The organism is Streptomyces sp. NPDC001851 (assembly GCF_040297165.1).
In the GTDB taxonomy this organism is placed as follows: domain Bacteria; phylum Actinomycetota; class Actinomycetes; order Streptomycetales; family Streptomycetaceae; genus Streptomyces.
On sequence record NZ_JBEOYR010000037.1, the window covers coordinates 1 to 57,671 of the forward strand.

The 57,671-nt window shown below is 72.3% G+C and carries 46 protein-coding genes (1 of these 46 running past the window's edge); 16 read left to right on the plus strand and 30 right to left on the minus strand.

Features of this window, described 5'->3' with window-relative positions; genetic code table 11:
- Positions 1 to 98: 98 nt before the first annotated feature.
- The 9 genes from ABT171_RS37020 to ABT171_RS37060 all read right to left on the minus strand — a co-directional run bounded on the left by ABT171_RS37020 (position 99) and on the right by ABT171_RS37060 (position 8,485).
- Positions 99 to 506: a RidA family protein gene (locus ABT171_RS37020; RefSeq protein ID WP_351250809.1), complete on the minus strand. Its 408-nt coding sequence runs from the start codon at positions 504 to 506 to the stop codon at positions 99 to 101.
- A 100-nt stretch (positions 507 to 606) separates the two neighbouring features.
- Positions 607 to 2,064, minus strand: a complete 1,458-nt coding sequence (locus ABT171_RS37025) for an NAD(P)/FAD-dependent oxidoreductase (RefSeq protein WP_351250810.1) — start codon at positions 2,062 to 2,064, stop codon at positions 607 to 609.
- A gap of 123 nt (positions 2,065 to 2,187) precedes the next feature.
- Complete coding sequence (locus tag ABT171_RS37030) at positions 2,188 to 2,937, minus strand: methyltransferase (RefSeq protein ID WP_351250811.1); 750 nt, start codon at positions 2,935 to 2,937, stop codon at positions 2,188 to 2,190.
- Between the two features lie 92 nt (positions 2,938 to 3,029).
- Positions 3,030 to 4,256: a Cmx/CmrA family chloramphenicol efflux MFS transporter gene (locus ABT171_RS37035; protein ID WP_351250812.1), complete on the minus strand. Its 1,227-nt coding sequence runs from the start codon at positions 4,254 to 4,256 to the stop codon at positions 3,030 to 3,032.
- A gap of 289 nt (positions 4,257 to 4,545) precedes the next feature.
- The gene (locus ABT171_RS37040; protein ID WP_351250813.1) at positions 4,546 to 5,016 is read right to left on the minus strand and encodes a group II truncated hemoglobin; all 471 of its coding nucleotides are present in this window, start codon (positions 5,014 to 5,016) and stop codon (positions 4,546 to 4,548) included.
- Positions 5,017 to 5,070: 54 nt separating this feature from the next.
- A complete protein-coding gene (locus ABT171_RS37045; RefSeq protein ID WP_351250814.1) occupies positions 5,071 to 5,898 on the minus strand; it encodes an AfsR/SARP family transcriptional regulator in 828 nt (275 codons plus the stop codon).
- A gap of 372 nt (positions 5,899 to 6,270) precedes the next feature.
- Positions 6,271 to 7,158, minus strand: a complete 888-nt coding sequence (locus ABT171_RS37050; RefSeq protein ID WP_351250815.1) for a methyltransferase — start codon at positions 7,156 to 7,158, stop codon at positions 6,271 to 6,273.
- 89 nt (positions 7,159 to 7,247) lie between these two features.
- Positions 7,248 to 7,994: a thioesterase II family protein gene (locus tag ABT171_RS37055; protein WP_351250816.1), complete on the minus strand. Its 747-nt coding sequence runs from the start codon at positions 7,992 to 7,994 to the stop codon at positions 7,248 to 7,250.
- A complete protein-coding gene (locus ABT171_RS37060; protein WP_351250817.1) occupies positions 7,994 to 8,485 on the minus strand; it encodes a condensation domain-containing protein in 492 nt (163 codons plus the stop codon). The genes ABT171_RS37055 and ABT171_RS37060 overlap by 1 nt, the downstream gene beginning before the upstream one ends.
- A gap of 480 nt (positions 8,486 to 8,965) precedes the next feature.
- On the opposite strand from ABT171_RS37060, the gene ABT171_RS37065 reads away from it, so the two are divergent.
- A complete protein-coding gene (locus tag ABT171_RS37065; RefSeq protein WP_351250818.1) occupies positions 8,966 to 11,809 on the plus strand; it encodes a helix-turn-helix transcriptional regulator in 2,844 nt (947 codons plus the stop codon).
- On the opposite strand, the gene ABT171_RS37070 is transcribed toward ABT171_RS37065, so the two are convergent.
- Entirely contained in the window at positions 11,778 to 12,521 is a 744-nt protein-coding gene (locus ABT171_RS37070) for a TetR/AcrR family transcriptional regulator (RefSeq protein WP_351250819.1), read from the minus strand. The two genes, ABT171_RS37065 and ABT171_RS37070, sit on opposite strands and share 32 nt — an antisense overlap.
- 406 nt (positions 12,522 to 12,927) lie before the next feature.
- Between ABT171_RS37070 and ABT171_RS37075 the strand changes: the two genes are divergently transcribed.
- The 5 genes from ABT171_RS37075 to sbnA are packed head-to-tail and all read left to right on the plus strand — an operon-like array spanning position 12,928 to position 21,969.
- Positions 12,928 to 15,516 carry a Pls/PosA family non-ribosomal peptide synthetase gene (locus tag ABT171_RS37075; protein ID WP_351250820.1) on the plus strand — a complete coding sequence of 863 codons (2,589 nt, stop codon included), beginning with the start codon at positions 12,928 to 12,930 and terminating at the stop codon, positions 15,514 to 15,516.
- Between the two features lie 13 nt (positions 15,517 to 15,529).
- Positions 15,530 to 18,793 carry a non-ribosomal peptide synthetase gene (locus ABT171_RS37080; protein WP_351250821.1) on the plus strand — a complete coding sequence of 1,088 codons (3,264 nt, stop codon included), beginning with the start codon at positions 15,530 to 15,532 and terminating at the stop codon, positions 18,791 to 18,793.
- 30 nt (positions 18,794 to 18,823) lie between these two features.
- On the plus strand, positions 18,824 to 19,828 hold the full coding sequence (locus tag ABT171_RS37085; protein ID WP_351250822.1) for a TauD/TfdA family dioxygenase: 1,005 nt from the start codon (positions 18,824 to 18,826) through the stop codon (positions 19,826 to 19,828).
- Complete coding sequence (gene sbnB, locus ABT171_RS37090; RefSeq protein WP_351250823.1) at positions 19,825 to 20,895, plus strand: 2,3-diaminopropionate biosynthesis protein SbnB; 1,071 nt, start codon at positions 19,825 to 19,827, stop codon at positions 20,893 to 20,895. Before ABT171_RS37085 ends, sbnB begins: the two co-directional genes overlap by 4 nt.
- Positions 20,896 to 20,931: 36 nt before the next feature.
- Positions 20,932 to 21,969 (plus strand): 2,3-diaminopropionate biosynthesis protein SbnA, encoded by a 1,038-nt coding sequence (sbnA, locus tag ABT171_RS37095; RefSeq protein ID WP_351250824.1) that lies wholly within the window; start codon positions 20,932 to 20,934, stop codon positions 21,967 to 21,969.
- Between the two features lie 43 nt (positions 21,970 to 22,012).
- Here the strand turns inward: sbnA and ABT171_RS37100 are convergent, their stop codons facing one another.
- The 4 genes from ABT171_RS37100 to ABT171_RS37115 all read right to left on the minus strand — a co-directional run bounded on the left by ABT171_RS37100 (position 22,013) and on the right by ABT171_RS37115 (position 26,722).
- Positions 22,013 to 23,524 carry a glycoside hydrolase family 3 protein gene (locus ABT171_RS37100; RefSeq protein WP_351250825.1) on the minus strand — a complete coding sequence of 504 codons (1,512 nt, stop codon included), beginning with the start codon at positions 23,522 to 23,524 and terminating at the stop codon, positions 22,013 to 22,015.
- Between the two features lie 8 nt (positions 23,525 to 23,532).
- Positions 23,533 to 24,363, minus strand: coding sequence for a carbohydrate ABC transporter permease (locus tag ABT171_RS37105; protein WP_351250826.1), 831 nt, complete (start codon positions 24,361 to 24,363; stop codon positions 23,533 to 23,535).
- On the minus strand, positions 24,360 to 25,361 hold the full coding sequence (locus tag ABT171_RS37110) for a carbohydrate ABC transporter permease (RefSeq protein WP_351250827.1): 1,002 nt from the start codon (positions 25,359 to 25,361) through the stop codon (positions 24,360 to 24,362). The genes ABT171_RS37105 and ABT171_RS37110 overlap by 4 nt, the downstream gene beginning before the upstream one ends.
- Before the next feature lie 80 nt (positions 25,362 to 25,441).
- Positions 25,442 to 26,722, minus strand: a complete 1,281-nt coding sequence (locus ABT171_RS37115; RefSeq protein WP_351250828.1) for an extracellular solute-binding protein — start codon at positions 26,720 to 26,722, stop codon at positions 25,442 to 25,444.
- 263 nt (positions 26,723 to 26,985) lie between these two features.
- On the opposite strand from ABT171_RS37115, the gene ABT171_RS37120 reads away from it, so the two are divergent.
- On the plus strand, positions 26,986 to 27,747 hold the full coding sequence (locus ABT171_RS37120) for a GntR family transcriptional regulator (RefSeq protein WP_351250829.1): 762 nt from the start codon (positions 26,986 to 26,988) through the stop codon (positions 27,745 to 27,747).
- Here ABT171_RS37120 and ABT171_RS37125 read toward each other — a convergent pair.
- The 3 genes from ABT171_RS37125 to ABT171_RS37135 form a co-directional block, all read right to left on the minus strand.
- Entirely contained in the window at positions 27,728 to 28,162 is a 435-nt protein-coding gene (locus ABT171_RS37125) for a DUF6299 family protein (RefSeq protein WP_351250830.1), read from the minus strand. The genes ABT171_RS37120 and ABT171_RS37125 overlap by 20 nt on opposite strands.
- Positions 28,163 to 28,315: 153 nt before the next feature.
- Positions 28,316 to 28,714: a RidA family protein gene (locus ABT171_RS37130; protein WP_351250831.1), complete on the minus strand. Its 399-nt coding sequence runs from the start codon at positions 28,712 to 28,714 to the stop codon at positions 28,316 to 28,318.
- Entirely contained in the window at positions 28,711 to 29,904 is a 1,194-nt protein-coding gene (locus ABT171_RS37135) for an acyl-CoA dehydrogenase family protein (protein WP_351250832.1), read from the minus strand. The genes ABT171_RS37130 and ABT171_RS37135 overlap by 4 nt, the downstream gene beginning before the upstream one ends.
- A gap of 189 nt (positions 29,905 to 30,093) precedes the next feature.
- Here ABT171_RS37135 and ABT171_RS37140 point away from each other — a divergent pair, with 189 nt between their 5' ends.
- The gene (locus tag ABT171_RS37140) at positions 30,094 to 31,686 is read left to right on the plus strand and encodes an AMP-binding protein (protein WP_351250833.1); all 1,593 of its coding nucleotides are present in this window, start codon (positions 30,094 to 30,096) and stop codon (positions 31,684 to 31,686) included.
- A gap of 15 nt (positions 31,687 to 31,701) precedes the next feature.
- Positions 31,702 to 32,514 (plus strand): PaaX family transcriptional regulator, encoded by an 813-nt coding sequence (locus ABT171_RS37145; protein ID WP_351250834.1) that lies wholly within the window; start codon positions 31,702 to 31,704, stop codon positions 32,512 to 32,514.
- A 12-nt stretch (positions 32,515 to 32,526) separates the two neighbouring features.
- Here the strand turns inward: ABT171_RS37145 and ABT171_RS37150 are convergent, their stop codons facing one another.
- Entirely contained in the window at positions 32,527 to 34,797 is a 2,271-nt protein-coding gene (locus tag ABT171_RS37150) for a bifunctional salicylyl-CoA 5-hydroxylase/oxidoreductase (protein ID WP_351250835.1), read from the minus strand.
- 6 nt (positions 34,798 to 34,803) lie between these two features.
- The gene (locus tag ABT171_RS37155) at positions 34,804 to 35,631 is read right to left on the minus strand and encodes an enoyl-CoA hydratase family protein (protein WP_351250836.1); all 828 of its coding nucleotides are present in this window, start codon (positions 35,629 to 35,631) and stop codon (positions 34,804 to 34,806) included.
- Positions 35,632 to 35,927: 296 nt separating this feature from the next.
- On the opposite strand from ABT171_RS37155, the gene ABT171_RS37160 reads away from it, so the two are divergent.
- A complete protein-coding gene (locus ABT171_RS37160) occupies positions 35,928 to 36,383 on the plus strand; it encodes an ATP-binding protein (protein ID WP_351250837.1) in 456 nt (151 codons plus the stop codon).
- Here the strand turns inward: ABT171_RS37160 and ABT171_RS37165 are convergent.
- The 6 genes from ABT171_RS37165 to ABT171_RS37190 all read right to left on the minus strand — a co-directional run bounded on the left by ABT171_RS37165 (position 36,340) and on the right by ABT171_RS37190 (position 45,336).
- On the minus strand, positions 36,340 to 37,791 hold the full coding sequence (locus ABT171_RS37165; RefSeq protein ID WP_351250838.1) for an amino acid permease: 1,452 nt from the start codon (positions 37,789 to 37,791) through the stop codon (positions 36,340 to 36,342). The two genes, ABT171_RS37160 and ABT171_RS37165, sit on opposite strands and share 44 nt — an antisense overlap.
- A 117-nt stretch (positions 37,792 to 37,908) precedes the next feature.
- Complete coding sequence (gene argF / locus ABT171_RS37170) at positions 37,909 to 38,919, minus strand: ornithine carbamoyltransferase (protein ID WP_351250839.1); 1,011 nt, start codon at positions 38,917 to 38,919, stop codon at positions 37,909 to 37,911.
- A 62-nt stretch (positions 38,920 to 38,981) separates the two neighbouring features.
- Positions 38,982 to 40,205: an arginine deiminase gene (locus tag ABT171_RS37175; protein ID WP_351250840.1), complete on the minus strand. Its 1,224-nt coding sequence runs from the start codon at positions 40,203 to 40,205 to the stop codon at positions 38,982 to 38,984.
- Between the two features lie 133 nt (positions 40,206 to 40,338).
- Entirely contained in the window at positions 40,339 to 42,879 is a 2,541-nt protein-coding gene (locus tag ABT171_RS37180) for a polynucleotide kinase-phosphatase (RefSeq protein WP_351250841.1), read from the minus strand.
- Positions 42,876 to 44,339 (minus strand): 3' terminal RNA ribose 2'-O-methyltransferase Hen1, encoded by a 1,464-nt coding sequence (locus ABT171_RS37185; protein ID WP_351250842.1) that lies wholly within the window; start codon positions 44,337 to 44,339, stop codon positions 42,876 to 42,878. Before ABT171_RS37185 ends, ABT171_RS37180 begins: the two co-directional genes overlap by 4 nt.
- Before the next feature lie 58 nt (positions 44,340 to 44,397).
- The gene (locus ABT171_RS37190) at positions 44,398 to 45,336 is read right to left on the minus strand and encodes a hypothetical protein (protein WP_351250843.1); all 939 of its coding nucleotides are present in this window, start codon (positions 45,334 to 45,336) and stop codon (positions 44,398 to 44,400) included.
- A 122-nt stretch (positions 45,337 to 45,458) separates the two neighbouring features.
- Between ABT171_RS37190 and ABT171_RS37195 the strand changes: the two genes are divergently transcribed.
- Complete coding sequence (locus ABT171_RS37195) at positions 45,459 to 46,376, plus strand: D-alanyl-D-alanine carboxypeptidase family protein (protein ID WP_351250844.1); 918 nt, start codon at positions 45,459 to 45,461, stop codon at positions 46,374 to 46,376.
- 51 nt (positions 46,377 to 46,427) lie between these two features.
- On the opposite strand, the gene ABT171_RS37200 is transcribed toward ABT171_RS37195, so the two are convergent.
- The 5 genes from ABT171_RS37200 to ABT171_RS37220 all read right to left on the minus strand — a co-directional run bounded on the left by ABT171_RS37200 (position 46,428) and on the right by ABT171_RS37220 (position 50,116).
- Positions 46,428 to 47,351, minus strand: a complete 924-nt coding sequence (locus ABT171_RS37200; protein WP_351250845.1) for an LLM class F420-dependent oxidoreductase — start codon at positions 47,349 to 47,351, stop codon at positions 46,428 to 46,430.
- A 101-nt stretch (positions 47,352 to 47,452) separates the two neighbouring features.
- Positions 47,453 to 47,941 (minus strand): DUF6099 family protein, encoded by a 489-nt coding sequence (locus tag ABT171_RS37205; RefSeq protein ID WP_351250846.1) that lies wholly within the window; start codon positions 47,939 to 47,941, stop codon positions 47,453 to 47,455.
- Positions 47,942 to 48,219: 278 nt separating this feature from the next.
- On the minus strand, positions 48,220 to 49,425 hold the full coding sequence (locus ABT171_RS37210) for an AAA family ATPase (protein ID WP_351250847.1): 1,206 nt from the start codon (positions 49,423 to 49,425) through the stop codon (positions 48,220 to 48,222).
- Between the two features lie 55 nt (positions 49,426 to 49,480).
- Positions 49,481 to 49,684, minus strand: a complete 204-nt coding sequence (locus tag ABT171_RS37215) for a hypothetical protein (protein WP_351250848.1) — start codon at positions 49,682 to 49,684, stop codon at positions 49,481 to 49,483.
- Between the two features lie 42 nt (positions 49,685 to 49,726).
- The gene (locus tag ABT171_RS37220) at positions 49,727 to 50,116 is read right to left on the minus strand and encodes a cell division protein SepF (RefSeq protein ID WP_351250849.1); all 390 of its coding nucleotides are present in this window, start codon (positions 50,114 to 50,116) and stop codon (positions 49,727 to 49,729) included.
- A 222-nt stretch (positions 50,117 to 50,338) separates the two neighbouring features.
- On the opposite strand from ABT171_RS37220, the gene ABT171_RS37225 reads away from it, so the two are divergent.
- The 5 genes from ABT171_RS37225 to ABT171_RS37245 all read left to right on the plus strand — a co-directional run.
- Positions 50,339 to 52,102 (plus strand): hypothetical protein, encoded by a 1,764-nt coding sequence (locus ABT171_RS37225; RefSeq protein WP_503078291.1) that lies wholly within the window; start codon positions 50,339 to 50,341, stop codon positions 52,100 to 52,102.
- 178 nt (positions 52,103 to 52,280) lie between these two features.
- Positions 52,281 to 54,083: a methylmalonyl-CoA mutase family protein gene (locus ABT171_RS37230; protein WP_351250850.1), complete on the plus strand. Its 1,803-nt coding sequence runs from the start codon at positions 52,281 to 52,283 to the stop codon at positions 54,081 to 54,083.
- Complete coding sequence (scpA, locus tag ABT171_RS37235) at positions 54,083 to 56,245, plus strand: methylmalonyl-CoA mutase (protein ID WP_351250851.1); 2,163 nt, start codon at positions 54,083 to 54,085, stop codon at positions 56,243 to 56,245. Before ABT171_RS37230 ends, scpA begins: the two co-directional genes overlap by 1 nt.
- Before the next feature lie 7 nt (positions 56,246 to 56,252).
- Positions 56,253 to 57,257 carry a methylmalonyl Co-A mutase-associated GTPase MeaB gene (gene meaB, locus ABT171_RS37240; RefSeq protein ID WP_351250852.1) on the plus strand — a complete coding sequence of 335 codons (1,005 nt, stop codon included), beginning with the start codon at positions 56,253 to 56,255 and terminating at the stop codon, positions 57,255 to 57,257.
- 175 nt (positions 57,258 to 57,432) lie between these two features.
- Positions 57,433 to 57,671: the 5' end (the start) of a regulator component gene (locus tag ABT171_RS37245; RefSeq protein ID WP_351250853.1), read on the plus strand. Its footprint extends 262 nt past the window's final position; only the first 239 of its 501 coding nucleotides appear in the window; its start codon is at positions 57,433 to 57,435; its stop codon lies off the right edge, out of view.

Genomic DNA, 57,671 nt, shown 5'->3' on the forward strand with positions numbered 1-57,671 from the left:
CCCCGCACCCCTTCCGGGGGTGCGGGGCACCGCGCACATCGGCACAACGGGCTCCGCGGGGCGCCGGGCGGCGGTCCCGGCGCCCCGCGGAGCGCTGCTCAGGAGGCGATGGCCGTGGCCTCGACCTCGATGAGGAAGTCGGGCTCGGCGAGGGTGGCGACCCCGACCAGGGTGGTGGGCCGGACGACGTCGACGCCGAGCTTGGCGGCGGCGCGCTTGGCGCCCGCGGTGATCTCCTCCCACTTGGGCAGCGACCAGTCCACGACGTACATGGTCAGGCGGAGCACGTCGTCGAAGGTGGCGCCGGCCGCGGCCAGTCCGGTGGCGATGTTGAGGTAGACCTGCTCGGTCTGGGCCGCGAGGTCGCCCATGCCCACCGGCTCACCGTCGGCGGTGCGCGGCGTCTGGCCGCTGAGGAAGACCACCCGGCTGCCGGTGCCGACGGCCAGCTGCCGCCAGCCGTAGGGCTCGGGAAGGCCGGGCGGGTCGATCGTCTCGACTGCCATTGCACTGTCCTTTCTCGACGGGCGGTACGGGCAGGTGGCGAACCGAGGCCGGCCCGTACGGCGGTTCAGGGGTTGCGTCAGGGAGCTCGCCCGCTGCGGGTCAGCTGTACTCGCGGCAGGTGGCGTAGTACTTCCGGAGGACGCTGACCAGCTCCGGTTCGAAGCGGGACGCGAAGAGCAGCTCGGCCGGCGGGGTGAACTCGGGGTCGAGTTCGTTCGCCCAGGCGAGGGTGCCGGGCCGCAGGTCCATCTCGATCCACTGGTGCCACTCGACCGGGATCGTCCAGTCCTGCTCGTAGCCGATGCCCATCTGGTGGTCGATGAGGACGTCCACGATCTCCTCGCGGGTCCCGGTCTGCAGCGGTTGCCGTACGGGGGCGAACCGGGCCAGGTCGGCCTGGGGCTCCTCGCCGAGGATGCGGGCGGCGAAGTCCTGGGCCAGCAGCGGGGAGAGGTGCAGGCCGTCCCGGTAGGTGCCGGTCATGATCCACAGGTTGCGCATACCGCCCTCACCGAGCAGCGGGAAGGCGTCCATGGACACCGGGCGGTTGCCGACCTGGACCTTGGTGACGTCGCTGTTCCACAGGCTGCGGCGGACCTGGCGGTGGGCGCACTGCAGGAGGAAGACCAGGTCGCGCATCTCCGCGGTGTCGCGGGGCTCGACCGAGATGACGTTGGTGGCACCGACGTAGACGTGCCCTTCGCCGCGCGGGACGATGTGCAGGCCGCAGGCGAAGGAGCGGTTCGGGGTGCGGATGACGCTGTCCGGGGTGGTGCCGTCCACGGTCCTGATCAGGGAGGAGACTCCGTAGCCGCTCACCAGGCGGGGGATGCGGGGGCCGACGGGCAGGCTGTCCAGGAGCTCCTGGGTGCGGGCTCCGGCGGCCAGCATGACGTGGCCGGCGGCGATCCGCTCCCCGTCGGAGAGGACGACCCCGGTGACGCGGTCGCCCTGGTACTCGACGCGGGTGGCGAACTCGGGGACGAGGGTGCCCCCGGCCTGTACGACGGCCGCCTCCAGGCGCTCCAGCAGGGCGGCGGCGTTGACCGCGTGCTCGCCGGGTATGTGGAAGGCCTTCAGCGGGCGGGAGATCGGTTCGGCGTCCACCCAGTCGAGGTCGGCGGGCTCGACGTCCTCGAACGGCTCGGAGTAGCGGGTGAGTTCGGCGCGGATGGCGTTGTAGTTGGCGTCGTCGATCTCGGCCGTGCCGATGGTGTTGAGGATGACGGTGGTGCCCTGCGCGGTCTTGACGGGGGCGCCCTCGGTCCGGTCCTCCAGCTCGGCCAGCCACTGCGGCCACAACGCGGCGGCCTGGATGCCGAGTTCCAGCTTGGCCCGGCCGTGTTCGCTGGCCAGCAGGGAGGTGGTGACCTCGCCGAAGCAGCCGAGCATGGCGCCGGCCGCGGTGGAGCCGGCCCAGGGGCGGTGCGGCCGGCCGAGCACGGCGACCCGCTGTCCGCGCCGGGCGAGGACCCAGGCGAGCGACAGCCCGAGGACTCCGTTGCCGGCGATGACCACGTCGAAGCTGTTGCCGTCTGCCTTTCCGATGGCGTTCATCACATTCCAATCTTCCAGGGCGCTGGCGTATCGCCCGGATCGAGTAAAAGCGAATCGATTCCGTCGGATCTGATGGTTCGGGGGGCGTCGCGCCGGGTTTCCTTCCAGGCCGGGCCCTACGGGTCAGCGGCGCAGGAACTCGTACATCGTGAAGTCCATGTCCACGGTTCCGCGCTCGTTGGTGTGGGCCTCCACCACCGGGGACTCGGGGAAATCCGCCGCCCGGAGTTCGACGGTCTCGCTGCGGTACCGGTGGCCCTCGAAACCGGCGTCGGCGGCGGCCCGCAGCATTTTCCGTGGATTTCCCATCGCCTCGCTGGTGCCGAGATACACCCGCCCCTCGGCCGAGAGGTGGGGCACCGCGTCCCGGAAGAACCGGCGCACCAGTGCGTAGCCGGGATCGAAGACCGCCCGCTCGATCCCGCCGCCGTAGGGGCGGTCCTCGGGCGCCTCGATGAACGGGGTGTTCCAGAAGACGAGGTCCAGCACCTCGGCCGGGTCCAGGGCGTCGAACAGGTCGCTGTGCAGGGCCGTCACCCGGTCGGACACGCCGTGCCGGGCGGCGTTGCGGCGGGTGTTCTCCACGGCCGCCGGGTTGACGTCCAGCGCCAGCACCCGCTCGGCGCCCTGCTGTGCGGCGAGCACCGCGGAGAGCCCGGCGCCGCAGCCCATCTCCAGGAACCGGCTGCCCTTCTCGTACGGCACCCAGGAGGCGAACAGACCGGGTCCCGGGTCCGTGAACGGGGGGAACACCTCGGGCAGCAGCTCCCATTCCCGGTCGAGCAGCGAGAACGTCGTGTGCGTCGGGCGGTCCGGGCTCTGGATCTGCGACACGACCCAGTTACCGAGTTCGTAGCCGAGCTTGTTGTCCATTCGATCCTCCTTGGGAAGAGCCGTGGAGCAGCTCGCTCCGGGACGTGCTCCACGGCTCTCGACGGTGGAATGTGCGCAACGGCGGCAGCGGATCAGTCGTCGCCGGACGGGGAGTTCCCGGCCCGGCCACGGGCTATCGCCCGGTCGATCAGGACGACCGGGACGGTGAGGACGGCCAGGCCGGCACCGAGCCAGGGAATCGAGGTCAGACCGGCACCGGCGCCGAGGGCCACTCCGGCGAGGACGGGCACCAGGCTGATGCCGAGCTGGAACATGGAGACGGCGGTGGCACCGGCGAGGGTGGGCGCCCCGGCCGCGACGGTGAACACCCGCCCGTAGACGGCCGGGTTGAGCACGAATCCCGCGACGCCGAGGATCAGCACCAGCGGGATGACGGCCACCGCGTGGTGGGCGAGCAGCGCGAGCAGCACGGACGCGACCAGGATTCCGGCCGCTCCGGTCAGCAGCGCGTGATGGGGGCGCCCGTCGGAGATCCGGCCGCCGATGGACAGCCCGACGAAGGCGCCGATGCCGAACAGGACCAGGATCGCGGGCACCCACACCGCGCGGACGCCGGTGATGTCGGTGAGGAAGGCCGCGAGGTAGTTGTACGAGATCATGTAGGCGGCGGTGCTCAGCAGGGTCGCGGCGTACACCACCCACAGCTGCGGCTGCTTCATCGTGCGCAGCTCCCGCCGCACACTGGGCTCCTGCGCGGCCCGGGTGGCGGGCACGGCGACGACCGTGGACAGCGCACCGACGGCGGTGAGGGCGACGACCGCCCAGAAGCCGCCCTGCCAGGAGGTGAAGTGGCTCAGCAGCGCGCCGGCCGGGCCGCCGGCCACCATGGCGACGCTGAGGCCGCTGACCACCACGCCCGAGGCGCGGGCGGTGCGGTCGGGTGTGACGAGGCTGATCGCGGTGACCGCGGCGACCGCCCAGAACCCGGCGTAGGCGAGGCCGCACAGGAAGCGGGTGACCAGCAGCACCGCGAAGTTGTCGGTGACCAGGCCGATCGCCACGCAGACGGCGAAGAGGCCCTGCGAGACCACCAGGGTGGTGCGGCGCGGCCAGCGCAGGGTCAGGACGGCCAGCGGCGGACCGCCGATCACCACGCCGACCGCGAACGCCGAGATCAGCGCGCCCGCCTCGGACAGGGAGATCCCCAGGTCGTCGGCGATGTCCGGCAGGACGCCGGCGAGCAGGAACTCGGCGCTGCCCATCGCGAACAGGCTGAACGCGAGCAGGTAGACCCCGAGCGGCAGCCGGTCGGTGGTCTTGCGGGCAACTGCCTGGAGCTGTTCGGTCTGGGCGCTCATCGGCGGCCACCTCCGGACTGCTCGGGACCGGTCTGCGCGGTATCGCGGCGCGCCGGCCCGGGAGTGGTCATACGCATGGGCGAACTCCTTGTTCGGGTTGTTCGGGCGGGCGGATCGGGGCGGGTGGCGCGGCGGCCTGCCGGGCGGGGGGAGTCGCGGCCACGCGCTGGGCGGTGCCTCGGCGATCCGCGTATCCGTGGTGATCACCAGTGGTGCCCATGCTGGGACCGGGCGTGGCGGACGGACAACATTTGTTGCCGATACCGGGACGTCCAGGGGCGGCCGTCGGTCAGTCGTCGCCGGGCACGGCCTCGCCCCAGCCCCACTCCTTGATGGTCGTGCGGCGGGTGGGCCCGGCGCCCGGCTGGGAGTTGGCCATGGCGCGGCGCGAGCCGAACTCGATGTAGCCGATGAACGCCGAGCGGAACTCCGCGTCCTGCGGGAGTCCCACCACGTCCATGGCCTGGCGCATCAGCTCCACCCAGCGTTCCCGCTGCTCGGGCCGGATGGCCCGGTTGCGGTGCCGGGAGAGCATGTGCCGGTAGCCGCCGTGGTGCCGGGTGTAGTCGTCCGGGCCGCCGAGCACCTCGCCGAGGAAGGTGGCGACGTGCTGGGGGTGGTCGTCCGACATCCCGGCGAAGAGCGGGGCGAGCAGGTCGTCCTCGCGGACGCGGGAGTAGAACTCCTCGGTCAGCCGGCTCAGCGCCTCGGCGCCGCCGGCCCACTCGTAGAGGGTGGGGATCTGGTCCTGGTCCGTCACGGTGTCACCTTTCGCTGGGACGGGTGCCGGGGTGCGGTGGGGGTGTCGTGGTGGTCAGGCCGCGTACAGGTCGAAGGTCGGCGTGGGCCTGCCGCCCTGGGTGAGGACGTCCAGCCGGGGATCGACCGCGAGCATCGCCTGGTGCAGCCGCTGGAGCTGCGGCGAGGGCTCCAGGCCCAGTTCGCCGACCAGCCTCTGGCGCAGGGCGCGGTACAGCTCCAGCGCCGAGGCCTGCCGCCCCGAGCGGTAGAACGCGACCATGGCCTGCGCGTGCAGCCGCTCGTTGGCGGGATGACGCGCTGTCAGTTCGGTGAGTTCCGGGAGGAGTTCGCCGTGGCGGCCGAGGCGCAGCTCGGCGTCGACGCGCCGCTCGGTGGCGAGCAGCCGGCACTCCTCCAGGCGGGCCGCCTGGACGCGCAGCGGCTTCCCGGTGGGCACGTCGACCAGGACCGGCCCCCGCCACAGCGCCAGCGCGTCGCGCAGCAGCCGGGCGGCCCGCTCGCCGTCGCCGTCGGCGAAGGCCGCGTGGCCGGCCTGCGCCGCCCGCTGGAACGCGAAGGCGTCGACGTCGTCCTCCGCGGTCCGCAGCAGATAGCCCCCGTGCCCGGTGGCCAGCAGCCGGCGGGCGCGGTGCGGGCCGTCCGGACCGCCGAGGGCGGCGGCCAGGGCGCGGCGCAGCCGCAGGACGTACGTCTGGACGGTGGTGTGCGCGGTGCGCGGCGGCCGGGGCCCCCATACCTCCTCGATCAGGGTGGTCACCGGCACGAGCCGCCCCGGGTGCAGGGCGAGGAGCGCCAGGATCTGCCGTTCCTTTCCCGCCGTCGGGGTGACCGGAACTCCGCTGACCGCTGCGTGCAGGGGGCCCAGAACCTGAATCTCCACGAGACCTCCGTAACTCACCGTGAAGCGTCCGGTTTCAGCAATTCCTCGTGGCGGTGGCCACGGGAGGAACGTAGGAGTGCGGGGGTGGGCGCCTCAATACGGTGGCACCGTAGGGCTGACCGAAGAATCTGGGCCGTAGCGCACGCCGGCATACCGGTGCGCCCCCGGGGGCGGGCGGGCCGTCCGGGGGTTCCGGAAAAGTGGCGGGAAGGGCGTACGGGGGTGTTCCCGGAATCCGGGTATGCCGCAGGGCGCGTTCTCCGCGGTGCGGAAAGGAAAAGAGAACGCGCTCTTCGGTGAATGCGGCGCACGGTGAATGGCGCCTGCCGGTCCGGGCGGCCCGCGGTCAGGGGGCGCGGCCCCGCGGGTCGCTCAGGCGCGGCCCGTGCACAGGCGGGCGGTGTGCACCGTGACCGCCGTGAGGTAGAAGGCGTCGGGCCGCCACAGGATGCCGGTGCAGGCGTCGCCGTCCACGAGCTGCTCCACGGTCAGCCGGTCGGCGAGGTCGAGCCGGTCACCGATCTCGGCGAGCAGCCGGGTCAGCCGGGTGTGCAGGTACAGGCGCGCGGACGGGCCCAGCGGGGCGGGGAGGTCGATCAGGAAGGTGCGGGTGCCGGCCGGGACGAGCCCGGCCGCGGCCAGCAGGCGCGACCAGTCCTCGACCACGGAGGTGGCACCGAGCAGCCGGGCCCGCCGGTCGGCGAACCGGTCCTCCAGCGCCGCGTCCAGCCTGGCCTGCAGACCGGGCCGTCCGATGCCTATGTCGCGGGGCAGGAAGCGGGGCGGGAGACCGCGTTCGCAGACGGCGAGCAGGCCGCCGGGGCGCAGGGCGGACGCCAGGCTCGTCAGGGCTGCCTGCTGGTCGCCCAGGTGACGGCAGACGTTGCCGGTCCAGATCAGGTCGGCCGGGCCCAGTTCGCCGAACTCCTCGGGCCGTTCGGCCGGCAGCGTGGTGAGCCGACCGGTCAGCCCGAGTTCCGCGGCCCTGATCCTGGCCCGGGCCAGCTGCGACGGGGACCGGTCCACGGCGACGACCTCCGCCCGCGGGAAGGCGCGGGCCAGCTCGCAGGAGGCCGCTCCCGGCCCGCTGCCCACGTCCAGCACCCGGCGGACCGCCGCCGCCACCCCTTCCTCGGGCCCGAGCAGGCCCCGCAGCCAGCGGGCCGCGTCCGCCAGGAGACCGGAGTGCAGTTCCGCCTCCAGTTCCGGCTCGGTGCCGAGGGCGTCGCCGTCGACGTCCTCGGTGTGGTGTGTGGTCATACGGTCACCTCCGGTGGCCAGCATGAGCATGCCGTGACCGCCGGGCAATTCCTGTTGCCGTTTCCGGAATGGTGACAGGCGCCGGCCGGTCAATAGGCCGCGGCCGAGGCCGCCATGGCACGGCGCGCCGCCTGCGGGCGGATCAGGTCCCGGCCGAAGGTGTCCAGGAGTTCCCAGCCGGCCGTGAGCGGGAAGTAGTGGCCGCCGGGGAACGTTTCCGTGCGCAGCGGACGCCGGGTGCACCGGCGCCATCCGGCGAGGTCGGCGGCGGTGACGCTGCGGTCGTCCCGCCCGGTCATGACGGTGACGGGGCAGTGCACGACATGGCGTGGATCGCGCCGGTACGTCTCCAGGACGGTGCGGTCCGCGCGCAGCGCGGTGAGCACCCGGGCCGCCCGCCGGGGGTCCCGGGCGCCCGGGGGGATCCGGCCGTGCTCGCCGAGCCGGCGCAGCATCTCGGTGTCCGGCAGTCCGCCGACCGCCCGATCGGGTGCCGGGCGGTGCGGCAGGCCGGCGCCGGAGACGTAGAGCCGTTCGGCCACGGCGTCGTGCTCCCACTCCAGCCGGGCGGCGATCTCGTACGCGACGAGGGCGCCGAAGCCGTGTCCGTACAGCGCGAACGGCCGGTCGCACATGCGGGCCACGTACGGCATGACGTCGGCGAGCAGCGGCTCCATCCGGGAGTGGAGGCGGGTTCGGGGATGGCGCCCGCGTCCGGGCAGTTCGACAGGGGTGACGACCACCGAGGGGCCGAGTGCCTCGCACCAGGGCAGATAGACGCCCGCCGAGACGCCCTCGAACGGCAGGCAGAACAGGCGCACCGAGGAGTCGCTCATCAGCCGCTCACCGGCTCGGCGAGACGGGCACCGGGGCGCTGCGGGGTGCCGGCCGCGAGCCGGGTCCGCGCTCGCCCCGGGGTGCCGCCGCGCAGCAGCACGCCGTACGCGTCGGCGGCCTCCTCCAGCAGGCGCAGTCCGGTCCCGCGGTCCAGCAGCCCGCGGGCATACCGCCAGGCGAAGGTCCAGGTCCGGTCGGTGCGCCGGATGAGGGTGGCGCGCATCGACGGCCCCCCGTCGCAGCCGAGTCCGGCGGCGGCCTCCCGGGCCAGCCGTTCGGCGAGCCGCACGTCCTGCACGGCTGTGCGGGTGGCCCGCCAGTCCACGACCTGCAGCGGGAACCGGGACTCGGGCAGGGCCTCGCGCAGCACGGGCGAGCCCTCCAGCACGGACTGCCAGGCCTGCTCGTAGACGTACGGCAGGATACCGGCCAGGGACAACACGAACTGCTCGGCACGACCGCCGCCGAGCTCCTGACTGATCACGGACACGGGGGGACCGCTCCTTCCACCAGATTCCGCCAACACGACGGGGGAATGGGCCGGGATACGCGGTGGCCGCGTTCCGTGTACAGGCCACCGGTCACCGGCTCTGAGCCGTGCCGACCGTATCCGTGCGGTACCCGCGGAGATCAATACGGTGGGACCGAAGCACTGGCCGAAGAAACACGCTCCGGAACCGACGGGTCGAACAAGCTGTACAAATTCAACGGGTTCTCGTGCTAGCGTCGGGCGCATCGGACGTGTACGCCGTTCACCGGTGTCCAGGGGGAGCAATGGGGGAGATCTCGCACGCGCTTCCCGTGCCCCCTGGCGAAATCTTTTCCACGGTGCCGGCGCCGGTCCCGCCATGACCGGAAGACGGGCTTGACGGCGCCGGTTTGGCGTGTTCAAAGATTCTGGCTTTCTGGGCCTCATCCGAATTCCTTGTCACCCAGGTCGTTCACTGTTCAGGCAGGAGGTGTGGGGCCGGTGCCCCGGGAACTGTTCGGCAGGAGCGAAGAAGCGAAGATCATCAGCGAGTTGCTCGACGCCACCAGAGCCGGCACGGGAGCGGTCGCACTGGTGGAGGGCATCATCGGGACCGGCAAGACGACACTCCTGCGCTGGGCCGAGGCGAGCGCCCGCGAGCAGGGGATGGCCGTGCTGTCGGCGACCGCGTCCCCGACCGAGCAGCGCTTTCCTTTCGGGGTCGTGCACCAGCTCCTCGGGACGCTGCCCGAAGCGGCACACGTGTGGGAGCGGGCTTTCGCGCTGTGCGGCGCGTCCGACGGCGCCACGGACCCGGCCGCCCCCGACTACCCGCTCCTCGCGGAGCTGTGCGCGTGTCTGGGCCGGGCGGCCGGGCGCACCGCGATCCTGCTGACGGTCGACTGCGTCCAGCACGCCGACCGTCAGTCCCTGCTGTGGCTCGGCTTTCTGACCCGCCGTCTGGAGAACCTCCCGGTGGTCCTGCTCGCCACCAAGCGCTGCGGGGAACCGGCGTCCGACCAGCATCTGCTGGTCGAGTTCCTGGAGGGCGTCCGCCCCGACCGCCACATCCATCTGCACGACCTGAGCCCGAGTGCCGCCTTCGACCTCGCCGCCGCGCTCTGCGGCCACGGCCAGGAGTCCGTGGACGCCCTGATCGCGGAGAGCGGGGGCAACCCGTATCTCCTGACCGAGCAGATACGGACCGTGCCCGCGGTCCGCACCGCCCCGCCCTGCACCACCGGGGACGAGCACCCCGCGGGCCACGGACCGGCGGACCCGCCGGAGGAACGGACCCGGCTCCAGGCGGTCAAGGAGCGCATCCTGTGCCTGCTCCGGCGGCTCGACCCGCACGGCGTACAGGTCGCCCGGGCGGCCAGCGTCCTGGGCGCCCCGCTGGACGCCGCCCTGCTCGCCGCCCTGTGCGGCATCCCCACGGAGCACGCCTGCCGATGTCTGGGCCGGCTCACCGAGTCGGGGCTGCTGCGGCCCCACGACCTGAGATTCCGCCACCCGCTGCTGGCCGAACTCCTCTACCAGGACATCCCGTGCGCCGAGCGCGCCGAGCTGCACCGGCTCGCCGCGCACTGCCTCCGGCTGCGCGGCGCCCCCTGCGAGGACATCGCCACCCATCTCCTGCGCTCGCACCGCCTGGACGAACCGTGGATGACCCGGCTGCTGCTGGACATCGCCCACGGCATGGCCGGGCCCGATCCGGCGGGCGCCCGCCGGCTGATCGAGAAGGCCGTCCTGCACGGCCTGCCTCCGGAACTGGCCGCGCGCGCCGAGGACCTGCGCATCCAGGTGCTCACCCGCCTCGACCTGCCCGCGGCCGCCGGCGCCCTGACCGCGCACACCGCCGTCGCCTCCGGGCCCGCCGAGCGGAGCCGCCAGGCGCTGCGGCTGGCCGACATCCTGCTGCGCCTCGACGAACTCCCGCGTGCCCGCCGGGTGCTGGAGGAGGCGCAACGGGAGGTCGGGGCCCTTGACCCCGCGGCCGCCGCGCGGCTGCGCCAGGGGCTCACCCACATCCGGCTCCACGAGGGCAGCTACCGGCCCGGGGACGGGGACGAGGACCGGCTGGAGCGGGTGCTGCTGCTCCGTACCGCCCGCGGCGACTCCGCGCCCGCGGTACGGCGGATCGCCCACCGCATCCTGTCCGTGCCCCGTGCCCCGTACGGCTCACCCACCTGGTACCACGCGCTGCTCGCCCTGCTGTGGGCGGGCGATGTGGACGACGCCCAGCAGCGCATGGACACCGAGGTGCGGCTCGCGCGCGCCGAGGGCAATGTGGCCCGGACCGCCGAGGCGCTCGCCGTGCGCGGCCTGGTCCAGCTCCACCGTGGTCTGCTGACGGAGGCCGGGGACGACGCCGGGGAGGCGCTGGAACTGCTCTCCCGGATCGGTGCCGACACCCACCACACCGGGGCGCTCGCCCGCAGTGTGCTCATCGACGTGGCCCTGGAGAAGGACGACATCGCCGGTGCCGGCGCCCTCCTCGACGAAGGTCCGCCGCTGCCCGGTGACCAGCCCGTCACCTGGTGGCGGCTGCACCTCCTGCACAGCGCCGGGCGGGCGCTGGGGCGGCTCGGCGAGACCCGGCGCGGGCTCGCCCTGATCGCCCACTGCGCGGCGGAGCTGGAACGCCGGGGGGTGGTCAACCCGGCGATCCTGCCCTGGCGTTCCACCCGGGCCGCGCTCCAGCTGGCCCTCAGCGACGTGGCCGGTGCCCGCCGTATCGCCCAGGAGGAGACGGAACTGGCCCGCCGCTGGGGCGTGCCCTTCGCCCTGGGCCGGGCCCTGGTCGCCCAGGCCGCGGCCGGCTCGGGACACGAGGCGCTCCAGCTCGCCGGCCAGGCCGTGGAACTCCTCGAACCCGCCCCGGCGCCCCTGCTGTTCGCGCACGCCCTCTACGCGGCGGGCACCGCCCACCGGCGCATCGGCAAGACCGGACGCGCCCGCGAACTGCTGCACCGCGCCAACGAGGTCGGCATCTCGCTGGGTGCCGGCGGCCTGGTGGCGGCGGTGCAGCAGGAGTTGCGGGGCGCGGGCGGCCGGCCGGACCCGCGCAAGGACTCCACGGAATCGCTGCTGACGCCCACCGAGCGACAGGTCTCCGAGCTGGCCTCACGCGGGCTGAGCAACCGCAGCATCGCGCAGCAGCTGAAGGTGACCCTGCGCAACGTCGAGTCCCATCTCACCCACTCCTACCGGAAGTTGCGCATCAGCGGACGGCACGAACTGGCCAAGTTCTTTCCCCCCGAGGAGGGGCCTGCCCCAGCTCCGGTGCTGATCCACCCGCACCGGGCCGCGCTCACCCCGCTGACGCAGCTGCGGACGGGCTGACGCGCGGTGCGGCGCCGGCGGCCGGGGCGCGGCGCGCGGCGCCCAGCTCCGCGAACGCCCCGTCGAGCAGGGCCCGCAGCCCGGCCGTGAACCGTTCCTGATCGCTCATCCCTCGGATGAGCGGGGCGACCCGGCGCACGGTCGGGTACTCCTCGTCCCCGCCCTCACCTGGCGCCGTGGCCGCTCCGTACGGTGTCCCGGACCGCTCGGCGACCAGATGCCCCACCAGGTACTGCCAGATGGCGACGTGCAGGCGCGCTGCCTGCGCGTCGCTCATCCCGCCCCGGACCAGGGTCTCCAGGATGAACTCGGAGAGCCGCAGGGAGGTGGCGTCCAGCAGTTCCCCGTCGAGCATGCCGGTGGCGATCCACCCGTGCTCCTCCAGCACGCGGTGCGCGCTCTGCGCCGCCTCCAGCACGACCGCGCGGGGGTCGTCCCCGGCGTCCGGGATGACGATCCGGCGGGTCACCTCGTCGAGCAGCAGGGACATCAGTTCCCGCTTGTTGCTGACGTGCCGGTAGACGGCGGCCGGGGCCTTGCCCAGTTCGACGGCCAGCTTGCGCATACTGATCCCGGCCGCGCCCTCGCGCTCCAGCAGCCGCAGCCCCGCCGCCACGATGTGCGGCCGGGTCAGCGGCTCGGACGCCCGGGCTCCGGCGGTACCGCCATGGTCCACCTGACTCCCGTTCCCCACTCCGACAGCGGTGTTCACCAGTCGTCCTCCTCCGAGCCGCCATCGTCTCGCACTCCCCCACCCTGCGACACGGGAACGGGCGCCCTGCAACATGACTGTCGTAAACACGCCAGGGTCCGGCCACCCCCGCCCGCATCCCCCATGGTGTGCGCGGCGCGGACCGCGGCACGGGAGCGGCTCGCCGCCTGAGGCCCACCCTGGGACCGAGGGATGCGCGCGGCGGCGAGGACCGCCGTTCGGGTGATTCCCCGTGTGCCCCATTCGTGTGCGGCACCAAGGAATACGGACCCCCCGGGCATTCTGCGCGCGGTGGGCGGCCGAGCAGAAGTGGCAGCCTCCCGTCCGCCTGGCCAGACTTGATCTGCCGGTTCATGACCAGAAAAGAACCAGCCACTGGCGTTTCACACGTTCTCCGGGAGATCGCATGGTGGAGCAGTCCTCCGAGGTCCATATAGCGGAGACCGAGCGCAGGCTCGCGGAGGCACTGGCCGACGTCACGGGCGCCGAGCGGGTCCCCGTCGACAGCCACTTCTTCACCGACCTCGGCGCCAATTCCCTGGTCATGGCCCAGTTCTGCGCGCGCATTCGGAAAAGAGCGGATCTGCCGTCCCCGTCCATGAAGGACATCTACCGGCATCCGACCATCCGCAGCCTGACGGCGGCCCTCGGGGAAGCCGTTCCCGCGGCGCCCGCCGAAGCGGCGACCGTCGGAGCCGCACCCGTCCAGGCGGCGACCGCACCGGCGGCCCCAGCGACCGTGCCCTCCCCGGGGCGCAAGGCGCCGCCCGCTCTGACGGAGCGCGGAAAGCGGCTGGTTCATTTCCTCTGCGGCACCGTCCAGTTGCTGGCCTTTCTCGGCTACTCCCTCGTCTCCGGGTTCGCCACCGCCGCGGGATACGAGTGGATCGCCACCGGTTCGGGGCTGGCCGACGTCTATCTGCGGTCGTTCCTCTTCGGAGGCATCGGGTTCCTCGTTCTGTGCGCGTTCCCCATCGTCGCGAAATGGCTTCTCGTGGGCCGCTGGAAACCGGATGAGTTCTCCGTCTGGGGCCTGACGTATCTGCGTTTCTGGCTCGTCAAGGTACTGCTCCACGCGAACCCGATGGTCTTCCTCGCCGGAACCCCGCTGTACGTGCTGTATCTGCGGGCCCTCGGCGCGCGGATCGGCAAGGGCGTCACGATCCTCTCCCACTCCGTCCCGGTCTGCACCGATCTGCTGACCATCGGCGCCGGCACGGTGATCCGCAAGGACTCCTTCCTCCTCGGCTACCGGGCCCACGCGGGGCGCGTCCAGACCGGCCGGATCACGCTCGGCCGGGACGTGTACATCGGTGAGAAGACCGTCCTGGACATCGACACCGCGATGGGCGACGGCGCACAGCTCGGTCACGCCTCCGCCCTGCACCGCGGCCAGGCGGTACCCGACGGTGAGCACTGGCACGGCTCGCCCGCGGAGCCCACGCGGACCGACTACGTGCGGGTCGCGCCGGCCCGCTGCGGGACCGCCCGCCGGGCCTGGTTCGGCCTAGGGACGCTGCTGCAGCTGTTCCTCGTGTACATACCGCTGACCGTCGGCGGGGTGTACATGCTGTTCACCGAGGTACCGGCGATCGGCAACCGCCTCGATCCGCAGACGGCCCCGCTGAAGCGGTCGGAGCTGATCCCGGACGCGCTGGAGCTCTCGCTCGTGCTGTTCTGCGGCTTCGTCGTCCTGGGACTGGCGGCCCTGTGCACCGTTCCCCGGCTGCTGGCGCTGGTCGTCAAGCCGGACCGGGTCTATCCCCTGTACGGATTCCACTACGCGGTCCACCGGGCGACGGCCCGCATGACGAACATCAGGTTCTTCGCCTGGCTGTTCGGCGACAGCTCCTACATCGTCCCCTATCTCCAGGGGATCGGATACGACCTGTCGCGGGTCGAGCAGACCGGGTCGAACTTCGGCACCGAAGTGCAGCACGAGACCCCGTTCCTGGTCTCGGTGGGCAGCGGAACGATGGTGGCCGACGGGCTGTCCGTCCTCAACGCCGACTATTCCAGTACGTCCTTCCGGCTGGCCCGCGCGTCGATCGGGCCGCGCAACTTCCTCGGCAACAACATCGCCTATCCCGCGGGCGGCAGAACGGGCGCCAACTGCCTGCTCGCGACGAAGGTGATGGTCCCCCTCGACGGCGAGGTCCGGGAGAACGTGGGGCTCCTGGGCTCGCCCTGCTTCGAGATACCCCGGTCGGTGGAACGGGACGCGCGGTTCGACGACCTGCGGACCGGCGACGCACTGCGCCGCAGCCTCGCCGCGAAGAACCGCTACAACCTGCGCTCGATGGCCGTGATGCTGGGCGTGCGGTGGCTGCACACCTTCGCCCTCACCCTGTTCGGGCTCGTGTCCGTGGATCTGTACGGAGCGCTCGGACACGTGGTGATCGCCGGATACCTGGCCGTCACGCTCGCGTTCAGCACCCTCTACTTCGTCCTGGTGGAGCGGTGCATCGCGGTGTTCCGTGGGTTGCGGCCCCGGTTGTGCTCCATCTACGACCCGTACTTCTGGTGGCACGAGCGCCTGTGGAAGGTACCGGACCACTACCTCAACATTTTCAACGGCACGCCCTTCAAGGCCCTGGTCTGGCGGCTGCTGGGCGTGCGCATCGGCCGCAGGGTGTTCGACGACGGCTGCTACCTGACCGAGCGGACCCTCACCACCATCGGCGACGAGTGCACCCTCAACGCCGGCAGCAAGATCCAGTGCCATTCGCAGGAGGACGGCACCTTCAAGTCCGACCGCTCCACGCTCGGCGCCCGCTGCACGCTGGGCGTCGGCGCCCATGTGCACTACGGCGTGACCATGGGCGACGGTGCGGTGCTGGCACCCGATTCCTTCCTCATGAAGGGCGAGGAAGTCCCCCCGGACGCCCAGTGGGGCGGCAACCCCGCCGTGGACATGCCGCAGGCCCGCAGCCTGCCCCGCGGCACCGGCCAAGCCACGTCGACAGCCAACGCCTCCGCGGCGACCGCGAGTTGAGGAAGGACGTGCGATGGGAACGCGCGTGCAGACGGACCGGCCGGACCGGGAGTTCTGGAGCCGTGTGCTGACCGCCGGCGGTACCACCGCCGTGCCCCGCTGGACACGGCAGCGGGTCGCCGGAACGGCCGAGCAGGAGACGGCCGTCCCCGACGACCTGGCGGACGCGGTGCGCGCACTGGTACGGCGGTCGGGCGTGCCGATCAGCGCGCTGCTGCTGGCGGCGCACGCCAAGGTGCTGGCCGCGCTGTCCGGCGAGCAGGAGGTGGTGACGGGGTACACCGCCGGAGTGCACGGCGAGCCGCTGCCCTGCCGCCTGACCGTCGCCCCCGGGTCCTGGCGGGACCTGGTGGCGGCCACCGAACACACCGAGGCGGAGCTGCTGGCGGCCCGGGAGTTCCCGGTGGCCGAGCTGCGCCGCGAGCTGGGGCTGACGGAGCCGTCGTACGAGGTCGTGTTCGGGCCGATGGGGGACGACGAGGCCCATGTCGACGACGGTGTGCTGCAGGTGCGCTGGTCGGACCGGGGCGGACGGCTGATGCTGCGCCTGAGGCACCGCACGGACGTGCTGGACGCCACGGCCGCGGCGCGGATCGCCGGCTACCACCTGGCGGCGCTGCGGTCGATGGCGGCGGACGTGCACGCCGACCACACACGGCAGAGCCTGCTGTCCGCGGACGAGGTGCACGAGCAGCTGGAAGGCCTGGCCGGTCCCCGCCGGCCGCTGCCGGACGCGCGGGCCCACGAGCTCTTCGAGGAACGCGTACGGGCCCATCCCCAGGCGGTGGCGGCCGTGCACGGCGGGCGGGAGTGGACGTACGGAGAACTCAACCGGCGCGCGAACAGGCTGGCGCGGGCGCTGCTGGCACGGGGGCTGGGCGCGGAGGACGTGGTCTCCGTCGTCACCGAACGCAACCTCGACTGGCTGGCGGCGACGCTGGCGGTCTTCAAGGCGGGCGGCACCTACCTGCCGGTCGAGCCGCACTTCCCGGCCGGCCGGATCACGGCAACGTTGTCGCGCGCGGGGTGCCGGCTGGTCCTGACCGAATCCGGCAGCACCCGCACCCTCGACCAGGCGCTGGCCGCCCTGCCCGGATGCGGGAAGCTGCTGATCGACGCGGCGTACGCGGAACCGCACGAGGACGGCGACCTCGGCCTCCCGATCGACGCCGGCCGGCTGGCCTACATCTACTTCACCTCCGGCTCCACCGGCGAGCCGAAGGGGGCGATGTGCGAGCACGCGGGGCTGCTCAACCATCTCCACGCCAAGATCGACGACCTGGGTATCGGCGAGGGCAGTGTCGTGGCGCAGACGGCGCCGCAGTGCTTCGACATCTCCCTGTGGCAGCTGATCTCGGCCCTGCTGGTCGGCGGCCGGACCCTGCTGGTCGAGCAGGACGTGATCACGGACGTGGAGCGGTTCGTCGACACCCTGGAGCGCGGCCGGGTCGGCGTGGCGCAGGTCGTGCCCTCCTACCTGGAGGTCGTCGTCTCGTACCTGGAGCGGCACCCCCGGGCGCTGCCGGACCTGCGGTGTGTGTCGGTGACCGGGGAGGCGCTGAAGCGGGAGCTGGTGCAGCGCTGGTTCGCGGTCCAGCCGGGGATCAGGCTGCTCAACGCCTATGGGCTGACCGAGACTTCGGACGACACCAACCACGAGGTCCTGGACGCCGTACCGGACCGGGTGCTGCTGGGGCGTCCGGTGGGCAACGTGCGCGTCTACGTCGTGGACGAGCAGCTGTCCCTGGTGCCGCTGGGCGCCCCGGGGCTGATCGCGTTCTCCGGTGTCTGTGTGGGCCGGGGGTACGTCAACGATCCCGAGCGGACCCGTGAGGCGTACCGGGCGGACCCGTACCGGCCCGGTGAGCGGCTCTACCTGGGCGGTGACTGGGGGCGCTGGCACCCCGGCGGCAAGCTGGAGTTCCTCGGCCGGCGGGACAACCAGGTGAAGATCCGGGGCTTCCGCATCGAGATCGGCGAGATCGAGAACTGTCTGCTGCGGGTGGACGGTGTCCGGGACGGCGCGGTGGTCGTCGCCGAGCGGGCCGGCGGGAGCAAGCAGCTCATCGCCTTCTACACCGGCGCGCGGCAGCGGCCGGAGGTGCTGCGCGAGGCACTCGGCGCGGCGCTGCCCGCCTACATGGTCCCCTCGGCCTTCCACTGGCGGGACGGCCTTCCGCTGACCGCCAACGGCAAGACCGACCGCAAGGCCCTGACCGGGCTGGCGGAACGGACGGCGCCGGCCCCCGAAGCGGACGCGGCGGGAGAGGACGTGCTCAGCCCGGCCGAGCGGAGACTCGCGGCGGCCTGGGCCGAACTGCTGGGGGTACCCGAGCGGCAGATCTGCCGCACGGACCACTTCTTCGACTCCGGCGGCACCTCCCTGACCGCGGTCAAGCTGAGCATCGCCCTGGACCGCGCGGTGTCCCTGAAGGACATCACCCGGCACCCCGTGCTCGCCGACCTGGCGGCCCTCCTCGACGGCACGTCCCACCGGCGAACGGAGCTGCTGCAGCCGCTGACGGCAGCGGGCGGTACGCCGGAGTGCGTCCTGGTGTGCTTCCCCTACGCGGGCGGCAACGCGGTCAACTACCAGCCGCTGGCGAGCGCGTTGGCGGGCAGCGGGATCGCGGTCCTCGCGGTCGAGCCGCCCGGTCACCAGCTGTCCGCGCACCCCGAGCCGTTCGCGACGATCGAGCAGGTGGCCGAGCAGGTCGCCGCCGAGATCACGGCGCGCGGCCCGGCCCGGGTCATGCTGTGGGGCCACTCCTCGGGCACCGCGCCGGCCGTCGAGACGGCCAGGAGGCTGCAGGAGCGCGGTGTCCGGGTGACGCGGGTGTTCCTCGGTGCGCACCTGCTCGGGACCGCCGACGAGCGGAACGCCGCCATCGCCGAACTGGCGGGCCGGAGCGACGCCGAGGTCGCGGCGCGGCTGACCGCGGACGGCGGCTACGCCGAACTCGCGGAGCTGAACGAGCAGCACGCCCGGCACATCGGGGCCGCCTACCGGCACGACTGCGTGTCCGCGCACACCTATTTCCGCGCCGCTCTGGAAAGCCCGCCGCCGGTGCGGCTGACCGCTCCCGTCCTGGCGGTCGTCGCCGCCGACGACCCGTACACGCGGGGTTACGCCCAGCGCCACCGTGACTGGCTGCTGCTGGCCGAACACGTCGATCTGTACGAACTGGCCGAAGGCGGCCACTACTTCCTCCGTGCCCGTCCGGCCGAGGCGGCGCAGGCCGTCCTGAGCGCCGTCGTCCCCCTCGCCTCCTCCTGAACCCAGGCGGCCGACCGAAAGGAAACCGAGATGCCGTCCTCATCCCTGGCATCCCCGCTCGATGCGGAGCTGCGGCCGGACCGGCCCGCGCTGCTGCGCGTCGACGTCCCGGGCGATGCCCCGAGCTGGGCAGCCGAGCACCGCCAGGCGCTGCGTGCGCAGGTCACCGAGCACGGGGCGCTGGTCGTCCGCGGCCTCGGGCTGCGGGACACGGACACCGTCGGCGCCGTCTTCGCGTCCCTGGCCGGTGACCTGATCACGGAGCGGGAGGCGTTCGCCCCGCGTGCGGCGCACGGGCCGGGGCTGTACTCCTCGACCCCCTGGCCGGACAACCAGCCGATGTGCATGCACCACGAGCTCAGTTACCGGCTCCAGGTGCCCGGCTTGATGCTGTTCGCGTGTCTGACCGCGCCCGAGCAGGGCGGGGCGACCGGGGTCGCCGACGCCGAACAGGTCCTCGCGGCGCTGCCCACCGGTCTGACCGAACGGTTCGAGCGGGAGGGCTGGCTGCTGACCCGCTCCTACAACGACGAGATCGGGGCGTCGCTCGCCGAGTCGTTCGGCACCACCGACCGCGCCGGGATCGAGCGCTACTGCCGTGCCAACGGCATCGACTTCACCTGGCTGGCCGACGGGTCGCTGCACACCGAGCAGCGCCGCGCCGCCGTCGTACGGCACCCGGTCACCGGCCGGCGCTGCTGGTTCAACCAGATCGCCTTCCTCAACGAGTGGACGCTGGCCCCGGAGGTGCGCGAGTACCTGGTGGACGTCTACGGCCCGGACGGTCTGCCGTTCAACACCCGCTACGGCGACGGCAGTCCGATCGGCGAGGACGTGGTCGAGCTGCTGAACGGCACCTACGAGGCGCACACCCGGCGCGAGCCCTGGCAGGCCGGTGATCTGCTGCTCGTGGACAACATCCGCACCGCGCACAGCCGGGAGCCCTTCAGCGGAGAGCGGCAGGTCCTGGTGGGCATGGCCGAGCCCCTTCGCCTGGCCGACGGCTGCCCGACCCCGGAGGCGAGTGAACGATGACCGATGTACTGTCGAGCACCGCCCGGCGGTCCGTGCCCGGCCGGCCTTCGGTGCCGTCCTTCGCGGTGATCTCCGGTGAGCAGGTGCAGGGCGCGCTGAGCGGGCGCGAGAAGGAGCTCGTGGAGCTGGTCGGGACCGCCTACCGGCTGCACGGCGCCGGGGACTCGGTGAATCCGCCGTCGTACTTCCTGCGGTTCCCCGACCGCCCCACCGCGCGGATCATCGCGCTGCCGGCGTCCATCGGCGGGCCGGTCCGGGTGGACGGCCTGAAGTGGATCTCCAGCTTTCCGGAGAACGTGAACGCCGGGCTGCCGCGGGCCTCCGCGGTACTGATCCTCAACGACCACGACACGGGCTACCCGTTCGCCTGTCTGGAGAGCTCGATCATCAGCGCCACCCGTACGGCGGCGTCCGCGGCGCTGGCGGCCGACTGGCTCAGCCGCGGCCGGCCCCGCCCGGCCCGGGTCGGCTTCTTCGGCACCGGCCTGATCGCCCGTTACATCCACACCTTCCTGGCCGGCACGGGCTGGGACTTCGAGACGGTCGGCGTGCACGACGTGTCCCGCGACAGCGCCGACGGCTTCCGCGGCTACCTGCGGCAGACCGGCACCGGTGCGCGGATCACCGTCCACGACCGCGCCGAGGACCTGGTCCGCGCCAGCGACCTCGTGGTGTTCGCCACCGTCGCGGGCGAGCCGCATGTCACCGACCCGGCCTGGTTCACGCACAACCCGCTGGTCCTGCACGTGTCCCTGCGCGACCTCGCCCCCGAGATCCTGCTCGGCTCGGCCAACTTCGTGGACGACGTCGAGCACTGCCTGAAGGCCGACACGTCCCCCCACCTGGTCGAACAGCGGACCGGCAACCGGGACTTCCTGAACGGAACCCTCAACGACGTGATGCTCGGACGGGCCGCACCGCCGACCGACCGGCCGGTGGTCTTCTCGCCCTTCGGGCTCGGCGTCCTCGACCTCGTCGTCGGCAAGTACGTCTACGACGAGGTAGCCCGGGCGGGAAACCTCCGCCTCATCGACGACTTCTTCCACGACCTGCGCCGATACGGCTGAGGCCGCTGTCCTCGGCCTGGCACCAGGAGGCCCGCCGTGCCTGTCATATCCGCTCCCTACGCCTTCAACGAGGGCCATCTCTTCGTCGACCTGAAGTCGATCTGCGGGTACCCCCTCTACCTGAAGTGCGAGGGTTTCAACTTCGCCGGCTCCATCAAGCTGAAGGCCGCGAACGAGATGGTGGAGAGCGCCGAGCGTGACGGACTCCTGACGCCGGATTCCATCCTCGTCGAGTCCTCGTCCGGGAACCTCGGCGTCGCGCTCAGCATGATCGCCGCCAGCAAGGGCTACCGGTTCCTGTGTGTGACGGACTCCCGGTGCAACCTGTCGACCAGACTGCTGATGGAGGCGCTCGGCAGCGACGTGCACATCGTGTCCGACAAGGACGCCAACGGCGGGTTCCTGGGCATGCGCATCGAGTACGTCCGTGCGCTGTGCGCGTCCGACGACCGGTACGTCTGGCTCAGCCAGTACACCAACGCGGGCAACTGGCTGGCGCACTACCGCACCACCGCCCCGGAGATCGCCTCCCAGTTCCCGGAACTGGACGTCCTCTTCGTCGGGGCGGGCACCACCGGCACCCTGATGGGCTGCGCCCGGTGGTTCCGGCAGTGGCACCGGCCGGTGCGGATCGTCGCCGTGGACGCCGTGGGCTCGGTGGCGTTCGGCGGCGAGCCCGGCCGCCGGATGATCCCGGGCCTCGGGATGAGCATGCGCCCGCCGCTGCTCGACGAGTCCTACGTGGACGAGGTGCTCCGTGTCGAGGAGACCGACACCATCCGGACCTGTCACCGCATGGCCAGGCACGGCTTCCTGTTCGGCGGCTCCACCGGGACGGTGGTCAGCGGCGCGACGGACTGGCTGGCCCGGCACGACACCCGTGGCCTCACCGCGGTGGCCGTCGCGCCGGACCTCGGCGAGCGCTATCTCGACACCGTCTACCAGAGCAACTGGCTGCGGGACCTGTACGGCGACCATGTGCTCGACGGCGAACTCGGAACCGGGGAGACGCGCGGCACGCCCCGCGAGCCCAGGTCCGCGTCCCGGGCGACGGGCCGCCGGCGCAGACCCTAGGGCCGCCCGCAGTGGGGGCGGGCGGCCGGCAGGGCCGCGGGAGTCAGCCCGTGACGACGGCCTCCGCCGCCGCCACACCGCACACCCGGGCGGCGCCGTACGTGGCGATGTGCAGGGCGCCGCGCGGGGCGGCCCGGGGCAGGCCCATCTCCACGACGACGGTGTCGGGGCGGGCGGCGAGCAGGGTGTCGAGGGCGGAGCGCATCCAGGCGTGCCGGTGTGCGTCGCGGACCACGGCGACGATCCGCCGGCCGTCGGCGGCGGCGACGGCCTGTGCGGCGGCGCCGTCGCCGGTGAAGGAGCCGCAGGCGGTGCCGGGCAGCAGCCGCGCCAGCTCGGCGGCCACGCCCCACGGGGTCTGGTCGCCGACGGCGACGTTGGGTACGGGGTCGAACCGGGCGACGTACACCGGCTCGGTGACCGGTGCGGCGGCGCCGGTGCGGGTCACGGTCAGGGCGCGGCGGGCCGCGACCAGGCCGATCCCGGGGTCGGGCGCGGTCTTCGCCGCGTCACCGCGGCCCGCGGCGGTCCACGCGGCGAGCTCGCGGACCCGGGCGGCCGCGTCCGCGAGCCGTTCCTCGGGCAGTGCACCGGAGCGTACGGCGGCCACGAGCGCGTCCCGCAGCCTCAGCACGGTGCCCTCGTCGCACAGCCCGCCGCCGACGCAGATGGCGTCGGCACCGGCCGCGATCGCGAGGACCACACCCCGCTCCATACCGTAGGTGCCGGATATCGCCCGCATCTCCATGCCGTCCGTGACGATCAGCCCCTGGTAGCCGAGTTCCTCGCGCAGCAGCTCGGTGAGGACGCGGTGGGAGAGGGTGGCGGGGCGGTCGGGGTCGAGGGCGGGCACGAGGATGTGGGCGCTCATGACGGCGCGGGTGCCGGCGGCGATGGCCGCGCGGAACGGGGGCAGCTCACGCTCGTACAGGGTGTCGGTGTCGACGTCGATGCGGGGCAGGGCGTGGTGGGAGTCGACGTTGGTGTCGCCGTGGCCCGGGAAGTGCTTGGTGCAGGCGGCGACTCCGGTGGACTGCAGGCCCTCGACCCAGGCGGCGGTGTGCCGGGCGACCAGGTCGGTGCTCGCGCCGAAGGAGCGGACGCCGATGACGGGGTTGTCCGGGTTGGCGTTGACGTCGGCGGAGGGCGCCCAGTCGAAGGTGACGCCGCAGGCGGCCAGGCGCCGGCCCAGCTCGCGGGCGACGGCCCGGGTGAGGGCGGGGTCGTCGACGGCGCCGAGGGCGTGGTTGCCGGGGAAGGCGGAGCCGGTGCGTACGTCGAGGCGGGTGACGTCGCCGCTCTCCTCGTCGATGGCGACCAGCAGGTCGTCGCGTTCGGCTCGCAACTGGGCGGTGAGCGCGGTGACCTGGTCCTCGCTGACGACGTTGCGGCCGAACAGGGCGACGGAGGCGAGGCCTTCGCCGAGGCGGCGGCGCACCCAGTCGGGTGCGGTGGTGCCGTCGAACCCGGGCTGCAGCACGGCGAGGGCGTCGCGGGTCAGGGTGTCGCCCGCGGCGGAGCCGCTGTCGGATGCGGTGGTCGTGACTGTGGTCATCGGCAGGGTCATCCCTTCACGGCGCCGTCGGTGAGACCGCTGACCGCCTTGCGTTGCAGGAAGATGAAGAGGATCAGGATGGGCAGCGCGAACAGGGACGAGGCGGCCATGGTGGCGCCCCAGTCGTCGCCGAAGGCGGTCTGGAACTGCGACAGCCACAGCGGCAGCGTCTGCTTCTCGACGTCCTTGTTGAGGATCAGGACGAGCGGGAACTCGTTCCAGGCGGTGATGAACCCGAACAGCGAGGTCGCCATCAGACCGGGGGCCAGCAGCGGGAAGATGACCCGGACGAACGCCTGGGTGCGGGTGCAGCCGTCGACCATGGCCGCCTCCTCCAGGTCCTTCGGCACGGCCGCCACATAGCCGCGCAGCGTCAGGATGGTCAGCGGGAGCACCATCATCGTGTAGAAGACGGTGAGCGGGACCAGGCTGTCCAGCATGTCGCTGTCGCGGACGGTCATGTAGATGGCGATGATCATGACTTCCCAGGGGGCCATCTGCGCCAGCATGAACGTCACGATGAGCCCGCGCCTGCCCCTGAACCGCATCCGGGCGAGCGCGAAGGCCGCGACCAGGGCGATGACGAGCGCGAAGACGACCGACAGGACCGTGACGGTGACGGAGTTGGCGACCAGGGTCCAGAAGTGGTCGGCGTCGACGGCCTTCTCGAAGTGACCGAGGGTGACGTGCGTCGGGAACCACACCGGGGTGTCCGCGATGATGTCGCCGGTCGGTTTGAAGGCCGTCGCGAACATCCAGTAGACGGGGAACACGAAGCCGGCGAAGAGGACGACGGCGGTCGCGTTGGGCCAGATACGGCCGAAGAGCGAGCGCTTCACAGCTCGTCCTCCTCTTGTTTGAGCACCATGCGCAGGTAGTACGAGGTGATGACGAGCAGGGCCAGGATGGTCAGGAAGGAGATCGCCGCGCCGACCCCGAAGTGCTGGTTGCCGACGCCCTCGACATAGGCGTAGATCGGCAGGGTCTCGGTGAGGTGGTCCGGGCCGCCCGCGTTCATCGCGAAGAGCTGCGTGAACGACTTGAAGACCCAGATGACCTCAAGGAAGGTCGTGGAGTACAGGAACGGCCGCAGGAAGGGCAGGGTGACCGAGGTGAAGCTCTGCCAGGCGCCGGCGCCGTCCAGGGAGGCGGCCTCGTACAGCTCCTTGGGGATCGTGGTGGTGGCGGCGTACAGGTTGATCGCCACGAACGGGACCGACTGCCACACGATCAGCAGGATGACCACGGAGAACGTGGAGAGCTGGCTGCCCATCCAGTTGTAGTCGGCCATGGAGTGCCAGCCGAGCCTGTCCAGCGTCCAGTTGACGACGCCGAAGCGCTGGGCGAACAGCCACTGGTAGACGGTGGTGGCGGCGACGTAGGGCATGGCCCAGGCGAGGACGAGGCCGGTCATGAGGAGCAGCCGCATCCTCTTGCCGAGCCGGGCCAGCAGCAGGCCGATCAGGGTGCCGAGGCCCGTGATCAGGACGACGTTGGCGGCGGTGAAGAAGACGGAGCGCTCGGCGACGTGCCAGAACTCCGGCTCGGAGAGCACCTGCCGGTAGTTCTCGACGCCGTTCCACTCGGTGAGGTGCTGGATGAGCTGCCGGGGGTTGAGGTTCTGGAACGACAGCATGCCGTTCTTGACCAGGGGCCAGCCGAGCAGGACCAGTGTGGCCAGCAGCGCGGGCAGCAGCAGGAGGTAGGGGGCGGCGGCGGTGCCGCGGCGGGACGGGGATCCGGAGTCACGGTCCGCACCCCGCGGCGGCCCCGGTATCCGGGCCTTGCGGACAGCGGGCTCCCCGGCCGTGTCCGTGCCCTGGGTCTGCACTGACATGAGTTGCCATCTCTTCCATGGCCGAACCGGCCGTACGGACGACTGGGCCGGGGGCACTCTCGGGCGCCCCCGGCGGGTCATCAGTTCTGCTGGGCCAGGCGCTTGTTGATCTCGGCCTCGACCTGCTTCGCGGCGTCCGCCGGGGACTTACCGTTGAGCACGGAGGTCATGTAGGACTTGATGGGGTTCGGGGTGTTCTCCACCGCGGCCCACTCCGGGATCAGCGGGGTGGTGCCGCCGCCCGCCGCGGCGGGCGCGGCGGCCTCGGCGACGGCGTTGCCCTTGAGGTTGGACTGCAGCGACGTCTTGTTCGGGACGATGCCGCTGAGCTTGGCCAGTTCGCCCTCGTACTGGTCGGACAGGGCGGTCTTCAGGAACTCCTTGGCCAGCGACTGCTTCTTGCTGCCCTGGGCGATGGCGAGGTTGGAGCCGCCGAGGAAGACGCCCTCGGGCTTGCCGGCGCTCGCGCCCGGGATGGTGAAGTAGCCGAGGTCCTTCTCGATGGCCTTGTCGGCCTGGACCGCGGTGCCGGCCTCCCAGCCCATGCCGATGAACGCGCCGGTCCTGCCCTTGGCGAAGACCTGGGCCTGCTGCGGGTTGGCCTCGTCCTTGTCCTTGGGGGCCTTGGAGTAGGAGGCGTACTTCTTGTAGATCTCCATGGCCGCGGCGACCTTCGGGTCGGCGAGGTTGGAGACGTACTTGGTGCCCTGCTTCTTCACCAGGTCGCCGCCCTGGCCGATGATCAGGCCGTCGAGGAAGTACCAGTTCTGGCCCGGCAGGTAGAGCGGCTCGGCGTCGGTCTTCTTGCCGATGGTGTCCAGGTCCTTGAAGAACTCGTCGCGGGTCTTCGGGGTGTCCTTGATACCGGCCTGGGCCCAGATCTTCTTGTTGTAGATGACGACGCGGTTGGCGAAGTACCAGGGGGCGGCGTACTGCTTGCCGTCGTAGACGGAGGACTGGGAGACCGACGGCGTCCAGTCGGCGCCGATCTCCTTCTTGAGGTCGCCGAGGTCGGCGAGACCGCCGGTGGCCGCGTAGGCGGGGGTCTGGGTGTTGCCGACCTCCAGAACGTCCGGCGGGTTGTCCTCGGAGAGGGCGGTGGTGATCTTCTGCTGGATCCCGTCCCACTTCTGGGTCTCGAACTTCAGCTTCGCGCCGGTCTTCTTCTCGAACGCGGCCTGGACGTCCTTGCTCCACTGGGGCGGAGCGGAGCCGTCCATGGTCCAGACCGTCAGGGTCTGCCCCTTCCAGCTGTCCGGTCCCGCGTCCTTGCCGCTGTCCTTGCCGTCGTTTCCGCCACACGCCGCAACGGAGACCATCATGCCCGCGATCACGATCGCGGCAGCGAGCTTGCGCTTCACGCCACCCTCCTCAGGGATGCCACTAACCCCCCACGCCCTCGGCGGTGACCTGCGTACGACGCTGTTGCACGTAGGGCTCGGGACCTGGCCACTAATGGTGTAGACCAGTAGGGTGGAGCTTGGCCTAGACCTTTCGGGGTGTCAAGGGTGGTCCGGGAAGCCGTTTCGTCCGTTACGGGAACGTCACCTCGGGCGATTGGCCTAGACCATCAGGCAGTTGGTCGTTATAACGAGAGCCCGCCCCCACAGCCCGGAAGGCAGGCATGGCCACCCACGTAAGCGGCCGCACCGCGCGCGTGCCGAAGTACTACCGGATCAAACAGCGGCTGCTCGCCATGGCCGAGGAGCTGCAGCCCGGCTCGGCGATGCCGGCCGAGCGCCTGCTCGCCGTCCGCTTCGACACGTCCCGGACCACCGTCCGGCAGGCGCTCACCGAACTCGTGGGCGAGGGCCGGCTGGACCGGATCCAGGGCAAGGGCACCTTCGTCGCCCAGCCCAAGCTGTACCGCACGCTCCAGCTCACCTCGCACACCGAGGACATGCGCGCGCAGGGCCTGACGCCCGCCTCGCAGGTGCTGGACATCGGGGAGGTGCCGGCGGACGAGCGGCTCTCCGGCCTGCTCGGCATCGGCACCGGCGAGCGGGTGCTGCGCATCGAGCGGCTGCGGCTGGCCGGCGGCGACCCCATGGCGATCGAGACGACCCACCTGTCGGCACGCCGCTTCCCCGGACTGCGCGCCTCCCTGACCACGTACCCGTCCCTGTACACGGCGCTCGCCGAGGTGTACGGCGTCCGTCTCGCGGAGGCCGACGAGACCATCGAGACCTCGCTGTCGACCCCGCGAGAGGCGCTGTTGCTCGCCACCGACGTGGGCCTGCCGATGCTGTTGCTGTCCCGCCACTCACGGGACGCGGAGGGCCGGCCGGTGGAATGGGTGCGCTCGGTGTACCGGGGTTCCCGCTACAAGTTCGTGGCCGCCCTCCGCAGACCCCGTCCGGCCCCGGTCAGGACCGGGTCAGCTTGATGTCCTTCTCCTGGACGGCGTGGAAGGACGGCTGCAACAGCAGGAGCTCGTCGGAGTGCAGTTCCGTCACCGTGGCCTGGACGTGGGCCTTGCCGGCCTTGAGGGAGCCCGGCGAGACCTTGCCGGTGTTCTCCCACCGGTGCAGGGCGCCGTCGCACTCGGCGGCGCTGCCGCCGATGCCGTAGACGACCTTGCGGGTCTTGTCGCTCTGGCTGATCGAGGAGCTGACGAAGGCGACGCCCTTGGCCCCGGTGCACCGGTAGGTGCCGGACAGGGTGACGGTGCCGTCCTCGGCGACATGGCCGGTCTTGTCGACGGTCACGGTCTCGGACGTGTCGGCGGTGGCGGGGGCGACGGCGGCGCACAGCAGGGCCGCTGCGCCGAATGCCGCGGCGAGGACGGGGCGTGCCGGCATGGGATACCTCCCGGTGTTCGTGGACTGACGGCTCCACTGGTACCGGGCGGCCGGGCCGCGGGGCGTGACCGTCACTCCTTCGGTGGCGCGTCACGGAACCGTCCGGGAGCCGTCCGCGCGCCGCGACGGCTCCCCCGTCCTCGACGGCAGGCCCTACGGCAGTACGGCGAACCCGTCCAGCTCCACCAGCGCCTGCTCGTCCCACAGCCGTACGACCTCCACGACGGCCATCGCGGGATAGTCCCGGCCCGCCAACCTGTGCCAGACACGGCCGAGTTGCGGGGCGTGGGCGCGGTAGGCGGCCACATCCGTGGCGTAGACGGTGACGCGGGCGAGGTCGGCGGGGGTGCCGCCGGCGGCGCGCAGGGCGGTGAGGAGGTTGGCGAGGGCCCGCTCGAACTGCTCGGGGAGCGTACCGCCGGTGATCTTGCCGTCGGGGTCGAGGGCGGTCTGGCCGGCGAGGAACACCACGCGGGAGCCGGCCGCGACGACGGCGTGCGAGAAACCCGTGGGCGGGGACAGCTCGGGCGGGTTGACACGCTCGGTCGTCACCGGGTCTCCTCCTGCTCCTTGGCCGGGAGCTCCTCGGCGGGGAGCTCCTCGGCACGGAGTTCCGCGCCGTACGGCTCCTCGGCGTACAACTCCTTGGCGATGATGCCCCGCTGGACCTCGCTCGCCCCCTCGTAGATGCGCGGGGCGCGCACCTCGCGGTAGAGGTGTTCGAGGAGGTGGCCGCGGCGCAGGGCGCGGGCGCCGTGCAGCTGGACGGCGGTGTCGACCACGAACTGCGCGGTCTCGGTGGCGAGCAGCTTGGCCATCGCGGCGCGCCGGGGGACGTCGGCGGCGCCCTCGTCGTACGCGCTCGCCGCCGCGTACACCATCAGCCGGGCCGCCTCGGTGCGCAGCGCCATCTCGGCGACCTGGTGGGACACGGCCTGCAGATCCATCAGCCGCCCGTGGAACGCCTCCCGTCGCCGGGTGTGCGCGAGGGTCGCGTCCAGTGCCGCCTGGGCCATGCCGACCGCGAACGCGCCGACGCTGGGCCGGAAGAGGTTGAGGGTGCCCATGGCGACGGCGAAGCCGCGGTCGGGCTCGCCGAGCACGTCGTCGGCGCCGACGGGCACGGCGTCGAAGTCCAGGGCGCCGATGGGGTGCGGCGAGAGCATCTCCAGCGCGCTGCCGGTGAGCCCGGGCCGGTCGGCCGGGACGAGGAACGCGGTGACACCGCGGGCTCCGGCGCCGGGTGTGGTGCGGGCGAAGACGGTGTAGAAGTCGGCTTCGGGGGCGTTGGAGATCCAGCACTTGGCGCCGGTGAGCCGCCAGCCGGCGCCGCCGTCGGGCTCGGCCGCGAGGGCCAGCGCGGCGGCGTCCGAACCGGCCCCCGGCTCGCTCAGCGCGAAGGCGGCGACCGCGCTGCCGTCGGCGACCCGCGGCAGCCAGCGCTCGCGCTGGGCGGGGCTGCCGTGGGCGTGCACCGGGTGGGCGCCGAGGCCCTGCAGGGCCAGCGCGGTCTCGGCCTCGGTGCAGGCCTGGGCGAGGGACTCGCGCATCAGGCAGAGGCCGAGCGCGCCGGAGGTGAACAGCCGGGCCAGCAGGCCGAGCCGGCCGAGTTCGGCGAGGAGCGGGCGGTTGACGTGTGCCGGTTCGCCCTTGCCGACGAGCGGGCGCAGCCGTTCGGCGGCCAGCGCGCGCAGCTCGGCACACCAGGCGAGCTGCTGCGGATCGAGTGAGAATGCGGGCACCTGGGGGTCCTCCCTCCGGGGCGGGCCGCCAGGACCGTACCCCGTCTCGCTTCCTCTCATCCCCGACGCTATCGCGCAAGGTTGACTGCCGTCACCAACACGATACGCTCGGATCGCGAGCCCACCAGGACGCCGGTGCCCACCACGACGCCCGTCTCGACGCCAGCCACGGCAAGGGGGCGAACCGCCATGCATCGCTCGGCCCATGTCGACACCTTCGCGCGCGACCATCTGCCGCCGCCCCACGAGTGGCCCGAGCTGCGGTTCGACCTGCCGGAGCTGCACTACCCCGACCGGCTGAACTGCGCCGCCGCGCTCCTGGACCACGCCGATGCGGCCCGCCCGGTCTTCCACACCCCGGACGGCCCCAGCTGGACCTACGGCGAGCTGCGCGGGCACGTCGACCGGATCGCGCACGTGCTCACCGGCGACCTGGGCGTGGTCCCCGGCAACCGGGTCCTGCTGCGCGGCCCCACCACGCCCTGGCTGGCCGCCTGCTGGCTCGCCGTGCTGAAGGCGGGCGCGATAGCGGTCACCGTGCTGGACCGGCAGCGCCCGCACGAGCTGGCCACCCTGTGCGACATCGCCCTGGCGCGGCACGCGCTGTGCGACGTCCGGTCGGTGGCGGACCTGGCGAAGGCCGACGTACCCGGGCTGCGCATCACGACGTACGGCGGCGACGGCCCCGACGACCTGCTCAACCGCCCCGGGCCCGGCACGCCGTTCCCGGCGGTCGACACCGCGGCCGACGACGTGGCCCTGATCGCGTTCACCTCGGGCACCACCGGTCGCCCGAAAGGGTGCATGCACTTCCACCGGGATGTGCTGGCGATCGCGGACACCTTCTCGCGGCATGTGCTGCGCCCCCGGGCGGACGACGTCTTCACCGGCTCTCCCCCGCTCGGCTTCACCTTCGGCCTGGGCGGGCTGGTGGTCTTCCCGATGCGGGCGGGCGCCAGCTCCCTGCTCCTGGAGGACGCGGGCCCGCGCCGGCTGCTGCCCGCGATCGCCGAGCACCGCGTCTCGGTCCTCTTCACCGCCCCGACCGCCTACCGCGCCATGCTGGAGCTGCTGGACGGGTACGACCTGACGTCGCTGCGGCGCTGTGTGTCGGCCGGTGAGAACCTGCCCGCGGCCACCTGGCGGGCCTGGCACGAGCGCACCGGCCTGCGCCTCATCAACGGCATCGGCGCGACCGAGCTGCTGCACATCTTCGTCTCGGCCGCCGACGAGCACATCCGGCCGGGCACCACCGGCGTTGCGGTGCCGGGCTGGCAGGCGCGGGTGCAGGACGCGCAGGGCACACCGGTGCCCGACGGCGAGCCGGGCCTGCTCGCCGTGCGCGGCCCGGTCGGCTGCCGCTACCTCGCCGACCCGCGGCAACGGGAGTACGTGCGCGGGGGCTGGAACATCACCGGCGACACCTACGTCCGCGAGCCCGACGGCTACTTCCGCTATGTGGCCCGCGCCGACGACATGATCATCTCGGCCGGGTACAACATCGCCGGACCGGAGGTGGAGGACGCGCTGCTGCGGCACCGGGACGTGGTGGAGGCGGCGGTCGTGGGCCGGCCCGACGAGGCCCGCGGACAGGTGGTCGTGGCCTACACCGTGCTGCGCGAGGGGGCCGTGCGCGACCCGGAGGCCCTGCGCGCCTTCCTCAAGTCGGAGCTGGCGCCGTACAAGTGTCCACGCCGGTTCGTCTTCCTCGACGCCCTGCCCCGCACGGCCACCGGAAAGCTGCAGCGGTTCCGGCTGCGCACCGAAGGTGACCCGCGGTGAGACCGACGACCTAAAATGATCAACGTGTCCGACCAGCACGCCCCCAGGTCCCTCATCGTCACGCTCTACGGCGCGTACGGCCGCTTCATGCCCGGTCCGGTGCCCGTCGCCGAGCTGATCCGGCTGCTGGCCGCGGTCGGCGTGGACGCGCCCTCCGTCCGTTCCTCGGTGTCCCGGCTCAAACGGCGCGGCCTGCTGGCGCCGGCCCGCACGCGGACGGGCGCGGCCGGGTACGAACTCTCCGCGGCGGCACGCCAGTTGCTGGAGGACGGCGACCGGCGCATCTACGCGACCCCACCGGTGGAGGACGCCGGCTGGGTGCTCGCGGTGTTCTCGGTGCCCGAGTCGGAGCGGCAGAAGCGGCATGTGCTGCGCTCCCGGCTGGCGGGCCTGGGCTTCGGCACGGCGGCGCCCGGGGTGTGGATCGCCCCGGCCCGGCTGTACGAGGAGACCCGGCACACCCTGAGCCGGCTGCGGCTGGATCCGTACGTGGACTTCTTCCGCGGCGAGCACCTGGGGTTCGCGCCCACGGCCGAGGCGGTGGCCCGCTGGTGGGACCTGGCCGCGATCGCCAAGGAGCACGAACGCTTCCTGGACGCGCACGCCCCGGTCCTGCACGCCTGGGAGCGCCGCCCGGACACCCCGCCCGAGGAGGCCTACCGCGACTACCTCCTCGCCCTCGACTCCTGGCGCCACCTGCCCTACACCGACCCCGGCCTGCCCACCCGGCTGCTGCCCACGGGCTGGCCGGGCGTGCGCTCGGCGGAGGTCTTCCGGGCACTGCACACCCGCCTGCGGGACGCGGGTGCGGAGTTCGCGGGCCTGTGAGCGGCCGGCGCCTCAGAAGCCTGTGAGCGACAACCGGGGCTTCGGGGCGTCCGTGCGGCCGGTCTGCGGGCGTCTGCTGCCCGCGCGGTAGGGTGCGGGCCAGACGGCGCCGGGGCCGTCGTAGCCCTGCTCGGCCGCCGCGTGCAGGGTCCAGTGCGGGTCGTACAGGTGCGGGCGGCCCAGCGCGCACAGGTCCGTGCGCCCGGCGAGAATGAGTGAGTTGACGTCGTCCCAGGAGGAGATCGCGCCGACCGCGATCACCGGGACCCCCGCCTCGTGCCGGATGCGGTCGGCGAACGGGGTCTGGTACGACCGCCCGAACTCCGGCCGCTCCTCGGCCACCACCTGCCCGGTGGACACGTCGATCGCGTCGGCGCCGTGCGCGGCGAAGGCGCGGGCGGTCTCCACCGCGTCCTCGGCCCTCGTGCCGCCCTCGGCCCAGTCCGTGGCGGAGATGCGGACCGTCATGGGCCGCTCCGCCGGCCACACCGCGCGTACGGCGTCGAAGACCTCCAGCGGAAACCTCAGCCGCCGCTCCGGTGAGCCGCCGTAGGCGTCGGTGCGGTGGTTGGTGAGCGGCGAGAGGAAGCCGGAGAGCAGATAGCCGTGGGCGCAGTGCAGTTCCAGCAGGTCGAAACCGGCGCGGGCGGCCCGCCACGCGGCGGCCGTGAACTGCTCGCGGATGTCGGTCAGTTGGGCCCGGGAGAGCTGCCGGGGGGTCTGGCTGTCCGGCTTGTACGGCAGCGGGGAGGCGGCGACGAGCGGCCAGTTGCCGCGCGGCAGCGGCTCGTCCATGCCCTCCCACATCGGCTTCGTGGAGCCCTTGCGGCCGGCGTGGCCGAGCTGGACGCCGATCGCGGTGCCGGGTGCCTGGGTGTGCACGAAGTCGGTGACGCGCCGCCACCCCTCGGCCTGCCGGCCGGTGTAGAGGCCGGTGCAGCCGGGCGTGATCCGGCCCTCCTCGCTGACGCACACCATCTCGGTCATGACGAGCCCGGCCCCGCCGAGGGCGCGGGCGCCGAGGTGCACGAGGTGGAAGTCGCCCGGGACGCCGTCGGTGGCGGAGTACATGTCCATCGGCGACACCACGACCCGGTTGCGCAGGGTCAGACCGCGCAGCCGGAAGGGGGTGAACATCGGGGGCGTCGCGGGCGGGCAGCCGAACTCGCGCTCCACGGCCTCGGTGAAGCGGGCGTCGCGCAGCCGGAGGTTGTCGTGGGTGACGCGGCGGCTGCGGGTGAGCAGGTTGAAGGCGAACTGGCGGGGCGGCTGGCCGAGGTAGAGGCCCAGGTTCTCGAACCACTCCAGGCTCGCCCGGGCGGCCCGCTGGGTGGAGGCGACGACCGGTTTGCGCTCCTGCTCGTACGCCGCCGACGCGCGCGCCGTATCGGGCTGTTCCTCCAGGCACGCGGCCAGGGCCAGCGCGTCCTCCACGGCGAGCTTGGTGCCGGAGCCGATCGAGAAGTGCGCGGTGTGCGCGGCGTCGCCGAGCAGGACGACGTTGGCGTGCGACCAGTGCTCGTTGACGACCGTGCGGAAGGTCGTCCACACCGAGTTGTTGGAGTGCAGGGGCCGGCCGCGGAGGGCGTCGGCGAAGATCTTGGCGCAGCGTTCGATGGATTCCCGCGGGGTGGCGTCGTCGAATCCCGCCGCCTTCCAGACCTCCTCGCGCATCTCGACGATCACGGTCGAGGCGTCGGCCGCGTACGGGTAGCCGTGCAGCTGCATCACGCCGTGTTCCGTCTCGGCGATCTCGAAACGGAAGGCGTCGAAGGGGAAGTCGGCGGCGAGCCAGATGTAGCGGCAGCGGTGTTCGGTCAGCCGCGGGCGGAAGGCGTCGGCGTAGGCGGCGCGGGTGGTGCTGTGGACTCCGTCCGCGGCGATGACCAGGTCGTACCCGGCGGAGAGGGTGTCCGGGTGCGGGGCCTCGGTGGAGAACCTCAGGTCCACGCCGAGGGACCGGCAGCGGTCGTGCAGGATCTGCAGCAGGCGGCGCCTGCCGAGGGCGGCGAAGCCGTGGCCGCCGGAGCGGTGGGTGGCACCCCGGTGGACGATGTCGATGTCGTCCCAGCGGACGAAGTGGCGTTGCAGGGCGTCGTAGACGACGGGGTCGGCGTGTTCGATGCCGCCGAGTGTCTCGTCGGAGAGGACCACGCCGAAGCCGAACGTTTCGTCCGGGGCGTTGCGCTCCCAGACCGTGATCTCACGGCTCGGGTCGAGCCGTTTCAGCAACGCCGCCGCGTACAGGCCGCCGGGGCCGCCGCCGATGACCGCCACACGCATGAGAGGTCACCTCCCCCGCCACTTCGGCGGGCGCTTCTCCGTGAAGGCCGCGTGGAACTCCGCGTAGTCCTCGCCGTTCATGAGCAGGGCCTGGGTCGAGGCGTCCAGCTCGATCGAGGCCGCCAGCGGCATGTCCAGTTCGGCCGTCAGGAGGGCCTTGGTCTGGGCGTGGGCCAGGGCGGGGCCGTCGGCGAGGCGGCGGGCCAGTCCGAGGGCCGCCTCGTCGGCGCGGCCCTCCTCCGTCAGCTCGCTGATCAGGCCGATGCGCTCGGCCTCGGGGGCGCGGACGGGTTCGCCCAGCATGAGCAGGCGGGTGGCGTGGCCGAGGCCGACGACGCGGGGCAGCAGGTAGGCCGCGCCCATGTCGCCGCCGGACAGGCCGACGCGGGTGAAGAGGAAGGCGAAGCGGGCGGACGGGTCCGCCACCCGGAAGTCGGCCGCCAGGGCGAGGACCGCGCCCGCGCCGGCCGCCACGCCGTGCACCGCGGCGATCACCGGGAACGGGCACTCGCGGATCGCCCGCACCACCTGGCCGGTCATCCGGTTGAAGTCGAGCAGCTGGGCGGTGTCCATGCCGAGGGTCGCACCGATGATCTCGTCGACGTCGCCGCCGGAGCAGAACCCCCGTCCCTCGCCGGCCAGCACCAGGGCGCGCACGGCGCGCTCCCGGGACAGCTCGGCCAGCAGGTCGCGCAGGTCGGCGTAGGCGCCGAAGGTGAGCGCGTTGAGCTTCTCGGGGCGGGCGAGGGTGACGGTGGCGACCCCGTCGGCGAGCTGGAGCCGCAGGTGCTCCCAGTCGGAGGTGCGGGCGGCGGAGCCGGTGAAGGGACTCATGACGTGCGGCCTCCTAGGGGGGCGGTGCCGTACGTTGCGCTGTCCTCCGAAGCTATCACTTGTTCGTGACTGTCGTCACGAGTGCGCGACAGAGGTTCGTCCGACCGGCCGAGTCCGGTCACGGGCGTCACCGGTCCTCGACAGGGCCGTAACAGTGGGCACCGGCGGGCGAGGCGGGGCGTTCGCCGGGGTAGGCCGCCGGTACCGGGGCCGAAGGTTCCGGGCGGGGCCCGACGACGGTCTGCGGTGGCCGGACCCGTACCATTCCTCCAGTTGAAAGCAGGACAGCCTGCTCCATGAACGGACTCGCCTTGCACGAACGCCCCACCGAACCGGCCTCCTGGCGCATCGCGCTGCCGCACACCGCCGCCGCGGTGCCCGTGGCCCGCGCCCTGGTGCGTACGGCCCTCGCCGAGGTGGAGCACCCGGCCGACTGCGACACCGCGGAACTGCTCACGGCGGAGCTGGTGGCCAACGCGGTGGAGCACACCGCCGGGCGCGGCCCGATCGAGCTGGTGGTGGAGCTGTTGCCGACCGGCTGCCAGGTCGAGGTGCACGACCCGGACCCGGCGCCGCCCGGCCATCTGACCCGCCCGGTGATCGAGGAGCCCGACCCCTGGCAGGAGGGCGGGCGCGGGCTGCTGCTGATCCGCGCCCTCAGCTCGTCCTGCGGTCACCGCCCCACCCCGTCGGGCAAGGCGGTGTGGTTCAGACTGCCTGCGGTTCCCGCTCAGCGGCGGCGCTCGGCGTGACCCCGGGGGCGGCCGTCCGCGCCAGCGTGGAGTGCCGGCGGCCGTAGCCGGCGTAGAGCGCCAGGCCCACCGCGAGGAACACCGCGAACTGGATCCAGGTCTGCCAGCCGGTCTCGTACATCAGGTACAGGCAGAAGGCGACGCCGAGCAGCGGTCCCACGGGGTAGAGCGGGACGCGGAAGCTGCGGCTGAGGCCCGGTTCGCGGCGGCGGAGGGCGATCACGGCGATGTTGACGACGGCCATGATGGCGAGCGTGCCGATGGTGCACAGGTTCATCACCGCGTCGAGGGAGGCGAAGGCCGCCGGGACCGCGAAGACGACCGCGACGATCAGCGTGCCGGCCACGGGCGTGGAGGTCTTCGGGTTCACCTTCTCGAAGACGCGCGGGATCAGGCCGTCCCGGGACATCGACATCAGGATGCGGGTCTGGCCGTACATCACCGCCAGGACGACCGAGGCGATGGCGACGACCGCGCCGAAGGCGATCACTCCGCCGCCGATGGCCGAGCCGGTGACCTCGTTGACGACGAAGGAGAGGGCCGCGGGGCGGCCGGCGACCTGCTTGCCGCCGATGGCGCCGATCGCGGCGAGCGCGACCGCGCAGTACAGCAGAGTGACGATGCCCATGCAGACCATGATCGCGACCGGGATGTCCCGGCGCGGGTTCTTGGCCTCCTCGCCGGCGGTGGTGATCGCGTCGAAGCCGATGTAGGAGAAGAACGCGGCCGTGGTGCCCGCGCCGATGCCGCCGAGGCCAGCCGGGGAGAACGGAGTGAGGTTGCCGTGCTTGAAGGCGCTGTAGCCGATGGCGCAGAAGGCCAGCAGGATGACGAGCTTGACCGCGGCCATGGCGGCCGTCGCCCGGGCGCTCTCGCGCACCCCGCGCACCAGCAGTACGGAGGCCATGGCGATGACGATCACGGCCGGGAGGTTGACGATCCCGCCGTCGCCGGGTCCGGCGGACAGGGCGGCCGGGAGCTGGACGCCGGTGAGGCTGTGCAGCAGTTCGTTGACGTACTGGCTCCAGCCGACCGCGACGGCCGAGATCGAGATGCCGTACTCCAGCAGCAGGCACCAGCCGACCAGGAAGGCGGTGGACTCGCCGAGACCGGCGTAGGCGAAGGAGTACGAGGAGCCGGAGACCGGGATCGCGCCGCCCAGCTCCGCGAAGGAGAAGGCGGTGAAGACGCAGGTGATCGCGGCGAGGATGAACGAGACGACGACGGCCGGACCGGCCTGGGCGACGGAGTCGGAGAGACCGACGAAGATGCCGGTGCCGACGATGGCGCCGACGCCGAAGCAGATGAGCTGGAAGAGGCCCATCGTGCGCTTCAGGCCGTGTCCCTCGCGGTCGGCGCCGGACTCGGCGACCAGCAGGTGCGGGGACTTGATGCGGGGAGCGGGCATGCGGGTGGTGCTCGTTTCTGGTGGTGCGGGCGACCCGGTGAGGTCGCGGCGACGGCCGGAATGGGTGGTTCCGGGCCGTCGGTCAGGATAAGTGCTGGTCGGGGCAGTGACCAGGGGTTACCGGGCGAGTGTGGCGACCAGCACCGCCTTGATGGTGTGCAGCCGGTTCTCGGCCTCGTCGAAGACGATCGAGTGCGCGGACTCGAAGACCTCGTCGGTGACCTCCAGCGAGTCCAGTCCGTAGGTCTCGTGGATCTCGCGGCCGACCTGGGTACCGAGGTCGTGGAAGGCCGGCAGGCAGTGCAGGAACTTCACGTCCGGGTTGCCGGTGGCGCGCAGGACGTCCATGGTCACGGCGTACGGCGCGAGGGCCTTGATCCGCTCGGCCCAGACCTCCTTGGGCTCGCCCATGGAGACCCAGACGTCGGTGACGACGAAGTCGGCGCCCGCGACGCCGTCCGTGACGTCCTCGGTGAGGGTGATCCGGGCACCGCTCGCGGCGGCCAGCCGCTGGGCGCGGTCGACGACCTCCTGGGCGGGCCAGTAGCTCCTGGGCGCGGCGATCCGCACGTCCATGCCCAGCAGCGCGCCGGTGACCAGGTAGGAGTTGCCCATGTTGAAGCGGGCGTCGCCGAGGTAGGCGAACGCGATCTGCCGGAGCGGCTTGGGGCTGTGCTCGGTCATGGTGAGCACGTCGGCGAGCATCTGGGTGGGGTGCCAGTCGTCGGTGAGGCCGTTGTAGACGGGCACGCCGGCGTGGGCGGCCAGCTCCTCGACCTTGGCCTGGCTGTCCCCGCGGTACTCGATGGCGTCGTACATCCGGCCGAGCACCCGGGCGGTGTCCTTCACGGACTCCTTGTGCCCGATCTGCGAGCCGGACGGGTCGAGGTAGGTGGTGCGGGCGCCCTGGTCGGCGGCGGCGACCTCGAACGCGCAGCGGGTGCGCGTCGAGGTCTTCTCGAAGATCAGGGCGATGTTCCGGCCGCGCAGGTACTGCGTCTCGGTCCCGGCCTTCCTGGCGGCCTTCAGCTCGGCCGCCAGCTCGACCAGGCCGCGGAACTCCTCTTCGGTGAAGTCGAGCTCCTTGAGGAAGTGGCGGCCGCCGAGGGCGGTCGGGACTGTCGCCATGGGGGCGCTCCAAGGGGTACGACTACGGGGGACTCTGGAAGTCTATACGACGTTCCACATTTCTATACAGCGTCCCGCTCCACGGGACAGCTCATGCACCGGGGGCCGCCCCGGCCCCGGCCCAGCTCGCTGCCCGGGATCTCGATCACCTCGATGCCCCGCTTGCGCAGATGGGTGTTGGTGGTCGAGTTGCGCTCGTAGGCGACGACGACCCCGGGCTCGACGGCGAGCACGTTGCAGCCGTCGTCCCACTGCTCGCGTTCGGCGGCGTGCACGTCCTGGGTGGCGGTCAGCACCCTGATCTCGCCGAGGCCGAGCGCGGCGGCGATCGCGCGGTGCATGTGCTCCGGCGGATGGTCGGTGACCTTCAGCTCCTTCTCGCCGGCCCCCGGCTCGATGGTGTAGGAGCGCAGCATGCCGAGCCCGGCGTACTGGGTGAAGGTGTCGCCGTCGACCATGGTCATCACGGTGTCGAGGTGCATGAAGGCGCGCCGCTTGGGCATGTCGAGCGCGACGATCGTGCGTGCCGAGCCGGCCGCGAACAGCTTGTGGGCCAGCATCTCCACGGCCTGCGGGGTGGTGCGCTCGCTCATGCCGACGAGGACGGCACCGTTGCCGATCACCAGGACGTCGCCGCCCTCGATGGTGGAGGGGTGGTCCACCTGCCCCTCGGACCAGACATGGAACGTTTCGCCACGGAACAGCGGATGGTGCCGGTAGATCGCCTCGAAGTGCACCGTCTCCCGCTGCCGGGCCGGCAGCCGCATGGCGTTGACGGCGACCCCGTCGTAGATCCAGGCGGAGGTGTCGCGGGTGAAGAGGTGGTTGGGGAGCGGGTCGAGGAGGAAGTCGTCGAGGTCCATCACATGGAAGCGGACGGAGGTCGGCTCCGCGTGCCCGTCCAGGAACTCCCGCTTGGTCATGCCGCCCACCAGCGCCTCGGCGAGCTCGTGTGCGGGCAGGGCCGCGAAGGCGGCGCGCAGGTGGTCGGTGGCGAGGGGGCCGTACTCCTTCTCGTGGAAGACCCGGTCGAGGACGAGGGTGCGGGCCTCGGGGATCTCCAGGGTCTCGGTGAGCAGGTCGCCGAAGAGGTGGACGGCGACCCCGCGGTCGCGCAGGACGTCGGCGAACCCGTCGTGCTCGGCGCGCGCCCGGCGCACCCACAGCACGTCGTCGAAGAGGAGGGCGTCCTTGTTGCTGGGGGTGAGCCTTTTGAGCTCAAGATCGGGCCGGTGAAGGATCACGCGGCGCAGCCGCCCGGCCTCGGAGTCGACGTGGTATGCCATGCCTCCATCCTGGCCGTCACCGCCCGTCTTCACGCCCTTCTCGACCGATTCCGCCGCTTTCCGTTTTCGTCGGACCGAGGAGAAGCGGTCCGGGGGACACCCGGGTGTCCCCCGGACCACGGCCGGATCGCGCCTACAGGCGGGGATCCACCGGCTCCGACTCCAGGGCCAGCACCCCGAACACCGCCTCGTGCACCCGCCACAGCGGCTCTCCGTCCGCGAGCCGGTCCAGGGCCTCCAGACCGAGGGCGTACTCGCGCAGGGCGAGGGACCGCTTGTGGTTCAGGAACCGCTGCCGCAGTCTGGCGAGGTTGTCCGGGCGGGTGTACTCGGGGCCGTAGACGATCCGCAGGTACTCCCGGCCCCGGCACTTGATGCCGGGCTGCACCAGCCGTCCGTCCTTGTTCCGCACCAGCGCGCCGACCGGCTTGACGACCATGCCCTCGCCGCCGCGACCGGTCATCTCCAGCCACCAGTCGACACCCGCGCGCACCGACTCCGGGTCGCCGGTGTCGACGTACAGCCGCCGCGTGGTCTGCAGCAGACCGGTGCCGTCGTGCTCCACCAGCCGGTCGAGCAGGGCCAGTTGCTCGTCGTGCGGCAGCGCGGCGAGGCTGCGGCCCTGGACCGCCAGCAGCTGGAAGGGCGCGAGGCGTACGCCGTCCAGGCCGTCCGTGGTCCAGCAGTAGCGGCGGTAGGCGGCGGTGAACGCGGCGGCGTCCGCGGCGCGTTCCCGCTGCCGGTCCAGCAGGTCCCGCACGTCCGCGCCCCGTGCGGCGGCGGCCTCCAGGGCGGCCAGCGCACCGGGGAACACCGCGCCGGACGCGGCGCCCACGGCCGCGTACTGGCTGCGCAGCAGACCCGACGCCTTCAGCGACCACGGCATCAGCTCGGCGTCCAGCAGCAGCCAGTCGGTGGCCAGTTCGTCCCAGAGCCCGGCGTCCGAGACCGCCGAGCGGAGCCGGCCGAGGATCTCCTCGGTCACCTTCCCGTCGTCGAAGAACGGGCGGCCGGTACGGGTGTAGAGCGAGCCCGTGGGACCGTCCACCCCGAAGCGCTTCGCCGCCGCCTCCGCGTCCCGGCACACCAGGGCCACGGCCCGCGAGCCCATGTGCTTCTCCTCGCACACGACCCGTTCGACCCCGTCCGCCGCGTACTGCGCGAAGGCCTCGGCCGGGTGCTCCAGGTAGCTATCCACCTGCGAGGTCGCCGTCGGTGCCATGGTCGGCGGCAGGTACGGCAGCAGCCGCGGGTCGGTCGCGAAGCGGCTCATGACCTCCAGGGCCGCCGCCGCGTTCTCCTCACGGACCGCCACCATGCCCGCGTGCCGGGTCTCCACGGCCCTGCGGCCGTGCACGTCCGCCAGGTCCAGCGGCCGGCCGTCCTGTCCGCCGGGCGCCTCGGCGCGCAGCGGACGCGCCGGCTCGTACCACACCCGCTCGGCCGGTACGTCGACCAGCTCGCGCTCCGGCCAGCGCAGCGCGGTCAGCTTGCCGCCGAAGACCGCGCCGGTGTCCAGGCAGATGGTGTTGTTCAGCCAGGTCGCCTCGGGGACCGGGGTGTGGCCGTAGACCACCGCCGCGCGGCCGCGGTAGTCCTCCGCCCACGGGTAGCGCACCGGCAGCCCGAACTCGTCGGTCTCGCCGGTGGTGTCGCCGTACAGGGCGTGCGAGCGGACCCGGCCGGAGGTGCGGCCGTGGTACTTCTCGGGCAGGCCGGCGTGGCAGACGACCAGCCTGCCGCCGTCGAGGACGTAGTGGCTGACCAGGCCCGCCAGGAACTGCCGGACCTCGGCCCTGAACTCCTCGCTCTCGCCCTCCATCTGCGCGATGGTCTCGGCGAGCCCGTGGGTGTGCTGGACGTTGCGGCCCTTGAGGTAACGGCCGTACTTGTTCTCGTGGTTGCCCGGCACGCACAGGGCGTTGCCCGACTTCACCATCGCCATCACCCGGCGCAGCACGCCCGGGGTGTCCGGCCCGCGGTCGACCAGGTCGCCGACGAAGACGGCGGTACGGCCCTCGGGGTGCACCCCCTCCACGTAGCCCAGCTTGGCGAGCAGCGCCTCCAGTTCGGCGGAGCAGCCGTGGATGTCACCGATGATGTCGAAGGGGCCGGTGAGGTGGGTGAGGTCGTTGAAGCGCTTCTCGGTGACGACGGTGGCGCTCTCCACCTCCTCGGTGCCGCGCAGGACGTGCACCTTGCGGAAGCCCTCGCGCTCCAGGTGCCTGAGGGAGCGGCGCAGTTCGCGGATGTGCCGCTGGATGACCCGGCGGGGCATGTCGGCGCGGTCGGTGCGGGCCGCGTTGCGCTCGGCGCACACCTCCTCGGGCATGTCCAGCACGATGGCGATGGGCAGCACGTCGTACGTCTTGGCCAGCTCGATCAGCTGACGGCGGGCGTCCTGCTGCACGCTGGTGGCGTCCACGACGGTGCGGCGGCCGGCGGCCAGCCGCTTGCCGGCGATGTAGTGCAGCACGTCGAAGGCGTCCCGGGTCGCGCTCTGGTCGTTCTCGTCGTCGGAGACGAGACCGCGGCAGAAGTCCGAGGAGATCACCTCGGTCGGCTTGAAGTGCCTGCGCGCGAACGTGGACTTGCCGGAGCCGGAGGCGCCGACGAGGACGACGAGGGAGAGGTCGGTGACGGGGAGGACCCGTCCCCTTCGGTTCTCGGTCATGCCGCCTTCGCCTCCTTCTGGGTCCTGATCGTGAACACTGCCATCTGGGTGGGCGGGCCGACCTCGGGGTCGTCCGGTCCGACGGGCGCGAACTCCACGCCGTAGCCGTGCCGTTCGGCCACCGCCCGGGCCCAGGTGCGGAACTCCTCCCGGGTCCACTCGAAGCGGTGGTCGCCGTGCCGGGTGTGCCCGGCGGGCAGGGTCTCCCAGCGGACGTTGTACTCGACGTTCGGGGTGGTCACCAGGACCGTGCGGGGGCGGGCGTGCCCGAACACGGCGTACTCCAGGGCGGGCAGCCGGGGCAGGTCGAGGTGTTCGATCACCTCGCTGAGCACGGCGGCGTCGTAGCCCTTGAGCCGCTTGTCCGTGTAGGCGAGCGAGCCCTGCACCAGCCTGACCCGGGACGCCTGCCGCTCCCCCATGCGGTCCAGCTTCAGCCGCCGGGCGGCGATGGTGAGCGCCCGCACGGACACGTCGACTCCGAGGATCTCGGTGAACGACACGTCCTTCAGCAGTTCCCGTACCAGCTCGCCCTGGCCGCAGCCGAGGTCGAGGACGCGAGCGGCTCCGGAAGCGCGCAGGGCGGCGAGGATCGCCTCCCTGCGCTGGACGGCGAGCGGCGCCGGCTTCTCCTCCGTCTCCGTCTCCGCGGCGACCGCGTTGTCGATCTCCTCGACCTCGCTGTCGTCGGCCTCGGCGAGCCGCACCAGCTCCAGCCGCTCCTGCGCCTGCCGGGTCAGCGACCAGCGGCGGGACAGATACCGGCTGGTGATCAGCTTCTGCTCCGGGTGGGCGGGCAGCCAGCCCGCACCGGCCCGCAGCAGCTTGTCGACCTCGTCGGAGGAGACCCAGTAGTGCTTGGCGTCGTCGAGGACCGGCAGCAGGACGTACAGGTGGCGCAGGGCCTCGGCGAGGGTCAGGGTCTCCGACTCCAGGACGAGGCGGACGTACCGCGAGTCGCCCCACTGCGGGAACTCGGTGTCGAGCGGGACCGGGTCGGCGGTCACGCTCCAGCCGAGCGGCTCGAACAGCTGTCGTACGAGGCCCGGGCCGCCGCGGGCGGGCAGCGCGGGGACCTCGATGCACAGCGGCAGCGGCGTGGCCGCCCGCTCGGGGCGGGCGGCGCACACCCCGCGCAGGGCGCTGGAGAAGACACTGCTCAGCGCGACCGCGAGCAGCGAGGAGGCCGCGTACGGGCGGTCGTTGACGTACTGCGCGAGCGCCGCGTCGGGCGCGCCCCCGCGGCCCTTGCCCTTGCCCCGGCGGACCAGTGCGAGCGTGTCGATCTCCAGCAGCAGCGCGGCGGTGCAGCGCCGGTCGTCCGCCTCGGGGTAGAAGACGTGCGCCGTGCCGTGGGACGTGGAGAACTTCTGGGTCTTGCCGGGGTGCTTGTGCAGCAGGTACCCGAGGTCGGTGGCCGGGTGGGCGGCGTCGCCGCGTGTGGAGATCGTCAGGAACACACGTCCGAGTCTTCCGGTCGGAAGGTGCCGCTGACCACCAGTTTTCTCGCAGTGTCCGTTATTTCTCCTGGGCGATGACCGTCCGGGCGGTACGTACGGCCCGGTCGACCGCCGCCCGCATGGCCTCCAGCTTCTGCTTGTTCTCGCCGATCAGGGTCTTCTGTGCGCGCGCCTCGACGGACTGCACGGCCTGGACATAACCGGTGTCGAGCTTGCACCGGGCGTCCGCCGTCGCCGTCTTCTTCTCCTCGTCCGACGGTGTGCCGCGCCCCAGCCAGTGGGAGTCGATGGCGGCCTTGTCCGGGTCGGGGTAGGAGAAGCCCTTCTTCTTCATGCAGGCCGACCACGCGCGGTCGGCCTTCTTCCAGGCCGGATCGTTGCTCGCCTTCTTGTGGGACTCGTACCACAGCCGGAAGACCAGCGGGTAGGAGCCGGTCAGCTTCACGCCGTTGGCCTTCTCCGCCTTGGGCTCGGGGCCGTAGATCTTCCGCATCGCCTGTCCCAGGCACCCGCCCCCGGGAATGCGGTGGCCGTGGGCGAAGCGGCTGTCACCGGATGCGAAGGTGCCGGTCAGCGCGGCGTACTGGTCGTCGGGCCACTCCTGGGGCTGGGTGGAGGTGTCCGGCTTCGGGTTGTCGTAGCCGTGCTCGGACGTCACGTCGGGGTCGACGACGCCGTAGGGGCTGTCGTCACGGGACGAGCCCTCGCCCGTGAGCGCTCCGGGCCGGACCGGGTAGGTCGACTCGACGGCCTTGGTGTCGAGCATCGCGAAGCCGGCGAATCCCAGGCCGACCATGCACTTCTTGCCCAGGATCCACTGAGCCCTGTTGACGGCCCGCACGCCGTCCGACGCTGGGTCCGGGATGTAGGCGTACAGCGGGAGCGCCGCCATGGTGTCGAGGCGGCGGGCCTCGCCGGCGGGGTCGGCGTGGTCGGCCAGCTGGCAGGCCGTCAGGGCGAACAGGCCGGTGAGGGCGAGAGGGAGGACTTTGCGCACCGGGTCATCCGATCAGTCCCGGATCACCGGCGCCGTGACGGAGCCCACAGTTCCCCCACAGAACATCCACTGTTACGGCATAGTGATCAGCCGTCAACTGACCACTGGCACAAGGGGTAACCATGACAAACGGCCACGGAGTCCGCACCCGCAGACGGACCGTCGTCGCAGCACTGGCGGGGGCGGTCCTGAGCACGGGGGTCCTCGCGGCCGCTCCCGCCCAGGCGGCTCCGGCACCGCAGGTGTCGGCGGCGGGCGCGTACGCCTTCGACCCGGCCACGGGGAAGACACTGTTCGGCCAGGCGCCGGACGCACGGCTGCGGACCGGGTCCACGACGAAGATCATGACGGCTCTGGTGGTGCTGTCCCAGCCCCATCTGGACCTGAACCGCAAGGTGAAGATCAAGAAGGAGTACACGGACTACGTCATCGACCCCGCCACGAAGACCCAGCGCTATTCGAGCGCCCACCTGATCCTCGGCGACTCGATGAGCGTCGGGGACCTGCTGTACGGGATGCTGCTGCCCTCGGGCTGCGACGCCGCCTACGCCCTCGCGGACACCTACGGCACGGGGTCGACGACGGCCCAGCGGACCAAGTCGTTCATCGCCGAGATGAATGGCAAGGCACGTGAACTCGGCCTGACCAACACTCACTTCGACGGCTTCGACGGGGTGTCCAACGGCAACAACTTCGCCTCGTCGCGTGACCTGACGAAGCTGGCCGCGACCGCCCTGAAGAACAAGACGTTCAAGAAGGTCGTCGGCACCCCGGTGTACAAGGACATGAAGTCCTACCGGCCGGGCGGCGGCACGCACGCGATGGAGGCGTGGAGCAACAGCAACACGCTGCTCGGCACCTACCGGGGCGCGATCGGCGTGAAGACCGGCTCCGGGCCGGAGGCGAAGTTCTGCCTGGTGTTCGCGGCGACGCGCGGCGGCCGTACGGTCGTGGGCACGATCCTCGCCGACACGTCGATGGACCAGCGCTTCAAGGACGCCGCGACGATCCTCGACTACGGCTTCGCCCAGCGCGGCTGACATCGGGCCGGGGCCGCCGCTGCCCCCGGCAGCGGCGGCCTCACCCGTCGGTCAGGACAGCTGGGACTGGACCTGGGCCGAGATCAGTTCCAGGTGGTCCAGGTCGTCGAGGTCCAGCATCTGCAGATAGATCCGCCGGGAGCCGATCTCGGCGTACCGGCCGATCTTGTCGACGACCTCGGTCGGCGAACCGGCCAGGCCGTTGGCCTTCAGCTCGTCCACCTCACGGCCGATCGCGGCGGCGCGGCGGGCGACCTCCCGGTCGTCCCGGCCGACGCAGGCGACGAGGGCGTTGGAGTACGTCAGCGCGTCCGCGCCGCGGCCCGCCTCCTGGGCGGCGGCCCGCACCCGGCCGAACTGCCGCTCGCTGTCCTCGACGGAGGCGAACGGGATGTTGAACTCGTCGGCGTACTGGGCGGCCAGCCGCGGCGTGCGGGTCGCTCCGTGGCCGCCGATGAGCACCGGGACCTTCTGCTGTGCGGGCTTGGGCAGCGCGGGCGAGTCGGTCAGGTCGTAGTACGTGCCGTGGAAGTCGAAGGTCTTGCCGACCTCGGTCGCCCACAGCCCGGTGACGATCGCGAGCTGCTCCTCCAGCCGCGCGAACTTCTCCTTCGGGAACGGGATGCCGTACGCCTTGTGCTCCTCCTCGAACCAGCCGGCGCCGAGGCCCAGCTCCACCCGGCCGCCGGACATCTGGTCGACCTGGGCGACCTGGATGGCGAGCACGCCGGGCAGCCGGAAGGTTCCTGCGGTCATCAGGGTGCCGAGGCGGATGCGCTTGGTCTCGCGGGCCAGGCCGGCCAGTGTGATCCAGGCGTCCGTGGGGCCGGGCAGGCCGTCGGAGCCGCCCATACGGAGATAGTGGTCGGAGCGGAAGAACGCGTCGAAGCCCAGGTCCTCGGTGGCCTTCGCCACGGTGAGCAAGGTGTCGTAGGTGGCCCCCTGCTGGGGCTCGGTGAAGATTCGAAGGTCCATACATCTATCCTGCACGCCGCACCCCGCGCCCGCCTCGCCGGTACCGCCGGGCACGGCCGTCCACGGTCGGGTGAACATCGCCCGCCTGAACGGCCCTGTCCTCACACGCCGGACGGGCTGTTGCGATTGCCGTCCTCCTGTAACGCCGCTTCCCGTGCCGCCAGCTTGCGCAGCATCTCCAGGACGCGGTCGCGGGACTCGTCGGCCGCGTCGATGGCCTCCATGCACTGCCAGTAGGTGGTCTCGTCGGCCGCGGCGCTGGCCACGCCGACCAGGGCCATGCCGACCTCGCCGAGCAGACCCCCGAGGCACAGCAGCGTCTCGCGGGCGTCGTCCAGCTCGGTGAGCTGGGCGGCACGCAGATCGCCCAGCTCCAGTGCGGGCGGGTCCAGGACCCCGCAGCCCCGGCCCGCCAGCTCCGTCAGGCCGAGCGCCTCGCCGCGCAGCTCCGGCGGACCGGAGACGGCGAGCCGGCTGCCGATCGCCTGGGCCAGGGCCTGGGCCTGCCACACCTCCGCCATGATCTCGCCCGCGTCGGCGCCGGCCGCGAGCGCACGCCGGCTCGTGAGGATCAGCCGTACCGCATCCATGTGTCGCCCCCGTCCTTCCGCGTGCGTGTCGCACGCCCGCTGAAATCCCTTGTCCACTACCCAGAGTGAAGGCGCCCGGGGCGAAAAGCCAGAGGTAGACGGAAATCTGTGGACAACAATTCGGATTCGACAGGCAATTTGACTGCGGAGAGTGATAACGGAGTTCAGCGTTCCGGCAGTTCGCGCACCTCGGGGCCACCGTCCGCTCCGGGCACCGGGAAGCGCTGTGCGGCGCGGAACCGCGGGGAGACGGGCGAGGACATCGGCGACCTCGCCGGTCACGCGTCCAGGTGCACCACGGTGACGCCGTCGGTCCCGGCGGCCCAGGAGGCGTCGCTCACCGCGCCCACGCACCGGATGTGCCCGCGCTCGCCCATCCGGACGGCCGTGCGCAGCAGTTCGCGGCGCTGGGCCGGGTCGAGGCAGCGGTCGAAGCCGTCGGTGAGGACGGTGAGGGTGCGCAGGGCGTCGGGCACCTCGCCGGGCGCGTCCAGGTCCAGGACGCCGGGCCCGGTCAGCAGGACCAGCGTCAGGGCGAGATAGCGCAGTTCCCCGTCGCCGAGCCGGGCGAGTTCGGTGCGCGGGCCGGCGCCGCGGTCGAGCAGCGCCCGTACCGTGCCGTCCGGCAGCGGCTCGGCGACCAGGTCGGTCACCGGGCCGGCGCAGCCCGCGCCCAGCGCCTCGACCAGCAGGCCGTGCCGGCGGGTGCACTCCGCGCGGGTGCGCCACAGCACGTCGGCGAGGTTGTCGCAGCCGGGCAGCAGCCGGCCGGAGCCGGTGCGCACGGGGCCGCGCATGTCCTCGGGGCGCGGGTCGCAGGAGAAGACGGAGCGCAGGGCGACCACCATCTGCTCGGCCGCGGCGAGCACATGGCGCTGTCCGTCCGTCTTGCCGGCGACGCGCAGCGGCAGCAGGGCGGTGCCGAGGCGGTCGTCGGGCAGCGGGGCCCGGGTCACCGGGGCGGAGCCCGCGGTGTGCCAGGCGGCCTGGACGGTACCGCGCCCGGGGTCGCGCAGCGCGGTCTCCAGCAGGACGACGCCGCGTGCGGTCAGCCGCTCCCCCACGATCCTGAGGTCCGGTTCGGCCTGTACGGCGATGTCGAGCCGGACCGGCCCCTCGGCGCCGTCGGCCGTACACCCGATCCGGAAGCCCCGTCGCCCTCCGGCGTCGGGGCGCGCCCGCTGCGGCACACAGGCCACCGGGTCCGGGAACACCTCGTAGAGCGAGGCCCCGCCGCCGAGCCGGGCGAGCGCCTCATAGGCCGCGAGCGCGGTCGTCTTCCCCGAGCCGCTGGGCCCCGCGAACAAGGTGACGGGCCCGAGCGGGAATCCGGCCCGCCGGTGCCCGGCGAAGGCCGACAGCCGCAACTCGGTGATCCGGGCGCGTACATCGGGGGACTGACGGGGCTCGCGGGACTGCGCGGGGACGGTCGCGGTGGACACGTCGGCCGCCGGCGGTCGGGCGGACACGGAGGGCACGGCCATGCCCGGACCGTAGAACCCGGCCCACCTGCCGAACCGTTTCCTGTCCGGCACCTTCCTACGATCGGGCGACCGGGCGGGCGCAAACGGCACCGGGGCCACCCGGTCGGGTGAACAGCGGGCAGCAGCCGGCCGGAGCGGCGTCGGCGAGCTGCTCCAGCAGTCCGCCGGGAGAGGCGACCGTGGCCGACAGCGCGGCGACGTTCGCCCCGGCCTCCTCCTCCGCCGGCACGGCGGCGCGCACCCACCGCACGACCGGCACAGGCCACTGCGAAGAGCGCGGGCTCAGCCGGCGGAGGCGTTCTCAGCCGCCCGACACGCCCACGCCCTCCATCAGCCCGCTGACCTCCGTGCCGGGTGGGGTGAGGAGGAACACATTGCGGTCGACGCGGTGCATTCCGCTGCCCAGGCCGAAGACCACGCCCGTGCTGAAGTCGAGGACGCGCTTGGCGACCTCGGTCTCCGCGCTGGTCAGGTCGAGCAGGACCGGCGCACCGGCCATCAGGGTCTCGGCGACCTCCCGGGCGTCCGCGAAGACATTGACCCGCAGGACCACGAACCGGCGCCGGGTCTCGGTCTCGGCGTCCGGCAGCGAGCGGTGGTTCACCGCGGACGGCCAGGCGTCGCGGCCCCGCAGCGGCACGACCTGGGCGAGCCCTTCCCACTGTTCATCGGTGACGTCGTAACGGCTCACCGGCTCCCCCCGACCTGACTCGCACTCATTGCCTGCACCAGCCAATTCTTACGCCAAGTCACCCGTTCGGCCCAACAACGACACACTGCGCGACAGCTCCGGCGCCGCACGCCGGAAGCGAACCGCGGCACATGTACGCTTACGCCCGCTTCTTACCGTGCGCACACCGTCCCTTTCACGTCCGGCCATGTGCCGGTCATCCGCCGCCGCTAGCGTCCACCCGTGCACTTGGCAGAAACGCAGCAGGTGACACCCGGCCGGCGGACGCAGTCGGCGGTGTCCGCCCTCCCGGTCGCCCGCGCGGAGGTCCATGAACCCCCCGCGCAGTGGCATCGCGTGCTCACCCTGCTCGCCGACGTCAGCCTGTTCATCGGCACGCGTACGGTGTGGACACAGGCGGCCACGCACCATCTGGTCCTCGCGGCCGCGATCTCCCTCTGCTACGCCTCGATCCTGGTGACCGGCGTGCTCGCGCTCACGGTCCGCCGGACGCGTTCGCTGGCCCGCCTGGACCTCGTGGTGCTGGGGACGGCGATCGTCCTCACGCTGTGCACCTGGGCGCTGAACCACGCCGGCGGCGACGAGGCGGTCCTCACCACGCAGGCCGCGAAGGAGATGGTGGGCGGGCACCAGTTGTACGACCATCCGTGGCCGTGGCTCTTCCGCCTCAAGGGCGTCGCCCTGACGGCGACGACGACCGGCGGTTACGACTTCACGTACGGCTATCCCCCGCTGACCCCGCTGATCACCGCGCCCTTCCTGGGGCTCGGCCACAACGGGGCGCCGGCGACGGCGGCGGTGACGGTGGTGCTGATCGCGGGCACGGTCATGCTGTGGCGGCTGCTGCCGGCGCCCTGGCGCTCGGCGGCCACGATGCTCTGTATGGGCTTCGGTTTCCTGCCGATGTACGCGCGACAGGGCTATCCGGCGATCGTCGGCCTGGTCCTGCTGGTGCCGGTGGTGGTGCGCTGGCCGCGGCTCGGTGCCGGGGGGCGGCTGGGCCCGGCCGGGATCGCGCGGGCCGCGTGCCTCGGCGCCGCGTGCGCGGCACAGCAACTCCCCTGGTTCGTCACGCCGTTCCTGCTGGCCGGGATCTATGCCGTGCGCCGTGGTGAACTCGGCGGGCGTCAGGCCGCGCGAGTGGTGCTGCGGATCCTCGGGACCGCGGTCCTCACCTGGCTGCTGGTCAACGCGTACTTCATCGTGACCGAGCCGGGTCCGTGGCTGGGCGGCATCGCGCTGCCGCTGACCCAGGGCGCGGTGCTGCACGGCCAGGGCCTGGTGAGCCTCTCGCTGTACTTCACCCACGGCAGCGACCGGCTCGACTGGTACGGCCACGCGAGCATGCTGCTCGCCGCGGCCCTGCTGGCCCTGTTCGTGCTGTTCGTCCGGCGGCTGGGCCCGGCCGCGACCGTGCTGCCCTGGTGCGCCTTCTATGTGGCGACCCGCTCCCAGGACGGCTACTACCTGCTGATGACGCCGCTGTGGCTGGCGGCGGCGGTCACCGTGCCGCTGTCGGACTTCTCGGGCGCCTGGCAGCCGCGGCCCCGGTGGCTGACCGGCACGCGCCGTCGGCCCGCCCTGGTCGCGGCCGTGGTGCTGCTGGTGGCGCCGTCCCTGGTAAGCGCCACCCTCGCCGTGACGGGCGGGCCGCCGCTCCGGATGGACATCACGGCGGTCCGGCACCCGTCCGCGCACACGGTCTCCACCATGTCCGTGAAGGTCACCAACACCGGCGACGACGCCCTCACCCCGCACTACATGATCACCACGGGCCAGGGCATGAACCAGTACTGGACGCAGGTGCGCGGACCGGCCACGATTCCCGCGCACACGACCGCGACCGTGGACCTGCGGGCGCCGTCCGGGAGGTTCGCGGTACCGGTGAAGAAGAGCACCCGGCTGCGGCTGCGGGCGTTCACGGCGACCCCGCAGACGCTGTCCACACGGGATGTGCGGCGGGCCGAGCTCGACCCCGAGGGCTGACCTCGGGAGGCCGTGCGGCGTGCCTGCCGGCACGGCGACGGTCCTGCCCGTCACCTGCTGAGCCGGACCTCCGCCCGGCTCGCCGGGAACTGAGCGGCACAGGTCACAAGCGCAAGGAGGGAAACCTCACAGCCCCCGCCCTGCACCGACTTGAGCACGCTGCCCTAGCATCCGAGCCATGACGGTCCTGCCTGACGACGGGCTCTCACTGGCCGCCGAGTTCCCTGACGCGACACATGAGCAGTGGCAACGCCTGGTCGAGGGCGTGCTGCGCAAGTCGGGCAAGGAAGTCTCGGGTGAGGCAGCTGAGGACGCCCTGTCCACGACGCTGGAGGACGGGCTGCGCACCCGGCCCCTCTACACCGCGCGCGACGCCGCGCCCGACCCCGGCCTGCCCGGCTTCGCCCCGTATGTGCGCGGCAGCCGCCCCGAGGGCAACACCGCGGGCGGCTGGGACGTGCGGACGCGGCACACCGCCCTCACCGAGGACGCCGTCCTGGCCGACCTGGAGAACGGCGGCACCTCGCTCTGGCTGGTGCTGGGCGAGGGCGGCATCCCGGTCGACGGGCTGGGCCGGGCGCTTGAGGGCGTGTACCTCGACCTGGCACCGGTGGTCCTGGACGCGGGCCGGGACACCGGGCAGGCCGCCGAGGCGCTGCTGCGGCTGTACGCGGACCGCGGCGTCGACGCCGAGGCCGTACGCGGCAATCTGGGCGGCGACCCGCTCGGGTACGAGGCCCGCACCGGCACCCCGCTGGACTTCGCGCCGTACGCCGCCCTGGCCGCGCGCTGCGCCGGGCAGTACCCCGGGCTGCGCGCCCTCACCGTGGACGCGCTGCCGTACCACGAGGCGGGCGGCTCGGCCGCGCAGGAGCTGGGCGCCTCGCTCGCCACCGGTGTGGCCTATCTGCGGGACCTCACCGAGGCCGGGCTGAGCCCCGAACAGGCTGCGGCGCAGCTGGAGTTCCGCTACGCGGCCACCGCCGACCAGTTCCTCACCGTCGCCAAGCTGCGCGCCGCGCGCCGGCTGTGGGCCCGGGTCGCCGAGGTCTGCGCGGTTCCGGGCGCGCAGGTGCAGCACGCGGTGACCTCGCCGGTGATGATGACCCGCCGCGACCCGTGGGTGAACATGCTCCGCACGACGGTCGCGACGCTCGCCGCCGGGGTCGGCGGCGCCGACTCCGTCACGGTGCTGCCGTTCGACCACGCGCTCGGCCTGCCCGACGCGTTCTCCCGCCGGATCGCCCGCAACACCTCCACGATCCTCATCGAGGAGTCCCATCTGGCCCGGGTGATCGACCCGGCGGGCGGCTCCTGGTACGTCGAGCAGCTGACCGACCAACTCGCCCAGGCCGCCTGGGAGTTCTTCCGCACCATCGAGCGCGACGGCGGTCAGGCGGCCGTGCTGCGCTCCGGCCGGCTGCGCACCGACCTGGCGACGACCTGGGCGGAGCGCTCCAAGAAGCTCGCCAAGCGGCGCGAACCCATCACCGGGGTCAGCGAGTTCCCGTTCCTCGCCGAGAAGCCGGTGGAGCGCGAGCCCGCGCCCGAGCCGCCGTCCGGCGGTCTGCCCCGGGTGCGCCGCGACGAGGCGTACGAGGAGCTGCGCGCCCGTTCCGACGCCCACCTGGCCGCGACCGGCGCCCGCCCGCGCGTCTTCCTCGCGACGATCGGCCCGGCCGCCGCGTACACCGCGCGCGCGACCTTCGCCGCCAACCTCTTCCAGGCGGGTGGCGTCGAGCCGGTCACCGAGGGCCGCTTCGAGGACAGCGGCGCCACCGAGGCCGTGCTGTGCTCCAGCGACGCCCTGTACGCCGAGCAGGCCGAGCGGACCGCCGAGTCGCTGCGCGCGGCAGGCGCCCGGCACGTGTTCCTCGCCGGCCGCCCGGCCGAGTACGCCGGCATCGACTCGTACGTCTTCGCGGGCTGCGACGCCGTGGCCGTGCTGTCCGCGACCCTCGACCGCATGGGAGTGTCCTGATGGGAATCCCCGACTTCTCCGGCATCGAGCTGGGGACGCCGGTCGCCGACGGCAGTGCCGAGCAGTGGCGTGCGGCGGCCGGCGGCGGAGAGCAGGTGTGGGAGACCCCGGAGGGCATCGGGGTCAAGCCGCTGTACACCGGCCGTGACCTGGAGGGCCTGGACTTCCTGGGGACGTACCCGGGTATCGCGCCGTATCTGCGCGGCCCGTACCCGACGATGTACGTCAACCAGCCCTGGACGATCCGCCAGTACGCGGGCTTCTCCACCGCCGAGGAGTCCAACGCCTTCTACCGGCGCAACCTGGCGGCCGGCCAGAAGGGCCTGTCGGTCGCCTTCGACCTGCCCACGCACCGCGGCTACGACAGCGACCACCCGCGGGTGACCGGTGACGTGGGCATGGCGGGCGTGGCGATCGACTCGATCTACGACATGCGGCAGCTGTTCGACGGGATCCCGCTGGACCGGATGACGGTGTCGATGACGATGAACGGCGCCGTGCTGCCGGTGCTCGCGCTGTACATCGTGGCGGCGGAGGAGCAGGGCGTACCGCCCGAGAAGCTGGCCGGGACCATCCAGAACGACATCCTCAAGGAGTTCATGGTCCGCAACACCTACATCTATCCGCCGAAGCCGTCGATGCGGATCATCTCCGACATCTTCGCGTACACCTCGCAGCGGATGCCCCGGTACAACTCGATCTCCATCTCGGGGTACCACATCCAGGAGGCGGGTGCGACGGCCGACCTGGAACTGGCGTACACGCTCGCGGACGGCGTCGAGTACATCCGCGCGGGCCGGGAGGCGGGCCTGGACGTGGACGCGTTCGCGCCCCGGCTGTCGTTCTTCTGGGCGATCGGCATGAACTTCTTCATGGAGGTCGCGAAGCTCAGGGCGGCCCGGCTGCTGTGGGCCAAGCTGGTCAGCCAGTTCGAGCCGAAGAACACCAAGTCCCTCTCGCTGCGCACCCATTCGCAGACCTCCGGCTGGTCGCTGACCGCGCAGGACGTGTTCAACAACGTCACGCGTACGGCCGTGGAGGCGATGGCGGCGACCCAGGGCCACACCCAGTCGCTGCACACCAACGCCCTCGACGAGGCCCTCGCCCTGCCGACCGACTTCTCGGCGCGCATCGCCCGCAACACCCAGCTGCTCATCCAGCAGGAGTCGGGGACGACCCGGGTCATCGATCCGTGGGGCGGCAGCGCCTATGTGGAGCGGCTGACGTACGACCTCGCGCGCAAGGCCTGGGCGCACATCCAGGAGGTCGAGCAGGCGGGCGGCATGGCGCAGGCCATCGACGCCGGCATCCCGAAGCTGCGCGTGGAGGAGGCGGCGGCCCGCACCCAGGCCCGCATCGACTCCGGGCGCCAGCCGGTCATCGGCGTGAACAAGTACCGCGTCGACAGCGACGAGCAGATCGAGGTCCTCAAGGTCGACAACTCCTCCGTACGCGCCCAGCAGATCGAGAAGCTGCGGCGGCTGCGCGCGGAGCGGGACGAGCAGGCCTGCCAGGACGCCCTGGACGCGCTCACCCGGGCGGCCGACGGCAAGGAGAACCTGCTGGAGCTGGCCGTGCGCGCGGCCCGCGCCAAGGCCACCGTCGGTGAGATCTCCGACGCCCTGGAGAAGGTGTACGGCCGGCACGCGAGCCAGATCCGTACGATCTCCGGCGTGTACCGCAACGAAACAGGCCAGTCCCCGTCCGTGGACCGCACCCGTGCCCTGGTGGACGCCTTCGAGGAGGCCGAGGGTCGCCGCCCGCGCATCCTCGTCGCCAAGATGGGCCAGGACGGCCACGACCGCGGCCAGAAGGTGATCGCCACCGGCTTCGCCGACCTCGGCTTCGACGTCGACGTCGGCCCGCTGTTCCAGACGCCGGAGGAGGTCGCCCGGCAGGCGGTCGAGGCGGACGTGCACGTGGTCGGGGTGTCCTCGCTGGCCGCCGGTCACCTCACGCTCGTACCGGCGCTGCGCGAGAAGCTCGCCGAGGAGGGCCGCGCGGACATCATGATCGTGGTCGGCGGTGTCATCCCGCCGCAGGACGTGCCGACGCTGCGGGAGATGGGCGCGGCGGAGGTCTTCCTGCCGGGCACGGTGATCCCGGACGCGGCCTACGACCTGGTGAAGCGGCTGTCGGCCGACCTCGGCCACGAGCTGTAGAGCCGCGATGGCTGCGATCGATCTCGACACGTATGTGAAGGGTGTGCTCGACGGCAAGCGGGCCCTGGTGGCCCGCGCCATCACGCTCGTCGAGTCCACCCGGCCGCAGCACCGGGCGCTGGCGCAGGAGTTGCTCACCGAACTGCTCCCGCACAGCGGCCGGGCGCGGCGGATCGGTGTGAGCGGGGTGCCGGGTGTCGGCAAGTCGACGTTCATCGACGCGTTCGGCACCCTGCTGACCTCGCTCGGCCATCGGGTCGCCGTCCTCGCGGTCGACCCGTCCTCGACCCGCACCGGCGGCTCGATCCTCGGCGACAAGACGCGCATGGAACGCCTGGCGGTCGACCCGGCGGCCTTCGTGCGGCCCTCCCCCAGCGCGGGCACGCTGGGCGGGGTCGCGAAGGCCACCCGGGAGTCGATGGTGGTGATGGAGGCGGCGGGCTACGACGTGATCCTCGTCGAGACCGTCGGCGTGGGCCAGTCGGAGACCGCGGTCGCCGACATGGTCGACTCCTTCCTGCTGCTGACGCTGGCGCGCACCGGCGACCAGCTGCAGGGCATCAAGAAGGGCGTCCTGGAGCTGGCCGACGTGATCGCCGTCAACAAGGCGGACGGCCCGCACGAGCGCGACGCGCGGGCGGCGGCCCGCGAGCTGGCGGGCGCGCTGCGGCTGATGCACGGCAAGGACGCGTTCTGGACTCCGCCGGTGCTGCACTGCAGCGCCCGCGAGTCGACGGGTCTGGACACGGTGTGGGAGCGCCTGGAGCGGCATCGCGCCCTGCTCGACTCCACCGGGCGGCTGGCCGCCAAGCGGCGCGACCAGCAGGTCGGCTGGACCTGGGCGATGGTCCGCGACGAACTGCTCGGCCGGCTGCACGCCGACCCGGCGGTGCGCGAGGCCGCGCCGGGGCTGGAACAGCAGGTGCGGGAGGGCCGGCTGACCGCGACCCTGGCGGCGGAACGCATCCTGGCGGCGTTCGAGGGCCGGACGATCCCCCCGGCCGGGGCCTGAACGCCTGGTTTGAGCCAAAGGCCGGGCACAAGGCGGCCCGGACTTGGTCCCAGCGGCGGACGGTTGGTTAGCTTGGGGCGGGTTCGGGCCGCAAGCACGACGTGACGTGCCACGAGCTGTCTTCGTCGGAAGGGGGTCAAGACAGTAAGTGAGGACAACTGGTGAATACGTCGCGTTGCAGCGCAGGTGCCTGACCATCCTGCGCGATCTCGGCGTCCGGCGTTCCCTTCCCTTCGAAGCGATACGCGAGCGGGTGCAGGAGCTGAGGGGGCGCCCCCTCGTGCTCCGGGAACTGCCCGAGGAGGTCGCGGAGACCGGGGTCTGCGGGCTCTGGATGGGCACCGACAAGGCCGACTACATCTTCTACGAAGCCCGCACCGCGCCCCTGCACCGGGAGCACATCATCCTCCACGA

What these genes read in the sequence shown, in the direction of transcription:
- ABT171_RS37020 (WP_351250809.1), bottom strand. Translation starts at nt 506, where the DNA reads ATGGCAGTCGAGACGATCGACCCGCCCGGCCTTCCCGAGCCCTACGGC.
- ABT171_RS37025 (WP_351250810.1), bottom strand. Translation starts at nt 2,064, where the DNA reads ATGAACGCCATCGGAAAGGCAGACGGCAACAGCTTCGACGTGGTCATC.
- ABT171_RS37030 (WP_351250811.1), bottom strand. Translation starts at nt 2,937, where the DNA reads ATGGACAACAAGCTCGGCTACGAACTCGGTAACTGGGTCGTGTCGCAG.
- ABT171_RS37035 (WP_351250812.1), bottom strand. Translation starts at nt 4,256, where the DNA reads ATGAGCGCCCAGACCGAACAGCTCCAGGCAGTTGCCCGCAAGACCACC.
- ABT171_RS37050 (WP_351250815.1), bottom strand. Translation starts at nt 7,158, where the DNA reads ATGACCACACACCACACCGAGGACGTCGACGGCGACGCCCTCGGCACC.
- ABT171_RS37055 (WP_351250816.1), bottom strand. Translation starts at nt 7,994, where the DNA reads ATGAGCGACTCCTCGGTGCGCCTGTTCTGCCTGCCGTTCGAGGGCGTC.
- ABT171_RS37075 (WP_351250820.1), top strand. Translation starts at nt 12,928, where the DNA reads ATGGTGGAGCAGTCCTCCGAGGTCCATATAGCGGAGACCGAGCGCAGG.
- ABT171_RS37080 (WP_351250821.1), top strand. Translation starts at nt 15,530, where the DNA reads ATGGGAACGCGCGTGCAGACGGACCGGCCGGACCGGGAGTTCTGGAGC.
- ABT171_RS37085 (WP_351250822.1), top strand. Translation starts at nt 18,824, where the DNA reads ATGCCGTCCTCATCCCTGGCATCCCCGCTCGATGCGGAGCTGCGGCCG.
- sbnB (WP_351250823.1), top strand. Translation starts at nt 19,825, where the DNA reads ATGACCGATGTACTGTCGAGCACCGCCCGGCGGTCCGTGCCCGGCCGG.
- ABT171_RS37100 (WP_351250825.1), bottom strand. Translation starts at nt 23,524, where the DNA reads ATGACCACAGTCACGACCACCGCATCCGACAGCGGCTCCGCCGCGGGC.
- ABT171_RS37110 (WP_351250827.1), bottom strand. Translation starts at nt 25,361, where the DNA reads ATGTCAGTGCAGACCCAGGGCACGGACACGGCCGGGGAGCCCGCTGTC.
- ABT171_RS37120 (WP_351250829.1), top strand. Translation starts at nt 26,986, where the DNA reads ATGGCCACCCACGTAAGCGGCCGCACCGCGCGCGTGCCGAAGTACTAC.
- ABT171_RS37125 (WP_351250830.1), bottom strand. Translation starts at nt 28,162, where the DNA reads ATGCCGGCACGCCCCGTCCTCGCCGCGGCATTCGGCGCAGCGGCCCTG.
- ABT171_RS37140 (WP_351250833.1), top strand. Translation starts at nt 30,094, where the DNA reads ATGCATCGCTCGGCCCATGTCGACACCTTCGCGCGCGACCATCTGCCG.
- ABT171_RS37145 (WP_351250834.1), top strand. Translation starts at nt 31,702, where the DNA reads ATGATCAACGTGTCCGACCAGCACGCCCCCAGGTCCCTCATCGTCACG.
- ABT171_RS37150 (WP_351250835.1), bottom strand. Translation starts at nt 34,797, where the DNA reads ATGCGTGTGGCGGTCATCGGCGGCGGCCCCGGCGGCCTGTACGCGGCG.
- ABT171_RS37155 (WP_351250836.1), bottom strand. Translation starts at nt 35,631, where the DNA reads ATGAGTCCCTTCACCGGCTCCGCCGCCCGCACCTCCGACTGGGAGCAC.
- ABT171_RS37160 (WP_351250837.1), top strand. Translation starts at nt 35,928, where the DNA reads ATGAACGGACTCGCCTTGCACGAACGCCCCACCGAACCGGCCTCCTGG.
- ABT171_RS37165 (WP_351250838.1), bottom strand. Translation starts at nt 37,791, where the DNA reads ATGCCCGCTCCCCGCATCAAGTCCCCGCACCTGCTGGTCGCCGAGTCC.
- argF (WP_351250839.1), bottom strand. Translation starts at nt 38,919, where the DNA reads ATGGCGACAGTCCCGACCGCCCTCGGCGGCCGCCACTTCCTCAAGGAG.
- ABT171_RS37175 (WP_351250840.1), bottom strand. Translation starts at nt 40,205, where the DNA reads ATGGCATACCACGTCGACTCCGAGGCCGGGCGGCTGCGCCGCGTGATC.
- ABT171_RS37180 (WP_351250841.1), bottom strand. Translation starts at nt 42,879, where the DNA reads ATGACCGAGAACCGAAGGGGACGGGTCCTCCCCGTCACCGACCTCTCC.
- ABT171_RS37195 (WP_351250844.1), top strand. Translation starts at nt 45,459, where the DNA reads ATGACAAACGGCCACGGAGTCCGCACCCGCAGACGGACCGTCGTCGCA.
- ABT171_RS37200 (WP_351250845.1), bottom strand. Translation starts at nt 47,351, where the DNA reads ATGGACCTTCGAATCTTCACCGAGCCCCAGCAGGGGGCCACCTACGAC.
- ABT171_RS37205 (WP_351250846.1), bottom strand. Translation starts at nt 47,941, where the DNA reads ATGGATGCGGTACGGCTGATCCTCACGAGCCGGCGTGCGCTCGCGGCC.
- ABT171_RS37210 (WP_351250847.1), bottom strand. Translation starts at nt 49,425, where the DNA reads ATGGCCGTGCCCTCCGTGTCCGCCCGACCGCCGGCGGCCGACGTGTCC.
- ABT171_RS37230 (WP_351250850.1), top strand. Translation starts at nt 52,281, where the DNA reads ATGACGGTCCTGCCTGACGACGGGCTCTCACTGGCCGCCGAGTTCCCT.
- scpA (WP_351250851.1), top strand. Translation starts at nt 54,083, where the DNA reads ATGGGAATCCCCGACTTCTCCGGCATCGAGCTGGGGACGCCGGTCGCC.
- meaB (WP_351250852.1), top strand. Translation starts at nt 56,253, where the DNA reads ATGGCTGCGATCGATCTCGACACGTATGTGAAGGGTGTGCTCGACGGC.